Annotated in this window: 50 protein-coding genes (1 of these 50 running past the window's edge); 25 read left to right on the top strand and 25 right to left on the bottom strand. The window is 58.2% G+C overall.

The genetic code is table 11. From position 1 onward, the window contains the following. The 7 genes from ADM64_RS03225 to dnaA all read right to left on the bottom strand — a co-directional run. On the bottom strand, positions 1-256 hold the 5' portion of the coding sequence (locus ADM64_RS03225; RefSeq protein ID WP_049189409.1) for an alkaline phosphatase family protein. Its footprint begins 1,697 nt before the window's first position; only the first 256 of its 1,953 coding nucleotides appear in the window; its start codon is at positions 254-256; the stop codon falls past the left edge of the window. A 47-nt stretch (positions 257-303) separates the two neighbouring features. Next, positions 304-1,191: an alpha/beta fold hydrolase gene (locus tag ADM64_RS03220; protein ID WP_049189410.1), complete on the bottom strand. Its 888-nt coding sequence runs from the start codon at positions 1,189-1,191 to the stop codon at positions 304-306. Positions 1,192-1,287: 96 nt separating this feature from the next. After that, positions 1,288-3,327 carry a DNA topoisomerase (ATP-hydrolyzing) subunit B gene (gene gyrB / locus ADM64_RS03215; protein ID WP_016421743.1) on the bottom strand — a complete coding sequence of 680 codons (2,040 nt, stop codon included), beginning with the start codon at positions 3,325-3,327 and terminating at the stop codon, positions 1,288-1,290. 289 nt (positions 3,328-3,616) lie between these two features. Beyond that, a complete protein-coding gene (locus tag ADM64_RS03210) occupies positions 3,617-4,279 on the bottom strand; it encodes a DUF721 domain-containing protein (protein WP_049170117.1) in 663 nt (220 codons plus the stop codon). Between the two features lie 5 nt (positions 4,280-4,284). Next, positions 4,285-5,484 (bottom strand): DNA replication/repair protein RecF, encoded by a 1,200-nt coding sequence (gene recF / locus ADM64_RS03205; RefSeq protein WP_048731375.1) that lies wholly within the window; start codon positions 5,482-5,484, stop codon positions 4,285-4,287. 9 nt (positions 5,485-5,493) lie between these two features. Next, positions 5,494-6,684: a DNA polymerase III subunit beta gene (dnaN, locus tag ADM64_RS03200; protein ID WP_048731377.1), complete on the bottom strand. Its 1,191-nt coding sequence runs from the start codon at positions 6,682-6,684 to the stop codon at positions 5,494-5,496. Between the two features lie 502 nt (positions 6,685-7,186). Further along, positions 7,187-8,935 (bottom strand): chromosomal replication initiator protein DnaA, encoded by a 1,749-nt coding sequence (gene dnaA, locus ADM64_RS03195; RefSeq protein WP_048731378.1) that lies wholly within the window; start codon positions 8,933-8,935, stop codon positions 7,187-7,189. 694 nt (positions 8,936-9,629) lie between these two features. Here dnaA and rpmH point away from each other — a divergent pair. The 8 genes from rpmH (at position 9,630) to ADM64_RS03160 (ending at position 16,150) form a co-directional block, all read left to right on the top strand. Next, positions 9,630-9,767: a 50S ribosomal protein L34 gene (rpmH, locus tag ADM64_RS03190; RefSeq protein ID WP_005511646.1), complete on the top strand. Its 138-nt coding sequence runs from the start codon at positions 9,630-9,632 to the stop codon at positions 9,765-9,767. Positions 9,768-9,787: 20 nt separating this feature from the next. After that, complete coding sequence (rnpA, locus tag ADM64_RS03185; protein WP_005511651.1) at positions 9,788-10,168, top strand: ribonuclease P protein component; 381 nt, start codon at positions 9,788-9,790, stop codon at positions 10,166-10,168. Next, positions 10,128-10,460 (top strand): membrane protein insertion efficiency factor YidD, encoded by a 333-nt coding sequence (gene yidD / locus ADM64_RS10755; RefSeq protein ID WP_080972909.1) that lies wholly within the window; start codon positions 10,128-10,130, stop codon positions 10,458-10,460. The genes rnpA and yidD overlap by 41 nt, the downstream gene beginning before the upstream one ends. An 86-nt stretch (positions 10,461-10,546) precedes the next feature. Further along, complete coding sequence (yidC, locus tag ADM64_RS03180) at positions 10,547-11,695, top strand: membrane protein insertase YidC (protein ID WP_049193107.1); 1,149 nt, start codon at positions 10,547-10,549, stop codon at positions 11,693-11,695. A gap of 320 nt (positions 11,696-12,015) precedes the next feature. After that, on the top strand, positions 12,016-12,651 hold the full coding sequence (rsmG, locus tag ADM64_RS03175; protein ID WP_049193120.1) for a 16S rRNA (guanine(527)-N(7))-methyltransferase RsmG: 636 nt from the start codon (positions 12,016-12,018) through the stop codon (positions 12,649-12,651). A gap of 278 nt (positions 12,652-12,929) precedes the next feature. Then, the gene (locus ADM64_RS03170) at positions 12,930-13,886 is read left to right on the top strand and encodes a ParA family protein (protein ID WP_016421734.1); all 957 of its coding nucleotides are present in this window, start codon (positions 12,930-12,932) and stop codon (positions 13,884-13,886) included. Between the two features lie 21 nt (positions 13,887-13,907). Next, positions 13,908-15,185 (top strand): ParB/RepB/Spo0J family partition protein, encoded by a 1,278-nt coding sequence (locus ADM64_RS03165; protein ID WP_049170106.1) that lies wholly within the window; start codon positions 13,908-13,910, stop codon positions 15,183-15,185. 11 nt (positions 15,186-15,196) lie between these two features. Next, positions 15,197-16,150: a hypothetical protein gene (locus tag ADM64_RS03160; RefSeq protein WP_049193106.1), complete on the top strand. Its 954-nt coding sequence runs from the start codon at positions 15,197-15,199 to the stop codon at positions 16,148-16,150. Positions 16,151-16,176: 26 nt separating this feature from the next. Here the strand turns inward: ADM64_RS03160 and ADM64_RS03155 are convergent, their stop codons facing one another. From ADM64_RS03155 to ADM64_RS03125, 7 genes are all read right to left on the bottom strand, one after another. Then, entirely contained in the window at positions 16,177-17,361 is a 1,185-nt protein-coding gene (locus ADM64_RS03155; protein ID WP_048733139.1) for an N-acetylmuramoyl-L-alanine amidase, read from the bottom strand. A 410-nt stretch (positions 17,362-17,771) separates the two neighbouring features. Beyond that, the gene (trxA, locus tag ADM64_RS03150) at positions 17,772-18,092 is read right to left on the bottom strand and encodes a thioredoxin (protein ID WP_049193104.1); all 321 of its coding nucleotides are present in this window, start codon (positions 18,090-18,092) and stop codon (positions 17,772-17,774) included. A gap of 393 nt (positions 18,093-18,485) precedes the next feature. Then, positions 18,486-19,424 (bottom strand): thioredoxin-disulfide reductase, encoded by a 939-nt coding sequence (trxB, locus tag ADM64_RS03145; RefSeq protein WP_005511625.1) that lies wholly within the window; start codon positions 19,422-19,424, stop codon positions 18,486-18,488. A 164-nt stretch (positions 19,425-19,588) separates the two neighbouring features. Then, complete coding sequence (locus ADM64_RS03140; RefSeq protein ID WP_224783764.1) at positions 19,589-20,152, bottom strand: sigma-70 family RNA polymerase sigma factor; 564 nt, start codon at positions 20,150-20,152, stop codon at positions 19,589-19,591. Between the two features lie 235 nt (positions 20,153-20,387). Then, on the bottom strand, positions 20,388-23,996 hold the full coding sequence (locus ADM64_RS03135) for a murein biosynthesis integral membrane protein MurJ (protein WP_049193103.1): 3,609 nt from the start codon (positions 23,994-23,996) through the stop codon (positions 20,388-20,390). A 27-nt stretch (positions 23,997-24,023) separates the two neighbouring features. Continuing rightward, positions 24,024-26,561 carry a hypothetical protein gene (locus tag ADM64_RS03130; protein WP_049193118.1) on the bottom strand — a complete coding sequence of 846 codons (2,538 nt, stop codon included), beginning with the start codon at positions 26,559-26,561 and terminating at the stop codon, positions 24,024-24,026. A 6-nt stretch (positions 26,562-26,567) separates the two neighbouring features. Beyond that, positions 26,568-27,425, bottom strand: coding sequence for an NUDIX domain-containing protein (locus ADM64_RS03125; protein ID WP_187403908.1), 858 nt, complete (start codon positions 27,423-27,425; stop codon positions 26,568-26,570). 160 nt (positions 27,426-27,585) lie between these two features. Here ADM64_RS03125 and ADM64_RS03120 point away from each other — a divergent pair, with 160 nt between their 5' ends. The 4 genes from ADM64_RS03120 to ADM64_RS03105 all read left to right on the top strand — a co-directional run bounded on the left by ADM64_RS03120 (position 27,586) and on the right by ADM64_RS03105 (position 30,811). Then, the gene (locus ADM64_RS03120) at positions 27,586-29,028 is read left to right on the top strand and encodes a CCA tRNA nucleotidyltransferase (protein WP_016421726.1); all 1,443 of its coding nucleotides are present in this window, start codon (positions 27,586-27,588) and stop codon (positions 29,026-29,028) included. Continuing rightward, positions 29,028-29,669, top strand: a complete 642-nt coding sequence (locus tag ADM64_RS03115; RefSeq protein WP_016421725.1) for a YqgE/AlgH family protein — start codon at positions 29,028-29,030, stop codon at positions 29,667-29,669. The genes ADM64_RS03120 and ADM64_RS03115 overlap by 1 nt, the downstream gene beginning before the upstream one ends. A gap of 111 nt (positions 29,670-29,780) precedes the next feature. After that, positions 29,781-30,464, top strand: coding sequence for an AzlC family ABC transporter permease (locus ADM64_RS03110; protein ID WP_049193116.1), 684 nt, complete (start codon positions 29,781-29,783; stop codon positions 30,462-30,464). Further along, a complete protein-coding gene (locus tag ADM64_RS03105) occupies positions 30,461-30,811 on the top strand; it encodes a branched-chain amino acid transporter permease (protein ID WP_049193102.1) in 351 nt (116 codons plus the stop codon). Before ADM64_RS03110 ends, ADM64_RS03105 begins: the two co-directional genes overlap by 4 nt. Before the next feature lie 51 nt (positions 30,812-30,862). Here the strand turns inward: ADM64_RS03105 and ADM64_RS11120 are convergent, their stop codons facing one another. From ADM64_RS11120 to ADM64_RS03085, 4 genes are all read right to left on the bottom strand, one after another. Continuing rightward, the gene (locus ADM64_RS11120; protein WP_370449635.1) at positions 30,863-31,777 is read right to left on the bottom strand and encodes a hypothetical protein; all 915 of its coding nucleotides are present in this window, start codon (positions 31,775-31,777) and stop codon (positions 30,863-30,865) included. Between the two features lie 14 nt (positions 31,778-31,791). After that, on the bottom strand, positions 31,792-32,922 hold the full coding sequence (locus tag ADM64_RS03095) for a DUF695 domain-containing protein (protein WP_049193101.1): 1,131 nt from the start codon (positions 32,920-32,922) through the stop codon (positions 31,792-31,794). A 108-nt stretch (positions 32,923-33,030) separates the two neighbouring features. After that, positions 33,031-34,014, bottom strand: coding sequence for a bile acid:sodium symporter family protein (locus tag ADM64_RS03090; protein WP_049193100.1), 984 nt, complete (start codon positions 34,012-34,014; stop codon positions 33,031-33,033). 72 nt (positions 34,015-34,086) lie between these two features. Further along, a complete protein-coding gene (locus tag ADM64_RS03085; RefSeq protein WP_049193099.1) occupies positions 34,087-34,698 on the bottom strand; it encodes an SdpI family protein in 612 nt (203 codons plus the stop codon). A gap of 60 nt (positions 34,699-34,758) precedes the next feature. Between ADM64_RS03085 and leuS the strand changes: the two genes are divergently transcribed. Further along, entirely contained in the window at positions 34,759-37,677 is a 2,919-nt protein-coding gene (gene leuS / locus ADM64_RS03080) for a leucine--tRNA ligase (RefSeq protein WP_049193098.1), read from the top strand. Between the two features lie 155 nt (positions 37,678-37,832). Here the strand turns inward: leuS and ADM64_RS03075 are convergent, their stop codons facing one another. The 4 genes from ADM64_RS03075 to ADM64_RS03060 all read right to left on the bottom strand — a co-directional run bounded on the left by ADM64_RS03075 (position 37,833) and on the right by ADM64_RS03060 (position 41,482). Next, positions 37,833-38,246, bottom strand: coding sequence for a hypothetical protein (locus ADM64_RS03075; RefSeq protein WP_049170083.1), 414 nt, complete (start codon positions 38,244-38,246; stop codon positions 37,833-37,835). A 46-nt stretch (positions 38,247-38,292) separates the two neighbouring features. Continuing rightward, entirely contained in the window at positions 38,293-39,225 is a 933-nt protein-coding gene (locus ADM64_RS03070; protein ID WP_005511918.1) for a universal stress protein, read from the bottom strand. Between the two features lie 158 nt (positions 39,226-39,383). Next, positions 39,384-39,875: a MarR family winged helix-turn-helix transcriptional regulator gene (locus ADM64_RS03065; RefSeq protein WP_049193097.1), complete on the bottom strand. Its 492-nt coding sequence runs from the start codon at positions 39,873-39,875 to the stop codon at positions 39,384-39,386. Positions 39,876-40,396: 521 nt separating this feature from the next. Next, positions 40,397-41,482, bottom strand: coding sequence for an inositol-3-phosphate synthase (locus tag ADM64_RS03060; RefSeq protein ID WP_016421706.1), 1,086 nt, complete (start codon positions 41,480-41,482; stop codon positions 40,397-40,399). 271 nt (positions 41,483-41,753) lie between these two features. Between ADM64_RS03060 and ADM64_RS11215 the strand changes: the two genes are divergently transcribed. The 10 genes from ADM64_RS11215 (at position 41,754) to trxA (ADM64_RS03015) (ending at position 51,774) form a co-directional block, all read left to right on the top strand. Continuing rightward, positions 41,754-42,125, top strand: a complete 372-nt coding sequence (locus tag ADM64_RS11215) for a DUF5318 family protein (protein WP_255465780.1) — start codon at positions 41,754-41,756, stop codon at positions 42,123-42,125. 11 nt (positions 42,126-42,136) lie between these two features. Continuing rightward, on the top strand, positions 42,137-44,614 hold the full coding sequence (locus ADM64_RS03055; RefSeq protein ID WP_049170079.1) for a transglycosylase domain-containing protein: 2,478 nt from the start codon (positions 42,137-42,139) through the stop codon (positions 44,612-44,614). Further along, positions 44,615-44,806: a hypothetical protein gene (locus ADM64_RS03050; protein WP_016421704.1), complete on the top strand. Its 192-nt coding sequence runs from the start codon at positions 44,615-44,617 to the stop codon at positions 44,804-44,806. 311 nt (positions 44,807-45,117) lie between these two features. Further along, on the top strand, positions 45,118-45,405 hold the full coding sequence (gene rpsF / locus ADM64_RS03045) for a 30S ribosomal protein S6 (RefSeq protein WP_005511978.1): 288 nt from the start codon (positions 45,118-45,120) through the stop codon (positions 45,403-45,405). 121 nt (positions 45,406-45,526) lie between these two features. Beyond that, a complete protein-coding gene (locus ADM64_RS03040) occupies positions 45,527-46,093 on the top strand; it encodes a single-stranded DNA-binding protein (RefSeq protein ID WP_049193096.1) in 567 nt (188 codons plus the stop codon). A 100-nt stretch (positions 46,094-46,193) separates the two neighbouring features. After that, positions 46,194-46,646 carry a 50S ribosomal protein L9 gene (gene rplI, locus ADM64_RS03035; protein ID WP_005511982.1) on the top strand — a complete coding sequence of 151 codons (453 nt, stop codon included), beginning with the start codon at positions 46,194-46,196 and terminating at the stop codon, positions 46,644-46,646. Positions 46,647-47,381: 735 nt separating this feature from the next. Then, entirely contained in the window at positions 47,382-48,974 is a 1,593-nt protein-coding gene (gene dnaB, locus ADM64_RS03030) for a replicative DNA helicase (RefSeq protein ID WP_049170075.1), read from the top strand. Between the two features lie 142 nt (positions 48,975-49,116). Next, complete coding sequence (locus ADM64_RS03025) at positions 49,117-50,313, top strand: acyltransferase family protein (protein WP_049193095.1); 1,197 nt, start codon at positions 49,117-49,119, stop codon at positions 50,311-50,313. A gap of 89 nt (positions 50,314-50,402) precedes the next feature. Beyond that, positions 50,403-51,251 (top strand): fumarylacetoacetate hydrolase family protein, encoded by an 849-nt coding sequence (locus ADM64_RS03020; RefSeq protein ID WP_016421701.1) that lies wholly within the window; start codon positions 50,403-50,405, stop codon positions 51,249-51,251. Positions 51,252-51,393: 142 nt separating this feature from the next. Continuing rightward, the gene (trxA, locus tag ADM64_RS03015) at positions 51,394-51,774 is read left to right on the top strand and encodes a thioredoxin (RefSeq protein ID WP_016421700.1); all 381 of its coding nucleotides are present in this window, start codon (positions 51,394-51,396) and stop codon (positions 51,772-51,774) included. Positions 51,775-51,878: 104 nt separating this feature from the next. Here trxA (ADM64_RS03015) and ADM64_RS03010 read toward each other — a convergent pair whose 3' ends face one another. Further along, positions 51,879-53,180: a serine hydrolase gene (locus ADM64_RS03010; protein ID WP_049193094.1), complete on the bottom strand. Its 1,302-nt coding sequence runs from the start codon at positions 53,178-53,180 to the stop codon at positions 51,879-51,881. A 161-nt stretch (positions 53,181-53,341) separates the two neighbouring features. Between ADM64_RS03010 and ADM64_RS03005 the strand changes: the two genes are divergently transcribed. Continuing rightward, positions 53,342-54,178: a PspA/IM30 family protein gene (locus tag ADM64_RS03005; protein ID WP_049193093.1), complete on the top strand. Its 837-nt coding sequence runs from the start codon at positions 53,342-53,344 to the stop codon at positions 54,176-54,178. Positions 54,179-54,222: 44 nt separating this feature from the next. Here ADM64_RS03005 and ADM64_RS11175 read toward each other — a convergent pair whose 3' ends face one another. Beyond that, positions 54,223-54,348, bottom strand: coding sequence for a hypothetical protein (locus ADM64_RS11175; protein WP_255465767.1), 126 nt, complete (start codon positions 54,346-54,348; stop codon positions 54,223-54,225). A 29-nt stretch (positions 54,349-54,377) separates the two neighbouring features. Next, positions 54,378-55,946, bottom strand: a complete 1,569-nt coding sequence (locus ADM64_RS03000) for an NYN domain-containing protein (protein ID WP_049193092.1) — start codon at positions 55,944-55,946, stop codon at positions 54,378-54,380. Between the two features lie 261 nt (positions 55,947-56,207). Between ADM64_RS03000 and ADM64_RS02995 the strand changes: the two genes are divergently transcribed. Beyond that, positions 56,208-57,485 carry an MFS transporter gene (locus tag ADM64_RS02995; RefSeq protein WP_049193091.1) on the top strand — a complete coding sequence of 426 codons (1,278 nt, stop codon included), beginning with the start codon at positions 56,208-56,210 and terminating at the stop codon, positions 57,483-57,485. Positions 57,486-57,671 lie beyond the last annotated feature (186 nt).

Genomic DNA, 57,671 nt, shown 5'->3' with positions numbered 1-57,671 from the left:
GCAAAGCGGAATTGTCGTTGTACCCCCGCACACCTCGGAGAGTGCCGAAGTAGTGATCAAAAGAGCGGTTTTCCTGCATCAACACGACAACGTGCTCAACCTGGTCGAGGGAGCCAGCCGGTCGGGGCTGCGCGAGTGCATGGCGCAATGATGGCGGCAGCAGCGTGCTCGCAGCGGTGACAGCACCGACTCCTGCGGCGGTCTGCAGGAAGTGCCGACGGGAAAATTCAGATATATTTTTAGGTGAAGTTGCCATAGGCATCTACGTTAAGAAGCGCAGATTACCAGCTGGAAAATTGCGGTTTAAATTTCCTCAATAAACTGCTCTAGACGGTCAACCACAGCCTGTGGCTCACGCGCCCAGCGATTGTGGCCCAGCCGCTGCTCAATGAACTCGTACTTTGCCGAATTCGGCAGCATCCGTGCCAGCGCCTGTGCGGAAGCCTCCGGGCAGTCACGGTCACCACCACAGTTCAGCAGCAGCGCCGGGGTGGTCACCTTCGGCATCTCAGCGGCGTAGTCGATATCCGCACCGCGCGGTCGCAGAAGACCCGTGCGCGAGAACCGCGCCCACTCCACCACATGGTTACGAGCCTGGCGGCCATAGCCGGCCAAATCAAGCCTGCCCGCTGGCCAATAGCCCAGGATCTGGGACACCACCTGCATAAACGGTGCACCGTAGCGAAGCCGCTTGTACTCGTTGCCAGTAAAACAGTTGTAGTGCGGAGTACCGGAGCCGACCATCACTACGCCGGCCACGTCCGCTTCCGGTCGGGCCAGATACAGCGAGGCAATCTGACCGCCCATGGAATGACACAGCAAGTAGACGGGTAGCTTCTCCCCTGTGCTCTCCCCTGCCGCGAGGTGATCAAACTCCTTGCGAGCCCGCGCCACGGCCAGCGGGTAATCCACCGATGCGAGATCCTGGTAGCCCCAATTGTGACGGCGGGTGGCCACCGCAGTCTGGTTACCCTGGCCGCGCAACTCCGAGGTCAGGACGCAAAAACCTCGACGCTGTAACTCTTGGGCAATCGGCCGGTAGTAGCGAGCACCCATGCCAAAGCCCGGCCAAATAACGACAATGCCCCGAGGCGAACCTTCGGGAAACCGAAGCGCCATCGGGGTCACGGAGCCATCTGGCAAAGTCTCCTGCACAATACGTGGCTCGACTGGCGGTTCCCCGTTGACCATGCTTCCCCGAGTATCTTCCATTTCATAAACATTAATGGCTGAACTGAGGTTTTGTCAGGGGAACCGACAAGGCGAAAACTAAAACCAGGTACCGGCTTAAACGTCGAGGAAGCGAACGTCCTTCGCATTACGGGTGATGAACGAACGTCGTGAAGCGACGTCATCGCCCATCAGAATGGTGAACAGTTCATCGGCCTTCTGCGCGTCCTCGAGGGCGACCTTACGCAGCACGCGGTGATCCGGATCCATGGTGGTATCCCACAGCTCAGCGGCGTTCATCTCACCGAGACCCTTGTAACGCTGAACACCATCGTCCTTGTTGATCTTGCGGTTGGCAGCCAGCCCCTCTTCCAGCAGCTGATCGCGCTCAGCATCGGAGTAGGCGTAGCCCGGCTCACCCTTGGCCCACTTGAGCTTGTACAGCGGTGGCTGGGCGAGGTAGACGTGCCCTTCATCAATCAGCGGACGCATCAGACGGAACAGCAGCGTCAGTAGCAGCGTGGCAATGTGCTGACCATCGACGTCGGCGTCGGCCATCAGCACAATCTTGTGGTAGCGCAGCTTCTCGATGTCGAATTCGTCGTGAATACCGGTGCCCAGCGCCGTAATAATGGCCTGGACCTCGTTATTCTTCAGAGTCTTATCCAGGCGCGCCTTCTCGACGTTCAAGATCTTACCGCGCAGCGGCAAAATGGCCTGGAACAGCGAGTTTCGGCCTGCCTTTGCAGAACCACCTGCGGAGTCACCCTCCACGATGAACAGCTCGGACTGCTTCGGATCCTTCGAACGGCAGTCCGCCAACTTACCCGGAAGACCGCCAAGATCGGTCGCGGACTTACGACGTACCAGGTCACGGGCCTTACGAGCCGCCTGACGGGCATGCGCCGAAGCAATGGCCTTGTTAACAATGGCCTTGGCCTCAGCCGGATTGGCCTCCAGCCAGTGACCGATGTGTTCATTAGTCATGCGCTGGACGAAGGAACGCACCTCGGTGTTACCGAGCTTCGTCTTCGTCTGGCCCTCGAACTGCGGATCGGCGACCTTCACCGAAATCACGGCAGCGAGACCTTCACGGCAGTCCTCGCCGGAGAGGTTGTTTTCCTTCTCTTTCAACAGGCGGTGCTCACGCGCATAGCGGTTCATCAGCGATGTCAACGCAGAACGGAAGCCCTCTTCGTGCGTGCCACCCTCAATGGTGTTAATGGTGTTGGCGAAGGTGTGCACCGACTCGGAGTAACCCGAGTTCCACTGCATTGCAATCTCGACCTCGTGGCCGTCACCTGCAGCATCGAAGGAAATGATGGTCGGGTGGATGATGTTCTTCGACTTGTTCAGAGTCTCGACATAGTCCCGCAGACCATTCGGGTAGTGGAAGACCTTGCGGCGCTCCTTCGGCTTGGTGGTCTTCTCTGCCTTCTCCTTCTGCTCCTCAACCGCATCCTTGGCGATTTCAGCGGATTCGGTCTCCGCCTGCTCCGCCAGAGCCTCGGCCTCGAGCTCCTCCTCGGAGACACGCTTGTCCACCAACGTGATGGTCAGGCCCTTGTTCAAAAACGCCATCTCGCGCAGGCGGCGAGAAATGGTGTCGAACTTGAAATCGGTGGTCTCAAAAATCTCCGGGTCCGGCCAGAAACGCTGCGTGGTACCCGAACCGCGAGTCTTCTTACCTCGGATAATTTCTTCCGGAACAGCCTGGTCGAAGTTCTGGTACCAGGTGTAGCCATCGCGGATGACCTCGGTTTCCATGCGCGTCGACAGCGCGTTAACCACCGAAATACCCACACCGTGCAGACCACCGGAAACAGCGTAGGACTCGGAGTCAAACTTGCCGCCGGCGTGCAGCTGAGTCATAACCACCTGCACCGTCGGCATACCCGACGGGTGCATTTCGACAGGAATACCACGGCCGTTATCGCGGACCTGAACGCCGCCGTCTTCCAGCAGAGTGACCTCAACATCGGTGGCGTAACCCGCCATCGCCTCGTCGACGGAGTTGTCTACAACCTCCCACACCAGGTGGTGCAAACCACGCTCACCAGTCGAGCCAATGTACATACCCGGCCGCTTACGCACGGCCTCGAGGCCCTCGAGGATGGTAATCGATGAGGCGTCATATTGATGTTCGGTAGCAGCCACGGTTCGGCGCGTCTCCTATTCTTGGTTCTCTCCCCGCGCAACATTCGTCAGCGCGCGAAAAATAGGCCGGCGGTCAAGTGCTATCAGCGCCAGCCAGAACCACCTAGGACTACTAGATAGGTCTGGCTAGTTTGGAAGTCGATAACGTCTCAAGAACCGCCTGCCGGTTTTCTCCTGCCCATCTTACCCCAACGTAGTCCCCTACTGTGGATATAGCCGATGCGCTCAAAGGACCAAATTTCGCAGTTTTACGCATACCGACGGCTAATCGTAGACCGTTTACCGACCTTTACCCGTAAGTATCACGCGGTCCTCGGCCCTCGATGTGCAATTTGCCCTTGCGCCAATTCGGCGCTTTTGGCCCAAGCACCTTAATTTCCTCAACCACTCCATCCCCGACGCGTTCCGCAATCGACTTCAAAACCTGTCGCTGTGCTAGCCGCAGCTGTGTTGCCCATGCTGTCGATTGGCACTCGACCACCAAAGTGCCGTCCTTGAACTCCTTGACCTGGGAGTGTTCCGCGACAACCTTGCCGACCATCGAATCCCACTCCGTCATGATCACACCGTGGGCAATATGGATCTGCCAGCCGCGATCAACTACTGCCTTATTCAGCACCGCACCAATCGGCGCAGGTCGACGGTCATATTTCCGGTACAGCCGAATCCCCGCCTCCTTCAATAGGCTCGGCGAAATCACCGTACCGGCACGATCTCGTACCACTGCTTGCGCTGCCCGCTGCTTATCGACGTCCGCAACAATCCCCTCCGCGGCCTTCACAGGCACACGGCTATCGAGGCCAGACCACGAGCCCTTCTTCTTCGGTGGCCGCTGGAGATTCGGTAACTTGTGACCGCCCTCCTTAGCGGCATCGCGCATGCGGAAGAAAGCGTCGCTAATCAGGTCCTTTTCTTCTTCCGGTGAGTTATCCGGCTCCATGTTCTCGACCATACCCGTCACTCTTCCGCGACTGGGTTTTCATCCAGCAGTGAGATTCGCCCCTGCTCAGTCTGCGCCACCGTCACCGTGTGATGAGTGACAGAAGAATCCTCGACCAGTGCCTGAGGCAACTCCTCCCCCACCGCCGAGGTGATCAACACCTGCTCAGCCTGCTGCGCGATTTCCATGAGAGCTTCCCGACGATGCCGGTCGAGCTCCGCAAACACGTCGTCAAGCACCAAGATCGGGTCGGGCCCATCGGCACGGAGCAAAAAGTACGCGCCGAGACGCAGCGCGAGTGCAAAAGACCAGGTCTCGCCGTGGCTAGCGAAGCCCTTGGCGGGGTCATTGCCGAGAATGAGGTTGAGATCATCGCGATGCGGACCAACGAGACAGGAACCGCGCTCAATCTCCGCGGTGCGGCGCTCCGCCATCTTCGTCAGCAGCAGTGCCTCGAGCAGCTCCGGTTCGCTGGGCAATGGCCCGCCATCCAGACTGTCGACCTTCGGCGCATAGGCAATCGTGGCTGGGCGCGAGTGCGGGGCAAGCGTGGCATAGGCCTCGCTGACGTGTTCCGACAGTTCGGCAATCAAATCCATGCGCGCAGCCATTAGTGCCGCTCCCACCTGCGCCAATTGCGCATCCCAGGTGTCCAGCGTGCTCAGTGCGGCCTGCCCCTCCGAGGAAGAATAGCCACGGCGCAGCGTCGAGCCCGCCGACTTCAGCAGCGCATTTTTCTGACGCAAGATCTTGTCATATTGAATGCGGATACCTGCGGACAGTGGCCGTCGTAAAGCGAGCAAATCATCGATGTAGCGGCGACGGGACGCGGGCTCGCCCTTGACCAACGTGAGATCCTCGGGCGAGAAAAAGACCGACTTGACGATCCCCAGCAGCTCCCGCGGAGACTTCAGCCGCGTGCGATTAATCTGCGCCTGATTCGCGCGATGCGGATTGATGAGCAGATGCGCCGTCAGCTCTCGGCCATCATTGACCGCCGTCGCCGAAATGCGTGCCGACGGGGTCCCCGAACGAACCAGCGGAGCATCCGTAGACACTCGATGCGAACCGAGCGTGGAGAGATACCCAACGGCCTCGACGATATTGGTCTTGCCGTAGCCATTTTGCCCGGTAAATACGGTAATTCCAGGCGTGAACTCGACTTCCAACTCCGGCCAGGAGCGGAAGTCCCGCAAGGACAAATACCGAATGTGCATAGCCGCAGACTAGCCCGGCAGGCGCACAGGCATCAGCAGGTAAGTGAAGTCGGTCTCCGGCGTTGGGTAGAAGCCGTCCTCACCGAGCTCCGGGATAGCTTCCGGCTCTGGAATGAGAATCGCGGGACGCGACGGCTGCGTAAAGCCCAGCAGAACGCGGTGGGAGCGAACAGCGCTGAGCCCCTCGAGCAGGTACTGCGGGTTGAAGGCGATCAGAAGTGGTTCCCCATAGAAGTTGCAGGCCACAGTCTCTTCTGCGTGACCGACCTCGTCGCCATGAGCGGAAAGGACAACCTGGCCATCGGAGAAGTCCATGCGAATCTGCGCACCGTGATCCGCCATCAGAGACACACGACGGATGGCATCCTGCAGCTGGTCAACACGAGCAACAGCCATGGAGGAATGCTGCTTCGGCAGCAGCGGACGGAACTTCGGGAACTCGGCGTCCAGCAATCGCGTGGTAGTGCGACGAGGATCGGCGAGGATAGCCAGCAGACCTTCGGAGCCGACCTCACGATCATCGGATCCGTCGCCGAATGCCAAGGTCACTGGCTCGCTGGAAGTGGTATCGAGAGTGCGGGCAGTCTCCGCGAAGGTCTTTGCCGGGATGAGCAGCTTGGTCTCCCCCTCCGGGATCTGCTCCCACTCGAAACTGCGAACCGCCAGGCGGAAACGGTCGGTGGCAGCGAGAGTGACCTCGTTACCTTCGGTTTCCATCCGGATGCCGGTCAGCATCGGCAGCGACTCATCCTTGCCGGCAGCGATAGCGACCTGACCAATAGCCTCAGCCAACAGAGCGGCATCGACAGTGCCGGTAGCAGCCGGAGCTTCTGGTAGCTGCGGGTAATCCTCCAAGGTCAGACTTGGCAGTTCGAAGCGGGAAGAACCACAGCGAACGATGACCTTCGTGCCATCAAAGTGCATCTCTACCTGCTTATTCGGCAGCTTAGAGACAATGTCAGAAACCAACTTGCCATTGACGGCGAAGCGACCGGGCTCATCGACCTCTGCGCTAATACGAATCTGAGTCGAGACCTCGTAGTCATAGCCAGCGAGCTGCAGACCATTGTCATCCGCGAGAAAAATCATGCCACGCAGAATCGGCTGAGTCGGGCGTGCAGGCAGGTTACGAGCAACCCAGCTCACCGCACCCGCGAGATCGTCCTTAGCCGCGCGAATACGGACTTCGGTCTGCTCCATCGTTCCTCCACCGGTATTGGATGTCTGTTATTAGCCGTCTTTTGTGTTGTCAGCACGCTATGTCAGCGCACATGACTGGAGTTACAAAGATTCCATCGTACAACTCTACTGCAGACTGCCAAAGACCTCACTGGGATTCTTGTAGTCCGTCTAGTGCTTGATCGTAGTTCTTACTCGTTTTTGGCATTTTCGAAGTTGTGCGCCAGAGGTTGTTTGCCAGAGGTTGTGCGCAGGCTCCCTTTTATCTAGAAGTTTCTAGAGATTTTTAAAGTCGGGAGTAGTAATAGGGGGTGTGCACATTGTGAAATTACATGATTCCCGCTGGTCTTCACCGGTTTCGAGCTGTGGATAACCAGTGCGTCTAACTGTGGATAACTTGGGGTGTCTGTGGATAGTGTTCGGGCTTCATCTTTCATCCACAAAATTTACGAGTTGTCCACAGCTCTGTGCACGGAAAAACCGCAGTTAATAACAAGAATTCCGCACGCCGAGCCCAAGGTTTTTAAGCCGTGCCGCGAGCTCGGTCTCGAATGCGCGTAGTCAGGTCGTTGACCTGGTCCTTTGAGGGCTTCTTCTCCTGAATTTCCTTAACAATCTTGCGTTCAGCGTGCAAAACCGTCGAATGGTCACGATTTCCGAACTCCCGGCCAATCGACGGCAACGAAAGCTCAGTGAAGGACCTCGTCAAGTACATCGCGATCTGGCGAGCATGAGCGACCGGGCGAGTCTTACCCGGGCCCACCAAATCCGCAACCGTTAGGTCGAAGTACTCAGCCGTGGTGGAGATGATGATCTCCGGGGTAATCTGCACCTCGATTTCGTCGGCACCGAGGATCTCCTGCGCAAACTTCAAGGTCACAGGCTCATGAATCATGGATGCGTGAGCACTAATCTGCAGGAGACGCCCCTCGAGCTCACGAATAGAAGACGAGGTGTTCTCCGCGATGTACTGGAGTACATCATGCGGAACGACCAAATCAGACAGCTGTGCCTTCTTCGACAGAATTGCGATTCGCGTCTCCAAGTCCGGGTATTGCAGATCCGGATTGAGCCCCCACTGGAAGCGGGTACGAAGGCGATCCTCCAGCGTCTTAAGCTCGCGTGGTGGGCGGTCCGACGACAGCACAATCTGGTGATTGGACTGGTGCAGGGCATTGAACGTATGGAAGAACTCTTCCTGTGTACCTTCCTTGCCCTCCAAGAACTGGATGTCATCGATGATGAGCATGTCCAAATCGCGGTAGCGACGCTTGAAGGATTCCTGGGCGTCGTCACGCACGGAATTAATGAAGTCGTTGGTGAACTCTTCCGAGGAAACGTAGCGAACCCGCAGGTTAGGGTACAAATGCTTGGCGTAGTGGCCAATGCCGTGGAGCAGGTGCGTCTTGCCAAGACCCGAACCGCCGGAGATAAACAGCGGGTTGTAGGTGCGCCCCGGAGACTCCGCAACAGCGACGGCGGCCGCGGCGGCGAACTTATTCTGCGGACCAATAACGAAGGTCTCGAAGGTGTAGTTCGGGTTGAGGGTGGGCTCCTCGAAAGGCATGCTCATCTCGGTTGGAGTGCCGTGGCTCTCGGAACGGAAAGGACTTGTGACCTGGCGCTGATCAGCAATAGTCATCGGATTCTCGGCAGATGAGTGCGAAAGCCCCTGGGCCATCGAATCTACGGCGTCCATCGATCGGCGTTGTGACTGGGCACTCTGCTGATTATGGACATTCGGCTGGTGCGTCTGCGACACCTGTGGCGTCTGCGTCGATCCCTGGTGCTGCTCGTGGAGATTGAAGTCGTTCGTATCTGCACTGGGGAACGGGTAGTTGCGGCCAGATTGCTGCTGGTGCTGCTGGTTTGGCTGTTGACGCTGAGCCTGCTGCGGACGCGAAGCTGCAGATGGCATCTGCCCCGAGTGCTGTGCAGATGGTTGAGTGGTCTCTGCTGCCTGGCTATCTTCAGCGTCGTCAGCAGGATCGGCAACGGTGATGACTGTTTCCAACTCCTCGCCGGTCAGCGAAGCTAAGACGGCCTCGATAATGCCTTTGAGCTCTTCTTTTACCAGCGCCTGCACCACTGGCGATTGAGTGCTGAGCAGGAAAAAACCTGGAAAGTCACCAGTGTGCGTCACTGACCGCAGCAGTGCCTTGTGTGGCGGGCGTAGTGGTGCAATGCCCAACTCCGGCGCACCTTCTGGTGAAGTCAGGATAGAAACGACCTGCTCCCAGAGTCCACCTGGCAATTCTGGTTGTTCGCTCACTGTGTGAATGTCCTTTTACATGTTTACGTTCATCAAATTTATCGAGGCGACCTGTTTTTGTGGAGTGTTTTTGGCATGGCGAGAGCGCCATATCTGCCCATTTGGGGGCTATTTATTGTAATTCGCCCTGTGGGGTGTTTCTACACAAGGTGCTATACGCCCCGAGCAGGACTTCCACATGTTTGTCCACACCTGTGGATAAACCTTGTCGCTAATTGACTAACAGTTTATCCACAGTTTGCCCACAATGAAAAATAGCCCCCTAGTCTGCGTTTACCTAGGTAAACACGTTATTTCCCCTGCTCGCTGTGATTCATGGTGTGGAAGTTATCCACAGCTAATGGGATAAACACCCTGTGGATTGCAGTGCATAGGTCAGTATTTCCACAGGTCAACATCGGTACCGTCGGAAAACTTGGAAAATGATTCTCCAGGTAAATCCGGCGTGTTGATTTGAATTTCTCGCTCGATTCGACGTAACCTATCTGGGTGTTTCATATCCATTGAGATATGAGTCCGAGCTTGTGCTTGGACCCGACAGAACGCATGTAGCTTTCAATCTGTCGGTAAGTAATTTTTCCGTGCATCACGGGAATGCGTCAGACGCATCGCTGCCTCGCACTCGAAGCGAGGAGTTTACTGCGGTGTGTTCAGCGTGGACTCGTGGTCGTTTGAGTTTCAAGGAGTGTCAACCGTGTCGAAGCGGACGTTCCAGCCGAATAACCGCCGTCGTGCACGCGTGCACGGCTTCCGTACCCGTATGCGTACCCGTTCCGGTCGCGCCGTTGTGGCAGCACGCCGCAGCAAGGGCCGTGCCCGCCTGTCCGCTTAAGTAAGAGGACACCGATTTCGGTGCTCCCTCAGAGCAATAAGCTGCGTTCTTCGCGTGACTTCACGGTCACCGTACGACGTGGACGCCGAATCGGACGCAAGACGTTGGTCTTGCATATTCGTGACACCGCCGCTTCTGGCGGTGAAGATAAGACCGATACGCAGATTGCCAGGTTTGGTGGTCCACGTGTCGGTCTTGTCGTATCTAAAGCTGTGGGCAACGCCGTGACTCGTCACGCTGTATCCCGCAAGCTCCGCCATGTTATGGCTGCGGCCGCGCAGGATCTTCCGTCCACTATGGACATTGTCGTTCGCGCGCTGCCCGCTTCTGCCACAGCCACCAGCCAGGAGCTGTCCCACGATGTGCAATCGGCACTCGCTACATACGAACGTCGGCGCTAATTCGCTTGACGACGGCCCCCTCGCCCAGGCCCCCGGTGCACGTGTGGCTGAGAGGGCGATTCTCTTCTACCGCCGCCGTATCTCTAATCTGAAGCCAACGAGCACATGTCGTTTTGAACCGACGTGCTCCGCATATGGTCTTGAGGCCGTGCGCCGCTTCGGAGCTATTCGTGGCCTGTGGCTGACTCTCCTGCGTATCTTCCGTTGCGCACCCTGGCATCCGGGCGGCTGGGATCCAGTTCCAGCTACATTCCCCGGCCTGGGTTCGTGGTTAAAGCGAATGCACAGGTAACCTCTAGTAATGCTTAGCCTTTGACCGGGCTTTGTAGACGAAGGCGCGAGTGCGCTGCCCCCTAAAGAACGGAGTGATCTTAGACCGTGCTCAATTTCGTGTATGGGCCGATTTCGGCCATCCTGTGGTTCTGGCATAAGGCCTCAGGTTTCCTATTCGATCCCTCCTCGGGTATCTCGTGGGTGCTGGCCATTATTTTGCTTGTGGTCACCATCCGTATCCTCCTGTTTAAGCCGATGCTGAACCAGCAGCGTTCTGCCATCAAGATGCAGCAACTCGCTCCTGAGATGCAGGCGATCAAGGAGAAGTACAAGAATGATCAGCAGGCTCAGGCTCTTGCTATGCGCCAGCTACAGAAGGAAATGGGTGTCAACCCGCTCGGCGGCTGTCTGCCGATTCTGGTTCAGATGCCTGTGTTCATCGGTCTTTTCCACGTGCTGCGTTCGTTTAACCGAACGGGTACGTCGGGCAATGCGCTCGGCATGTCGGTGGAGCAGAATTGGAATACGCCTAACTACATCTTCGGTGTAGATGAGGTGCGGTCCTTCCTCCTGGCTCGTGTGCTCAATGCTCCACTGTCCAGTTCGGTTGGAATGGGTGAGGATCAATACGCAGCCTTTACCGTGCCTGGTACGCCTGCAGACTTCACCCGCATGGACATCATGATCGTTGCTATCCCGCTGATTGTTGTCGCGGCACTGGCAACGCACTTCAACGCTCGTATGTCTGTTGAGCGCACGCGTGCCCGCCAGGAAGCCGGTCTGGTGAAGCGCCAGGAAGGCCCTATGGGGCAGCAGATGGACATGATGAACAAGATGATGCTTTGGTTCTTCCCAATCATGATTCTTGTTACCGGTGCTTTCTGGCACATCGGTCTTCTTGTCTACATGGTGACTAACAACGTGTGGACCTACTTCCAGCAGCGCTACATCTTTGGCAAGCTGGATGAGGAAGAGAAGGAAGCTGTCGCAGCCAAGAAGGCTGCCAAGCGCGAGGCACAGGAGAAGCTCGCTCCGAAGGTTGGCCAGAAGCCAATCAACCCCAAGAAGGGAGGCAAGCGCCAGGCAGCGCAGAAAGCGCAGCAGTCGCAGTCTGGTGAGGCTTCTACTGCGAACAAGGCTTCTAGCCACCTTCCGGATGGCAATTCGGCGAAGGGACAGCAGGGTCCGGCTTCCAAGCCGGCGCCGGGACAGAATCCCGCGAATCGGAAGAAACGGAAGCGCAAGAAGAAATAGCTGAAGTAGCACTGCGCTTCGTCTACATAAGTTAATTAATCAGAACGCCCCGTATTTGCTGCGGGGCGTTTTTGTTTGCCTTAGTCCCCTCCCACGCAAACAACGTCGCTGTTATTACAGATCTGTAATTTTCTCTGGAGTCTCGAGTTTGGCATCCATCCCCAGTCAATGTTTCACGTGAAACATCGTTGTTGCACTGTCGTACACTAGGGGTGTTGAAAAGCTCGACGAGTGACGGCACAGCTGCCCCATTGGAAAGGTTAGAGGAACTGTTGAGTAACTCCGCGAAAGACGTCGATAAGCAAGAAGCCTCCGCAGGTTTGGTCGATGCAGATCTGCGTTCGGTGATAGATACCGTGTTTGGAGACAATGCCGATCGGGCATACCGCTACCACTCATGGTTGGCCGAGGAGGCGACAGTCCGAGGTTTGATTGGACCACGTGAAACTCCAAAGCTGTGGGATCGGCACATTATCAATTCTGCGGTAGTTGGAGAAGCGATAGGCAAAGGGCTTGTAGTTGCGGATATTGGTTCGGGGGCTGGCTTGCCCGGCATTCCGCTTGCTCTTGCGCGACCGGATTTGAAGGTGGTTCTTGTGGAACCATTGCTGCGCCGTACAACCTTTTTGAACGAAGTTGTGGAAGATCTTGAGCTGGACAATGTAACGGTAGTTCGCGGGCGTGCTGAGGAGAAAGTGGTTCGCGCTGAGATTGGCCAAGTGGATGTCGTCACCTCCCGCGCTGTTGCCCCTCTTGGGAAGTTGGCGGGATGGTCGCTTCCTTTAGTTAAATCCGGAGGCGCGATGGTTGCACTGAAGGGTGGAACTGCCCAAGAGGAAATCGATCGGGATGCAAAGCTTATTGCTAAGGCGAAGGGAATTAATCCCCGCGTCGTAGAGGTCGGCGGTTCCGTGTTGGGAACTTCGACGTACGCCGTGATTATTCAGAAGAAGTAGGCTGTAAGCCCCGCTCCCCCAACTCCACTGCGGATTCGTTTGTGTTCTGGTTTCGGCATTGAGGCGCGTAGTGCCGTCGGGCTAGAGTGGGATAAGTATCGCGGTATGGCAAAGTCCTAGCGACCAAGGTGGATGTTTCACGTGAAACATTCCACAATCGTCGGCGTCTAACGGTTGTTGGGGCTTGATGATTACGCTTTTGCAGATAGTTACTAAGTTTTTATTCGCACTCCAGTGGCCATGATTGGTGATTGCTGTGCTTGTAAGGGGAATAGTTAATGAGCCGGAAGTCCTGGCAAGACACACCCATCGCTGCGGCAGCTCAACGGGCAGCGCAAGTTAAGGCCCCGAACCGTTTATCGCTTCCACGCCCCGAACGCCCGCGCCGTATTACTATCGCCAACCAGAAGGGTGGCGTGGGCAAGACCACTTCGGCAGTCAACATCGCGTCGGCGCTCGCGCGGCATGGTCTCAAGGTGCTAGTCATCGATAATGACCCGCAGGGAAATGCTTCTACGGCCCTGGGGATTGAGCATGTTTCCGGGACCCCGTCGACGTATGAGCTTCTAATTGGCGAACTACAGATTGACGATGTCATCCAGCGTTCCCCTGAATCTGAGAATCTCTTTTGTGTGCCAGCGACGTTGGACTTGGCGGGCTCCGAGATTGAGCTGGTCTCGCTCCTGAACCGTGAGCGCCGACTTCTCGATGCAGTGTCAGATCAGTACCTGATTGACAACGGCTTTGACTTTCTCATTATTGACTGCCCTCCTTCGCTCGGTCTGTTGACTCTGAATTCGATGACTGCCGCCAACGAGGTTTTGATCCCGATTCAGTGTGAGTTTTACGCCTTGGAGGGTGTGACTCAGCTGATGAATAACGTGCAGATGATTCGTCAGCATCTCAATCCGGAGCTACATATTTCTGCTGTGCTGCTCACTATGTTCGATGGCCGCACCAAGCTTTCGGAAGAAGTTGCCAATGAGGTTCGTAACTACTTCGGTGAGGTTGTGCTACGTAATCTCATCCCTCGATCCGTGAAGGTATCGGAGGCTCCGGGATATTCGCAGACCGTAATTTCCTACGATCCAGGGTCTCGGGGCGCAGTTGCTTATCTTGACGCCGCGAAGGAATTGGCAACGCGTGGCGACTATTCAGCAGTTCCGGGTGGAAGTGCGATTGGGCAAAAACCAGCTTCCTCCCCTACCCCGTCCAATTCCACTGAGACAAATTAAAGCCACTAGGAGTAGTAACCGATGTCGAATCAAAAAAAGGAGAACCGCAAGGGAGGGCTCGGTCGCGGTATCGCCGCGCTGATCCCAACTGCTCCGGCGGCTAACCCCTCGGTAGGTGAGAGTGCCGCGGATATTATCTTCGGTCCCCGCCGTACCCAGGGGACGAAGCAGCCTGGAAGTAGCGGAGTTGCCGACGTACTGGGGGCAGCCGCGACGGGATCCGGCACCTCGTTGACTGAAGGGAAAAACGCCGGAAAATCTGCAAAATCCGGCCAGAGCAAACCTCATACCAATGAGGCGCAGAAACGTCACAGTGACAATAAGACTATTGGTAAGTGTAGCGATGTTTCACGTGAAACATCGCCCTCGACGACATCGGGAGTAGCGGACCATAGCGGCGCCAAGCCGACCGATGTTGACACTTCGGCCGCAAACGAGTTTGGCGCGACCTATCGCGAAATCAACTTGAAGCTGATCACGCCGAACCCGAAGCAGCCACGAGAGGTCTTCGATGAGGAGCCCCTAAATGAGCTCGCTCACTCTATTCGTGAGTTCGGTCTATTGCAGCCGATTATCGTACGACCAATCTCTGAGGATAGTCGTGCGGCCGCACTCGAGGCAGCGCGCAAGGAAGATCCGAACGCGCCGCAACCCGAGTTTGAAATCATCATGGGTGAACGTCGCTGGCGTGCTTCTCAGCGAGCTGGGGTCGACACGATTCCCGCCATCGTTCGCGATACTCCAAACCAGGACATGCTTCGCGATGCCCTACTAGAGAACATCCATCGCGTTCAGCTGAACCCACTCGAAGAGGCCGCTGCGTACCAGCAGCTACTCGAAGAGTTTGGTGTAACTCAGGCAGAGCTGGCGGATCGAATCGGTCGCTCGCGGCCCGTTATTACCAACATGATTCGACTCTTGCAGTTGCCGGTGGAGGTACAGCGACGAGTAGCGGTCGGTGTTCTGTCGGCTGGTCACGCACGTGCCTTGCTTGGAGTTAAGGCAGGTAAGGAAGAACAGCAGCGCCTCGCCGAGCGAATTGTTGCTGAAGGACTATCCGTCCGTGCGACCGAAGAAGCAGTGACATTACTCAATGCCGGCGAGCGACCGAAAAAGCAGCACCGCGAGCCCACTCCGCAGCCGGAGGTCCTTCACAATTGGGCTGACCGCCTGTCCAATTCTTTTGATACGAAGGTGACTGCCCAGATGGGCAAGCGTAAGGGCAAAATCGTTATCGAATTCGGCAACCTCGAGGACTTTGATCGCATCATGTCACTGATGCATCTCGACGAAGAGTAAACCCGGTTACTGTGACTGAAGTATTCATCGAGAAAATTTCGCTGGCCGACATCGAAGGAATCTATCCAGAGACGATGTTAAGCCTGTTTTGGGAACAGGGCATGGAGCATATCCGTACAGCAACTGCCCTACCCCAGTTCTCGACTGAGCCGCGCGAACCTAATTTGGACCCCAGCACGCCAGAAGAGGATGAAGCGCTCAACGGTGATTTAAAGCATTCGGACGGCCAACCCCCTACTCGGCCAGGCGGAGCTAGTGAAAGCCTCTTAAATGGCGATTTAAGCCCTGATTTAGCCGCCCAGGTGCGCTTGGAGAAGGAAGCATGGCTCAATACCGTCTACCTTTCCTGGGGACCGTGCGGATATTCACTACGACGAAAGCCACCGGCATCACTTATCGATGGGAAACCTGAGACCGTCGGCACGCTGCTCTTTGCTCCGCCACGCTTCTGCCCGACGACATTTTCCATGCCTTCCGGACCAATATCGCCGGATGCGATTGCGCTGACGAGTCTGCATTACAACGCTTTAGAGGTTGACGATGACATGCTCCGCGTGCTCATTGTGACCGCTCTGCACAAGCTCGCGCTGCGCGGGATTTCAGCGGTAGAAGCGTTTGGTTGTAGTGGCACGGCGGATTCTATGTCGGCATCCACGCCGTCGTCGCCAACGCCTGACGACGGTACGGAGAATCTAATTGCTGATTTCGAGGCGCAACTCGAAGAAAAGCTGAATCCAAAGCCGTGTATTTCAGATTCGTTGGCGGCGATTAACCATAACGCCGGTGATTTGATTCGTACGCGAATCCTTCTTGACTCCGGGTTTCGGGTGGTGACTCCACATCCGATTCATCCGAAACTCCGTATCGAGTTGGATGCGGAATTGGACTGGGACGAAGAAATCGGCCATGCGTTGGATCTAAGTGCGAAAGAACCCTTTATGCGCTCAAAGCTGTTCAGTCTTTAGCGCTGGGTTTCATTGGTCAGCCGTGTTTAGGCTTTTTCCTCTTCAATCAGCTGCGCAAAGCTGTAAGCGCCGGTCATTGGCTGCTGCTCTTCATCGCCCAGGTACAGACGCTTTACAGCGACAACGATAGATTCGGCAATTACGTCCCGCTGATCTGGGGAAGAAAGAATTGCGACGTCATCCTCGTTGGTCAGGTAACCAACGGCGACTTCCACCGTGGGCATCCTGGTCAGACGGAGGAGATCCCAGGTACGGGCGTGCGAGCGGCAGTCCACCAGGCTCGTACGGGCAACAATCTCCCGCTGAATAAGGCCAGAGAGCTGTTCGCCAAGAATGGAGTTGGAGCCCTTCATCGAGCCAAAGTAAAAGGTCGCAATACCGCTGGCGCGGTTGTTGTGATAGTGGTCAGCCTGCAGGGAGATGAAGACGTCAGCGCCAAATGCGTTGGCCATCTCAGCGCGATCCTCGATGGACGGATTGTCGGTACGAGGACGAGACAGAATAGTCTCTGCACCTGCCGCGACAAGGCGACCTTCAATCCGAGAGGCCAAATCCCAAAGAATCTCTTCTTCAGAAATCTGACCGTAAGGGCCGTCGACCACAATGCCGGGCTCCCCTGCCCCAAGACCTGGATCAATGACAATGCGCTTTCCAGAGAGCTTCGGCCCCATCGTGCGCAGTATTTCCTTCTCGTGGAAGGCGTTTACAGAGCCACCAGTAACCCTCCTGCCCAAGTAGCTGAGCGCCCGGAGAGTAACGGGACCACAGATACCGTCGGGCTCCAGCCCGTAATTGAGCTGGTATTCACGTACAGAGGCATCGGTCTTCGGGCCAAAGTGGCCGTCTACTCGGGCATCGTGGAAGCCGAGTTCCTGCAAGGTAGCTTGGAGAACGCCTACGTCCTCACCGGTCATTTGAGACAGTGGATCATAGGACAGTACGCGGGTGCCCAGAGTGTACGAGGCTTCTCGCAGTAGGCGCAGGGTGCTGTCGCGGATGATCCCGTCGGCATAGACACCGCGGGACTGTTGGAACGCCAGGAGAGCGTTGCGCATATCCTCATCAAAGAGGTCATCGTCACCAGACCACTGAGGCGAGTTCTCCTCCGCGGCTGAGCCCTCCCAATTGGGCAGAAGCCCAAGACGAGCCAGGGTAGAACGTACCTCGGCTACACGAGGTGACCTATCGCCCACCTTCAGAAACTCTGGCACGAAAACTCCCTTCCGAACTCCACAATTATGTTTAGGCCGTTGTGGGTCCTCACAACACTTAATCAGTATTACTGGCCAGTGAGCTAAACGAAACTTCAGTTAGGAAATCCCGCGTACTCTCAGAGGATATGGTCAGCAATACCTCTCAAGTTGGCGGCAACCTGGTTCCTTCACGGTATTAAGGAAGACGTAAACCGCCATTTCCAGCAAGATTACCAGGTCGCAGGCGCGAATTGATTGTTACGAGGGCGCGTCGGCTAGCCCGACGGCAGAACCCCAGGAATAACTCTAAATCACAACCACAACTTCAGTCACATCATAATGGGGTGTGTCCAACGAAGGTGGCAGTAGCGAAGTGACGGGTGGGCAGTCGTAACCTCGTATCGGATAAGGAGCAACCCCAAGTTCTTTTAAAGGTGCTTTTCGATGAGGGACGTGATTTCGCCCTTCGGGCGGACTCCGCGAATCTCTTCGACCTTCTTGCCGTCCTTGAATAGGAGCAGGCTTGGGATGGACATGATCTGGAACATGCCAGCCAGTGCACGCTCCTCATCGACGTTGACCTTGGCGATGACGGCCTTGCCATCGAGCTCGGTCGCAACCTCGTCCAAAACGGGAGCAATCTTTTTACACGGGCCACACCACTCTGCCCAGAAATCAACAAGCACCGGCTTATCGGATTCGAGGACATCGGACTTAAAGGTGTTGGCGGTGACGGTTACCGGAGTCATGAAATTCTTCTCCTTAGAATGAGCTCGTTTGAGTTCTTAGTGGTTTTGTTTTGTGGTCTTGATTCTAATTTTTCAACCTAGCTTCTTCAGCCTCGCGTACGGATTTGGCGCTCAAGGCGTCAAAAATTAGGGCTTCCGGTGGTGCGAGTGAAGTACTAAATTGTTAATTAATGGTGTTCTTGAGAACGCTGCAAGTGCTCGATGAGTACGGGGCGTACCGGGCTATAACACGTCCCGCTGCGCCCTGATTGAGCTACAGCAAACAACAATTGGTCTTACCGACTATCGGATATTCCCCATAGTTGGATATCTGCAATCGTAGGGCTTATCCAACAATTGCGATACCCCAACTATTAGGTGTTTATCCAGCTAGTGCGACTGCCCTGCTGTCAGCTACCGAGCAACAGTTTCCAAGTAGTGCTCAGCATCCAGCGCAGCCTTGCAACCAGAACCAGCGGCGGTAATTGCCTGCTGGTAATGCGAGTCAACAACATCGCCCGCCGCAAAGACGCCCTTGAGAGAGGTCTGGGTGCTCGGAGCGGCTACCTGAATGTAGCCATTCTCATCGCAATCCAGCTGATTGCGAACCATCTGCGAACGTGGCTCGTGGCCAATTGCTACGAACATGGCAGTCACATCCAGGACGGACTTCTCACCAGTGACGGTGTCTTCCAGCTCGAGACCGGTAACTGAACCCTTGTCCTCACCAAGAACCTGGGACACAACCTTGTTCGTCGCAAAGCGAATCTTGTCATTGTTCTGCGCGCGCTCGACCATGATCTTCGACGCACGGAACTCATCGCGGCGATGGACAATCGTCACCGAGCGGGCGAACTTGGTAAGGAAGGTTGCCTCTTCCATAGCGGAGTCACCGCCGCCGATGACGGCGATATCGTGGTCGCGGAAGAAGAAACCATCACAGGTGGCACAGGCGCTGACACCATGACCAAGCAGCGCCTGCTCACCCGGAGCACCGACATAACGCGGAGCGGCACCGGTTGCCAGGATGACAGCGTGAGCCTTGTGCTCTTCTTCGCCAACCCAGACAGACTTGATATCGCCGGTGAGATCCATGCGATCGACAATCTCCATGCGCAGGTCAGCGCCGAAGCGCTCTGCCTGTGCGCGCATCTGATCCATCAGCTCTGGGCCCATGATGCCCTCGGAGAAACCTGGGTAGTTCTCCACATCGGTAGTCGTCATAAGCAGGCCGCCAAACTCGATGCCCTCGAACACCACAGGCTTCAGGTCGGCACGGGCTGCGTAGGTGGCAGCCGTGTAACCGGCGGGACCGGAACCGACGATGATCAGGTCGTGAACGATATCGCTCATGAAGACTCCTATAATTTTTATCTCTCACATCACATGGCGCACAGTGATGCTCAGTAGTAAGCAAATTTTTCAGCTCCGGGAAAGAAATTACCGGAACCAGCCACCTCAACCAACGTGAGGTTAGCCATCTCTATTCCCCCAGCCTCTCCCCTGCTCCGCAGTTGTTAGGCCACCTGCACTTCTTCCAATTGTCGCCGAAGCGTACGACGCGCCCGCGCCCGCCGAGACTTCAACGTCCCGCTCGGCTGCCCAATACTGCGAGAGGTCTCCTGCAGCGAATATCCAAAGATGTCCAAGTACAGCAGGGCATCCCGTTGATCCGTTGGCAGCTGCTCCAATGCGGCGGCCATAGTCACACGTAGCGGAACATCCGGGCAGGGAATCGGCTGTGAACTCATAAACGTCTCAAAATCCTCCTCCTTATCGCAGAGAGGGATCTCCCCGAAACGACCGCGGTTGTGGTCAATACACGCATTCTTCACGATGCACGTCAGCCACGTCGCCACCGTCGAACGCCCGCGAAAATTCGCCGCCCCCGCAATTGCCCGCGCCAGCCCCTCCTGTACCCCATCCAAGGGATCGAAATCATCCCGACGATAGCGCCGCGCCATCGCTACCAACTGCGGATAATAACGCCGTGCCAACACCGCGAACGCGCGACGATCCCCCGCCAGGTGCGCCTTCAATAATTCACGATCGACCTCGTCCGCAGATGCATGCTTTTGCATACCGACGACGCCACAATCCCCCAGTCGCCGACCCATGCGGGCCTTACGGTGACTGTCCCCAATTCGATTTCTTCCCCCAAAGTTCATGGCTCCTATGCAAACACGAAACCCGCGCTCTCCGCTTGGCAAAACTGCCGTGGAGACCGCGGGCTGTGGATGAATTTCAAAACGTCCCAGTAGCTGTGGATAACTTGGGACAACTTGAACTGTTGCCACCTAAGGCAAGCTCAGAGCGTTATTCCGTACCACGCACCTGAATGTCGCCAATAGCAACTGGCAGCAACGAATCCGGAGATTGCTCAGCCAGATTGCGGTCGCCGACAAGTGGGTTGTCCGCATCGGAATTCTGCGACTCAGCATCTGTATCAGCATCTGTATCAGCGTCAGTGTCTGAGTCGCTGTCGGCTACCGCTTCCGCAGCCGTCGGCAAGCCGGAGATCCAGACAACAAGGTTCTTCCACTCAGTGTCGCGGCTATCGATTTCGATGGTCGTCGTACCTGAGGTGGCAGTAGCGCTTCCGAGAACCGTTGTGTCATCCAAGTTCGTCGAGTCAGCATCTCGTAGGCCGCGAACTTCAATGTGTGCGCCCGGGGTCGCCGCGACCTTAAGCTCTCGAATGGTTGCCGGTTCATCGAGAGTGACCCGAATACCAACGCCAGGTTTGAAGTCCTCTGGACGATTGCCGAACTGGCTGAGGTAAGTCGAAGTTACCCAGAAGCTTTCCTCGTCACTATCGATGGTCAGCTCAGCCATGTCTGGATTGTCTGGACCGGCTGCCGGGTTGTCGCTGTCGGCCTGCCACTCGTTAGCGTCGGCAAGCGAAAGCGTCGTGATCGGAGCCGGGCCGCGTCGTACGGACTCGGAGTTAATCGGTGCGTCTGAGGAACGGTTAACCAGACCAAAGATGCCCGCGGCGACAAGTGCACCGACAATGACTACACCGACAACGACTGCGCCGGTGCTGAATGCGCGGGTGCGATTCTTGGTGTGGTGAGCGTTTGATTGGGCTGCACCGTCGGCATCGACGGATTCGCGCGCACCGGTGTCGGGGTCGATTGCGAGAAACTCCGAAGAGTCGGGGCCGAGCGCTGCAGTGCGCAAATCCTCCGCGAGTGTGCGAGCTGGCGACTCCTTTTGGTTGAAGTTCTCCGGGCGAACCTGCTTCGCGCGGTCGATGGCAGCAGAAATATCGGAGGGGATATTTGGCACGTTGTAGAACAGCTCGTCGATGACAGAAAGCAACGCGTTGTAGTCCGAACGTTGCGAGCTATCGGGCAAAACGACGGGGAAAGCGTCGTAGATGTGGCCGTCGCTGCTGATGCGCAATTGCCCAGGCTTGTTTGTCAGGCCAAGGCAACGTCCAGATTCGTGGGCGTCGGCGATTGTCTCGGCAAGTGATGCTACTGCGAGTGCCAGGGCATCCGGGTGGGCGGCCTGATCGAACCGCTCAATACCGATACTGCTGGTCCAGTCGGCGACGATGAGCACCTCGGTGCGTGTCTTCGCCACGCTATGAATGCGGGACATCCCGGTGCCGGCCAGGTCACGCAGCTCGTTGGTCGTCGTGGCAATCTTCTGGGCAGCAACCGATGGCGAAGTGTCGTAGTACGGCAGTGCAATCGTGTCGACGAAGACAAGTGCGACATCTGAGTTGTCGGGATCTCCCATATCCATGGCGCGCCACAGGCGCAGACCTGGGTAGGTCGCGACTTCAGAACGCAGACGGAAACGACCACCTGAGACCATCTCGCCGGGTACATAGCGGGTCGGGCGAGAACCCTGCGTCGGCATCGGCGGCAACAGCGGCGAAGCGGTGAAGCCCTCGTTTGCCAGACCCGTGGCCTCGCCAATCAGGTTCGACGGGGCAATCGAGAAAGCATCAGCGGCGAAGCCACGTTCGCGCTCCATATCCTCACGGTCGGCGACGGCATTGTCGGCTGCATGAGGCTGCGGAGCAAAGCGACGTAGACCCGGAATGCGGCCGAGGAAGCCACCCAGAACGCGGACCTCTTCCAATGGAGCCTGAGCGAGCACCAGGCCGGTACCGATGAGGAAGACCACGCCGGTGACGATGGTCTGCAGTAGCACACCGAAGGAACCGAAGAAATCGAACAGCACAAGGTCGGTCAATGCGAATGCGCCCCAAGCAACGGCGACACCGACAAGCGACGCCCCCAGTGCCCACAGCACGGTGTGGACGGTCGCCTTACTGTCCAAGTGTCCGAGAGTGCGGCGCAAGAGCAAGAAGCCAATTATTGCGCCGGCGACGAAACCGAAACCGTTGGCGGCACCGAGCAACACGACGACGGTCTCATCGTCAGAAGCCAGACGAGGAGCGAAGAACGACAGAATCACCTTGACGGTGGTAATGCCGAGGATGATGAAAGTCGGGGTCCAGGCCTCTTCACGGGCGTAGAAAACACGCAAGTGCAAAAGCACAATGGCGTATGGAATAAGCGAGAACGCCGAGAAGGACAGCGTCCAGCCGAGAATCTCTGCGGTTTCGCGGGGGAACTCCAGATACGCGAAAAGACCGACGGCGATGGGGCGGCCGAATGCGGTGAAGAAGGCAACGATCGGCACCAGCGCAATCATGGTCAGGCGGGTACCGATGGACAGATCTCGGACCACTGCCCCATCGTTGCCGTCGGCTGCATTGCGGGACAGTCGCGGCATGATGGCGGTCAGCAAGGTAACGCCGATGATGCCGTAGGGCACCTGCAACAGCAGCCAAGCCTGCTGGTAAATCGTCGGCGCTGCCTTGGAGGCAGTCGAGGCAATATTGGTGGTGATGAAGTAACCAGCCTGGGAAATTGCCACGTAGGTGATAATCGCGACACCCATGCCGGTGAACTGTTTGATGCGGTCGTCGATACCCCACAGCGGACGCAAATCAATGCCCGCGCGCTTGAGGTAGGGAATCATGATGGCTGCCTGAATGACGACACCCAGGGTGGTACCAAGACCCAAAAGCAGGATGTGCGGATCGGAGAGTGAACCGTCCGAATCTGGACTCAACTGGCCGGGCAGGAACAGATATAGCAAGAGCGTGGCAATGGCCACGACGTTGTTAGCGACAGGTGCCCACGCACCGGGTTTAAAGATTCCCTTGGTGTTTAGCACCGCCATGAGCAGCGCAAATATGCCGTAGAAGATAATCTGCGGCAATAGTAAGAACGCAAATGACGTTGCCAGCGGAACGTTGACCTTACCGGCCTCGTTAAGGCTCAATCTGGTCAACAGTGGCGCACCTATCACCGCCAGCACCGTCACCACTGCCAACAGCGTCATAGAGACAGTCAAGAGACGTCTAATGAAGGCGGCACCGTGATCTGGATCCTCCTTCTCCGCGCGCACCAACACTGGCACCACCAGAGAAGTCAGCACTGCGCCGAGGACGATTTCCGTAATCAGGTTCGGCAGTGTGTTGGCGACGTTGAAGGCTGAAGCCACAGCCGGACCCAGCGTCGCGCCGATGAGCAGGTTTCGCAAAAAACCCGTAATGCGCGAAATCAGGGTAGCGATTGCCATCGAGCCCGTGGAGGCGACGATGTCCGAGTTCGACTGTCCCTGATTTGCGTCCGCCGTCGAGCCTGCGGAGGAATCGCTGGAAGCGGTTGCTGTCGCAGTTGCCGCCTTTGCTGGCGATGGTGATGCCGATTCCGTCATCGCGTCAGCGGCGGTATCGGCATTTGCCTTATGGCCGGATACGCGAGTTAGGTCCGGGGCCGCTTCGGCCGGCTGAGATTCAGCCGTTGGCCGCGCCGCCGGAACTGGGGCCGGTGGCGCGGGGCGACGAATGCGGCCTCGAAGTCCAGATTTATGCGCGTCTGAGTCAGTCACATGTCCTATTGTTGCTTAAAAGGGGGTCTATTTCCGAAAGTACTGAGACCGTTTTGCGGCAAAAAACCCACCAACAGTGACGATGACGAGGGTCACGATAGCCAAAACCCCAACCGAAGCGCCCGATTGCACGGAAATACTCACTGATCGAGAAATCGGCGTGCCGCCAGGTGATTCGAGCCACAGCAACAGGTTGTGGGAGTTGTCTCCACTATCCCGTGGCCGGTCTCCCTCTGGAGCATTGGTCGCCGGAGTGGATTCTGCATCATCACCCGACTTCGGAGTGAACTGAACAGTCACCGACCCCTTGGCGGGGATGGCGGCCTCATACTTCTCCTCCATCACCGAATCTCCAGCGCCGACGCGCACGAACGCGGGAACCGGCAGCGGCAGGCCATTACGAGCCAGCACCGCAATCGGCGACAGCTGCGTTGCGCGGGTGTAGACACCGCCGGGAGCTACCAACGTCACCGAATTGCGCAGGCGTCGATTCATAATCAGTGCCTGGTCGCTGAGTTCTTCGCTCCGCCGCTGCACGTCAGTTGACTGCAGCTGATTTCGCCGGCCGAGAGTTGTAAACGAGCGCAGCAAGTCGTGCCGCAGGGGACGGGTGAATTCATACCGCGTCAGCGCGACATTGGGATCGTTGGACATGATTGTGGTCAGGTCGGTGATCTCGCGGGAGGCCGTCTGAGCCTTCTCCACGAGCGTCTCACTCACTGGCGCGGGATCGGCAAGCTTGTCAATTGGAGTAACCGAGCCCGCATCCAGGTCGTGAGCTGAAGCGGTGATGGAGTCCATCAGCGGAGTCAGCTCAGCCAGGTTATCGTCCACGGCTTTCCTGACCGCAGCCATGAAATCTTCAGCGTCGCTAGCGCGTGGATCCCAACCGGACGGCGGTGCTGCCACCACAGCCGCGCGAGGGTCATCCGAATCAGTCAATGATTGGAACAGAGTGCCAATCGCTGTCTGCATCCGTGCAGCTTCGGAGTCGATTCGGAAATCGTAGCGTCCGAGCAGATTCGAATACGCCACAGTCTGGGGAGACCGTCCTGTTGCAGCCAGAGAGGTTGTCAGTGCCCCAGGGAGGGCGAAGGCGCGGCTACCGTCGGCAAGCACGCCACTATGGCCGGGGCGCAGTGTCTGACCATCGGCGGTGACGGCGGTGTTGTCTGCGACTAACACGGTGGTGTCGTGCGCGGCTTCGGGTGGAGTGGGCGACGGTGGCATCGCCTCGCCGGTATCTACGCGGTCTTCGAATGCGCGCTCCGGGGCGGTCCCGCTCAGGGCCGTCGCCGCCGAGTACAGCGGGGCGCTTTCCGACGTCACGTATCCCTCGGCCGGCAAATAGAGGCCCGGCAGTGCCTGAACGTCCAAATGCTTGGCGATAGTCTGCCGACCAGCGGCGAGTGCCTCCATCGAAAGCTCGTGATCCCCCACGCGAGCCACGGCGCTGGCATCGGTGCCGCCCCACGGCAGTGACAGTGTGCAGGTGTCCTGTGTGAGATCGTGCAGCCGATTGAGCCAGGCGGCAGCATTGTCACTGGCGGGCATATGCGTGAGATTGGTGTCATCCGCGTTTCCCCAGGAATCCCGCAGTCGCGGAGAGGACTCCACAGGACTTGGGCGGCTGGTGCCAATCCAGTAGTCGCGGGTCATCCTGGAGATTGCGTCGAGGGTCTCCGGGTCGATGGCGATGCAGGTTGATTCCCGCAACCTCTGCCCATCCGGGCCGGCAAAGCCCTTTTCCAACGAGGTGAGCAAACCGTCGAGGCGGCCACCGCGTTCGAGAGACTCGGCCAAAGAATTGTCGGTGAGGATGAGATTCGGCGACGAGGGTGCGTCACCGGTCTCACCGCCGACCAGTGGCACTGGCTGGCTGATGGGCCAAATCAGCGAAAACGGCACTGGGGCGCGGCGGGTGGGCGCATCGGAATTGTCGGTCTCATCGTTGTCGTTCTGATCACCGGCAGGCGGTTCCGGCTCATCACCTTCCGCTTGCGGATCCGTCACCGGAAGCAGTGCGCGTGTTTCCGCCAGCAGGCGGTCGATGTCATCTGCCGGTTGCCCGTTAGCATTGATGAGCAGCGGAAACGTGCCGGCTTCCGTGATGTCGAGTCCTTCTGGAGCCGGTGCGGAGATAGGAACACTTAGCGTAACCTCACGCTTCTCCCCCGCTTTCAGCTCGATGGGGGCACTGAAGGTCCCAGCCACATCAAACACCGATTCAGGCTCAGCGAGAATCGTCCGCGCATCTGCAGAGGAAGCCAGTGCGCCGGCCCGCTGTGGGCGCAGCGCAACATTGCTGATATCCGCATCGGAGGTGTTGTGCACCTGCACCTTGATGGTCAGCGTCGAATGTAGAGCCGCGACATGCGGAGTGAAGCTGGTTATCGAAAGCCGAAGGGGGCCCTGTTCACCGACACGATTGGTGCCACTGCCCCACAACTGCTCATCTTGCGCAAAAGCTGGGGGCGCAACGGTCGTCGGCAAGCACAGTATGAGCGCTGCGGTGGCGGCCGTGACTTTACGAACAACATTTCTTGGCAACTGCAACCTGAACATGCGCAATCACCTCGGCGTCTGCCGGCCTGCTCGCTTTTCCGCGCGGGCGAGATCGGGCAGCAGATTGTGCGCGCGCCGGGCCAGTTTGCGTTCGTCAGCGTAGGCCAACCGCTCCACCAGGGTGTCTACCGGGACCCACATGACCTGAGTGACCTCGGGATCTTCGTCGTTCAAATCGCCATCGACGTAGCGCAGAAGGTGATGGTGCACGGTCTTGTGAATCCGCGTGCCATCGGAGACAAACCAGTAGTCAATCACACCGAGCTCCTCGATGACCTCGCCGCGAATGCCCGTTTCTTCCCACACCTCACGTTCGGCGGTGGAATCGAAAGCTTCGCCGGGCTCGACATGGCCCTTGGGCATTGACCACAGCAGGCGCCCGCGGCGGTCGTGCCGACCAATCAGCGCGACATAAATCCGTGACAGGTTGACTTTGCCGCCCTCGCCGACCGCCTCGGCCAGACCCGAGACGACCAGTCCGCCCGCCGAAGTCTCAATCGAGGTCTGCATCGGCGCTGCATTTTGCGCGCGCGACGAGTGCGCACGGCGATTGTTCGTGCGCTTCGTCTGTGCGTGACGACGGCGATTGTTCCTATCCTGGCCGTTCTTACGGCCACCGCGGTTGTTCGACTGCTTCGAGGGTCGTGCCGACTTCGGTGATTTGGAAGATTTCTTGGCGCCACCGGAGTTTGGCTTGGCCGATTTGGGGCCATTGGCACTGGAGCCACTGCGTTTTGCGGAATTTCCGCTGGTAGTAGCGTTGCTAGTGTTGGTGGACGAGGAAACGCCACCCCTTCTGCGCGGTCGCCGACGACGTCGACGGCTCTTCGCCGCCGAGTTGTCATTGCGTACCACGTTGTTCATTCCACTTAGACTACCGGGTTTATAGGTATAAGCGGGTATTGTGTCGGTCGTGACACAATCGACTCCTTCAACGACAAATGGTGACCAGCCCGGGGGGACTACACCTCACGGTGCTACTCCGGCGACTGCTGACGCGGACCCACAGGTGCGCAGGACGGCAATGCTGGCAGTGGCGGATCAGGCAATCGCCAAGGAGTCGGAGATCCTGGATTCGCTGGCAGCTGCGTTTAGTGCAGCTGGCCATCGCCTGTACCTCGTGGGCGGTTCTGTGCGCGATGCTCTCTTAGGGCGACTGGGCGTGGATCTCGATTTCACCACCGACGCGCGCCCGGAGGTGACACGCGCAATCCTCGATGACTGGGCGGACATTGTCTGGGATACCGGCATTGAATTCGGCACACTCTCCGCGGAACGGCATGGCCGTCAGGTGGAGATCACCACCTTCCGCGCGGATACGTATGACCAGGTCAGCCGGAATCCGGAGGTCACTTTCGGTGACACGTTGGAGGGCGATCTAATCCGCCGTGACTTCCGCTGTAACGCCATCGCCGTGGAGCTCCACGGTGACGGCACCCGCACCTTCCTTGACCCGCTCGGAGGTTTCGAGGATCTTGTCGCGGGTGTGTTGGATACCCCGGGTGCGCCGGAGGTCAGTTTTGGCGACGACCCCCTGCGGATGCTGCGTGCCTGCCGCTTCGCATCCCAGTTGGGGTTCGATGTGGCACCGCGTGTGCTCAAGGCGTTGAAGGAAATGTCCAGCGAAATTGACCGCATCACGGTCGAGCGCATCTCCACCGAGCTGAACAAGCTCATCCTGGGTGCGGACCCAAGCCGAGGTATCGACCTGATGGTGGAATCGGGGTTGGCCGACCGCGTGCTGCCGGAGATTTCCGACATGCGCATGACGCAGGATGAACACCGCCAGCACAAGGATGTCTACCAACACTCTCTGCAGGTCATGCGGCAAGCTATTGACCAGGAAGAACCCGGTGAACCGGACCTCGTACTGCGCTGGGCGGCACTGCTGCACGACTGCGGCAAACCCGCTACCCGTGCCTACAACGAGCAGGGAAACGTCACCTTTTACCAGCACGAAGTGGTTGGTGCGAAGCTGGTGCGGCGCCGCCTTCGGAAACTGAAGTTCCCGAAGAAGACCAACCACGAAATCTCGCAGTTGGTCTACCTGCACATGCGCTTCCACGGCTACGGCGAAGGCAAGTGGACGGACTCGGCGGTGCGACGTTATGTCAACGACGCCGGAGATCTGTTGGAACGACTCAACAAAATCGTGCGGGCCGACTGTACGACGAGAAACCGTCGTAAAGCAGCACGCCTCGCACGAGCCTGCGACAGCCTGGAAGCGCGAATCAAGGAGCTCGCCGAGCAGGAGGACCTCGCACGCGTCCGCCCCGACCTGGATGGCAACGAAATCATGGAAATTCTGGACCTGAAGCCCGGCAAAGAAGTCGGACAGGCCTGGAATTACCTGAAAGAGCTGCGATTGGAGTCCGGTCCGCTGGAGCGTGAAGATGCTATCTTGGCGCTGAAGAAATGGTGGTACGAGCAGTCCGGTGAGCAGGCTGAAAGCGAAAGTGAGAGCTAATGGCATCGATTAATCCGGAAAATCTCTACGGCGACCGGCTTTTTACCAGCCTTGAGCGCAACGACCCGGCTGCCGGGATGCTGCTGCTCGCAGCACCCGGCATGCTCTCGCCGGAGTTTTCCCGCTCGGTGATTTTCCTTATTGAGCACGATGAACACGGCACCCTTGGTGTCGATCTCACGCAGCGTTCGCAGACGCCGGTGCACAATGTGCTCGAGCCTTGGGCGCCGCTGATGGCCAAGCCGCCGGTGCTCTACGTCGGGGGTCCGGTCAACCAGACACAGCCAATCTGCATTGGTGTGGTGCGAAATGGTGCCACCCTCCCAGAGGAGACCGACAGTATTACCGGTGCCCCGCTGATGGAACGCATCGCTCACAGGTTTGCGCTGGTCAACCTCGGTGCGGAGCCGGAGGGCGTACGCGACCGCATAGATGGCGCACGCATCTTCGCCGGTTACGCAGGCTGGGATCCGGGGCAGCTGGAAGACGAGCTCGAGCGCGGTGACTGGTACGTCGCCCCTGCCCTGCCCTCAGATGTACTCGCGCCTGCTGCCGCGGACATCTGGGGTGATTGCATGCGCCGTCAGCCCTGGCCGCTGCCACTGTATGGCACCTATCCCGTAGATGTACGTGACAACTAGATGAGTGAGCACATCAATACCGAAGGAAACAGGGCTGAAGGAAGTAGCGCCACAGGAAACAGCGACCGCAGCGACATAGCTGCCGGCATCCGGCAGACACTGCCTGTGGGCATGGGCCTCATTCCGCTGGGGCTCGCATTCGGCCTGCTTATTGCACAAACTGGCTTTAGCTGGTGGTGGGCACCCATCTTCTCCTTCGTGGTCTACGCGGGGTCGATGGAATTCCTCGCTGTTGGCCTGGTTATGGCGCATACGGGTCTGCTCGGCTGTGCTGTGACGTCCTTTATGGTCAACTTCCGCCACGTCTTCTATGGGCTGACGTTCCCACGCGACCGGATACAGTCTCGTCTCGGTCGCGCATACTCCACATACGCGCTTACCGACGAGTCGTATGCCATCGTCTCTGCGGCAAATGCGGACGAAAAGATGTCGGGCCACCGACTGCTGACGATTCAGATTCTCTGCCAGTTATTGTGGGTGGGCTCCGGTATTGTCGGGGCTCTAACCGGCGCAGCACTGCCCGAGGGTATCCGCGGTGCCGAGTTCGCACTGGTGGCGCTCTTTACGGTGCTGGCCATGGACGCGTTTGAGACTTCCAAGGATTGGTCACTGCCCCTGTCCGCTATCGTCTGCACGCTGGTGGGCTGGCTGATTAACCCGAACCAGATGCTGGTTATCGGACTGCTGATGTACTTCGGCCTGCTGCTGTTGCGCGTGTGGTCACCGCGGGTGGATCGGGTGATGCGCATGACGTCGGCAAGCAAGCCGCGTACGACGGAGGGAGAGCGAGCATGACTGCGTTGCCCGATTCCGGCTATGTGCTTGCCGCGCTCTTTGCGATGGGAGCGGTGACAGTTGCGCTGCGTGCGCTGCCGTTTGCGTTCGTGCGCACTCTGAAGGGGTCTCCCCTGTTCGAGTTCCTCGGCACGACCATGCCGGTTGGAGTCATGGTGGCGTTGGTTGCCTACACCGTCTTCGGGCGGTTAGGACTCAGCGGCGAGAGCGGTGACCCCGGCGCTACCTGGGCCGTGCCCGTAGCGCTGGCCGTCACCGTTGGCCTGCACTGGTGGCGGCGCAACACCGTGATTTCGATTTTTGTAGGCACGGCGCTGTATATGGTCCTCGTGAACCTTGTCGCGTGAGGTGCGCTGTGTGTGGGACGGTGCCAGCGGACCAGTGGCTAGCGGCAGTGGCTAGAACTGTGCCGGTACCTGACCAGTGAAGTCCGGTAGTCCCGGAATCTGGGGCAGCTGCGGGGATTCCGGCAGATTCAGTAGTTCGCCGAGATTTGGGCTCTCGGGCAGGTTCGGGACGCCTGGGATGTCCGGCAGGCTCGGGCTGTCGGGCAGGCCAGGCAGCGATGGAGTGCCCAGCGTGCCGTCGAAGGCATTCTGGACATCGCTGGTGTGAGTTTCCTTCGTGCCGTAGGTGTTAGCAGCGACGCTGAAGTCAGGTCCAATGGATGCCGAGGCGTGAACGCTCTGGCGGTCATCGGACCAACCCCACTTTGTGCCAATAACACCCGGCAGCGTGGCGGTGCCGTAATCCTGACGGTAGCCATCCGCTGCCACAGGTGACGCGGTGCTCATAGCAACCAGCACCGGGTCAGAAGTGTTCTCACGCTTCTTGGCCTCCAGGAACTTCACAGTGTCCGCGCTGGACGTAGTTGAATTTCCCCAGTGACCTGCATCGTGGGTGTTGCTGAGGCCGTATTCACGCGCAGTGGCGTTGATGGAATCCGGGTAACGGCCATAGAGCTCACTGGCGATATTGTCATCGGAGTAGCGAATCATCTCTGTGGCCTTCGCCTTGTCCGCTTCTGTGCCATGTTTGAAGACGTAGTCCGCAATGTAGAGCTTGACAATCGAAAGCCCCGGACGAGCCTCATTTTCGTTCGCCGTACCGTAGTGCGTGCCACTTGGGGTGTGGGTAAAGCTGATCTGGGTTCGCCCCGGAGCATCAATAGTGCCCTGCGGAGTCAGTTTTGGCTGCGGAGCCGCAGCGACGTTTCCAGCTGCCAGCGGAAGGCTGGTGACAGCGATGACACCGGTAAGACCCATGCGAATCGCGCGGGAAGGCCGTGGAGTAAGACGATGACGAGCGTTCATAACAAAAAACCAATCTACACGCGCAGGTGACCGACGCGCTGCCAAGCTGGATCGTAAGCGGTATCGACGACGTGCTCTCCCTCGGTCCACGTCTCCGCAACAGCTCGCAGACCCGCCTCCGCATCAGATGCCGGGTCAATAAAGAAGTGCATCAGAGCCATGCCATCGGATTGCTCAGTTGCAACAAAAATACCCTTGTCCTCAGCGATGGCTTCAGCGGCAGCGGTATTGAACTCGGAGAGGGATTCCTTCGATTCGTCCGTCGGCAAGCCCTTGTCGTCAATATTGCCGAGCATGAGCTGAATCAGCACATGCTGCGTCATAGTCGGGCTCACCAGCTGCGTAATCGGCGCGCGAGTAGCGACGACGAGTGGCTGGCCGTTGGCTTCGGCATCAATGGTGAGCCACTCGGGGCACTCTTCCGCGAGCTTCTCGACGACATCGCCCAGCTCCGGTAGCGGGATAGCACCTTCCGGTTCCTCGCCAGCGAAGGCAAAGCCGCGTAGCCATAGGCCGAAGTCCTCCTCCCCCAGCGCCAGCTGCAGCAGCGTGAAACCGAGCTGAGCTACCAAGCGCTCACCGTCCTCCAACTGAGCAATTGCCGGGAACAGCGGGTGGAATAGGCGAACGTCCACTGCCCCATGACCACTGCTAACAGCCACGCGTGCGTCTGCCGGATCGACCTCGGCCGGAGCATCGGCCTCGAGAGCACCCTGTGCAACCAACGTGGCCGCGACATCCCCCAGCGACAGCTTCATCGCCGGATCCGCCTGACGGAGGTCGGTGAAAGACCACACCGCGCCGTCGTCAGGCGCGGCCTCCAGCCAACGGCGAGCGACCGGACGCAGCTCAGGGTCACCCGCAGCGCTAACAGTCAGAAGGTGGCGAGAATACGGAGCGCCAGCCTCAAACCCCCAGATGAGCCGGTCATTAATAGCGGCGATGCGGCCGCCGACCTCCTTCTGGACATCAATAATGTCCACATCGGCGGCGTTCGGAGCACCATCGATACCGAGCTGGACACTAAACATCGAGTCGAGCGCATCGGCGCCAAAAGAGTTCCACCACGACCAGAACTCGTTGATTGCGGTCTCTTCTGCGGCGCGCTGTTCCGGGGAGAACGGAGCCGGATTCTCGTTAGCCATGCTGAATCTCACACTTTCGTTTGCTCGTTTAAAACCGAACCATATGTTGTGCGCCCCAGTATATGTGCCAAGCCGGATTCGCCCCTCGGGTCCATGCGCTAGACCGCGTTAAGCGGGTTGTGGCTCCGGCTCAGCTTCTGCTTCCTTGCCCCAGCGAGCGGCGTAGACCGCACAGATCATCAGCTGAATCTGGTGGAAAATCATCAGCGGCAAAATGTAGAGGCTGGCATCGGCACCGAAGATAACGGCAGCCATGGGCAGACCGGTGGCCAGGGACTTCTTCGAACCGCAGAACTGAATCGCAATGCGGTCCTTGCGGTCGAAGCCCAACTTGTTTGCGATGAATCCGGACAACCGCAAAACGAATTCCACCAGCACGACCGAAAGCACACACAGGATGACAATGTCCCCTGCCGGCACCTTCGACCAGATGCCCTGCACCATGCCCTGGGAGAAGGCTGCGTAAACGACCATTGCGATAGATAGGCGGTCAACGTTCTTAGTCGTCTTCGCGGCGGCAAACTTCAGGGTCCAACGGCGAGTGAGCTGGCCGATTGCGAATGGCAGCAGCAACTGCAGCGAAATATCCAAGAACACCGACGAATCCACATGAACGCCGCCACCGGTGGCCATCAACAGCATCACCAGCACCGGTGTGACCACAATGCCCAGCAGGTTAGATGCCGAGGCACTGACGATTGCGCCGGCGACATTGCCCTTGGCGATGGAGGTGAAGTTCACACTCGACTGCACCGTCGACGGTGCCAGCGTCATGTACAAAATGCCCAGGTAGAGGCCAGGAGAAAGAATCCAATCCAGGGGTTTCATCAGCAGGCCGAGGATTGGGAACAGCACGAATGTGAAAGCCAGAATGGTTATGTGCAGCCGCCAATGCTTAACACCGGCCAACGCATCCTGCGGGCTCAGGCGCGCGCCATAGAGGAAGAACAAGAAGCCAATGGCGATCTTTGTGGCCCAGCTGAAAACCTCAGCGGTAGTGCCGCTTGCAGGAAAAATAATCGCCAGTATCGCTGCAGCAACGATACCGACGATGAGGGGATCTGGACGCCAATTCACAATTCGTTGCCACATGGACAAATAGCTTAGTGGGCAACCAGAGGGTGTCTTACTATTTTGCAGAAGCTTTTCTCTGCAATAATTTTCTTACTTCTTCTGCTCAGCTGCCTTGCGCAGCGCATCCTTGTCCACAGGCTTGAAAGTGGCATTCGCGGATGAGCCCTTGTCCGTGCACAGTCCTTCCAGACCACAGGAGCTGCAGCCACCGGAGACACCGCAGTCTGCTGCCGGGTTGTCGGAGTAGCAGGCATCATCAGCCGCAGTGTCGGTGGCATCAGTGGCGGCGGAGCCACAGCCACAGCCGCTGTCACCGTCGCCGCACCCACAACCGGAGCCGGACTCGGCGGAGACCTTGGCGTCGTAAAGCGCGATGGTGTGCGAGCCGATAGCCGCACCAATGCCGAGCATGGCGATACCGGCGAGCAGAGCGACGGCGTACCACAGCCACATCCAACCAGAGGCCTCCGGGCGGATGGCGAGGAAGCCGAGCATGGTGGCACCGAGGAAAGCGACAGCGGACACAGCCCACGGCGGGCCGGCAACGCGGTGCGTAATATCCCAGTTTTCCTGGGACTTTCGAGCCTCAGGCGCACGAATTCCGATCCAGTTATTACCCGGTAGCTTCGCCGACCATGCCAAACCAGCGACAACGGCTATGCAAACAGCCAGAACCAGGGTAATTACAGGGATGACAATCATGCTTCCAATTTATATAGGTGGTTGAGCACGTGCCAAACGCACCTATTAGACTGTGAGACCATGACCAACAGCGAAAAGTCCTCGTCCTCGGCAGAAGCCACCGACTACCGCTACTCCCCCGAGCTGGCGACTCAGCTAGAGGGAAAGTGGCAGGCGTATTGGAAAGATAACGGCACCTTCTACGCCCCCAACCCGGTGGGCGATTTGGCAGCTGCCGACGGCTCGACTCCGCCGAAGGACAAGCTTTTCGTCCAGGACATGTTCCCGTACCCGTCCGGTGTCGGTCTGCACGTAGGCCACCCGCTGGGATACATCGCCACCGATGTCTTCGCGCGCTTCCACCGCATGCAGGGCGCAAACGTGTTGCACACCCTGGGCTACGACGCCTTCGGTCTGCCGGCGGAGCAGTTCGCAATCCAGACCGGTACGCACCCGCGCGTGACGACGGAAGCGAATATCGCCAACATGGAGCGCCAGCTGGGCCGCCTGGGACTTGGCCATGACCGCCGCCGTGTTTTCGCGACCACTGACCAGGACTACTACAAGTGGACGCAGTGGATTTTCCTGCAGATTTACAACGCCTGGTTCGATGAGGATCAGAAGAAGGCCCGTCGCATCGATGAGCTGATTCCACTCTTGGAGTCGGGCGAGATGGCTACCAAGGACGGTCGCGTCTACGCTGAGCTCAGCGAGACCGAGCAGCGCGAAGCAGTCGACGAATTCCGTCTGGTTTACCAGTCGAATTCGATGGTCAACTGGTGTCCGGGCCTCGGCACTGTGCTGTCCAACGAAGAAGTGACCGCCGAGGGCCGTTCGGAGCGCGGTAACTTCCCGGTGTTCCGCAAGCGGCTGGGCCAGTGGATGATGCGCATCACCGCTTACGCTGATCGCCTAGTCGACGACCTGGAGCTGCTGGACTGGCCGGACAAGGTCAAGTCCATGCAGCGCAACTGGATTGGCCGCTCCCGCGGTGCCGAGGTCGACTTCACAGCCGAGGTCGGCCCGAAGGTCTCCACCAAGATCAGGGTCTTCACCACTCGCCCGGACACTCTCTTCGGAGCCTCCTACATGGTGCTCGCTCCTGAGCACGAGCTGGTGGATCAGCTGGTCGAAGCCGGCAGCGGTACCTACGAGGGCATGGATGAGCGCTGGACCTTCGGCAAGGAAACCCCAGCCGAGGCCGTCGCCGCTTACCGCGCCGCAATTGCCTCCAAGTCCGACCTGGAACGCCAGGAGAACAAGGAAAAGACCGGTGTCTTCCTGGGCGCTTACGCCACCAACCCGGTGAGCGGTGAGCAGGTGCCGGTGTTCATTTCCGACTATGTCTTGATTGGCTACGGCACCGGTGCCATCATGGCTGTCCCGGCCCACGATGAGCGCGACTACGAGTTCGCCACTGCCTTCGGTCTGCCAATCCGCGAGGTCGTCGCAGGTGGTGACATTGCAAAGGAGGCGTACGTCGGTAACGGTACGTGCGTGAACTCCGCCAATGATTCCGGCCTGGACATCAATGGCCTGGACAAGGACACCGCCATCGCCACCGTCATTGAGTGGTTGGAGAAGGAAGGTGCTGGTCACGAGAAGGTCCAGTACAAGCTGCGCGACTGGCTGTTCGCCCGCCAGCGCTACTGGGGCGAGCCCTTCCCCATCGTCTACGACGAGGACGGTCACGCCCACGCGCTGCCCGAGTCCATGCTTCCGGTCGAGCTGCCAGAGGTCGAGGACTACAAGCCGGTCACCTTCGACCCGGACGACGCCGACACCGAGCCAAAGGCTCCACTGGACAAGGCCACTGACTGGGTCAATGTCGAGCTCGATCTCGGCGATGGCAAGAAGAAGTACCGCCGTGACACCAATGTCATGCCGAACTGGGCAGGTTCCTCCTGGTACCAGCTGCGCTACATCGACCCGAACAACGCTGAGGAGTTCGTTGACCTGGAAAACGAGCGCTACTGGACCGGCCCTCGCCCGGAGACTCACGGTAAGGACGACCCAGGCGGCGTCGACCTCTACGTCGGTGGCGTCGAGCACGCAGTGCTGCACCTGCTCTACTCCCGCTTCTGGCACAAGGTCCTCTTCGACCTCGGCTACGTGACCTCCAAGGAGCCGTACCGCCGTCTGTTCAACCAGGGCTACATCCAGGCCTACGCCTACACCGATGCCCGTGGTGTCTACCAGCCGGCGGATCAGGTTGTTGAGCGCGATGGTAAGTTCCTCATCCCAGGCGGCGCCGAAGACGGCTCTGACCTGGAAGTTTTCCAGGAGTACGGCAAGATGGGCAAGTCCCTGAAGAACGCCGTCTCCCCCGACGAGGTCTGCGACAACTACGGCGCTGACACCCTGCGCGTCTACGAGATGGCCATGGGTCCGCTGGACACCTCCCGCCCGTGGGCGACGAAGGATCTGGTCGGCTCGCAGCGCTTCCTCCAGCGCGCTTGGCGCCTGGTGGTCAATGAGGACTCCGGTGAGCTCGCCGTCACGGACGCAGCGCTTTCCGACGACGACCTCAAGGCGCTCAACCGCACCGTGGAAGGGGTTACCTCCGATTACGCAGAGCTGCGTGACAACACGGCCGTCGCAAAGCTCATTGAGTACGTCAACTACCTGACTAAGACCTACGGTTCGGCCGGTGCACCGCGCGCCGCCGTGGAGCCGCTGGCCCTCATGCTTGGTCCGGTCGCGCCGCATATCGCGGAGGAACTGTGGAGCCGCCTCGGCCACACCGAGTCCCTGGCACACGGCCCGTGGCCGGCAGTTGACGAGAAGTGGCTGGTCGACGACACCGTTGAGCTGCCAGTTCAGATTAACGGCAAGGTTCGCGCTCGCATTGACGTGGCTACCGATGCTTCCCGCGAGGACATCGAGGCCGCCGCGCGTGCCGACGAAAAGGTTGTCGCAGCTGTGGAGAACGCCGGTGGCAATATCGTGAAGGTCATTGTCGTTCCGGGCAAGATGGTCAACCTGGTTGTGAAGAAGTAGCCAGGGAGGCCAGTGCATACAAGAAAGTGTCTGGGTTTATGTCAGTTTGAAGCCTAAAATCGGCTCGAATTTGACATAAACCCAGACACTTTCTCGCATGAGGCTTTCTCGCAAAAGCCTCAAGGGGTGGCTCCGAAGCTGGCCGCCTCTTACCCCTACTTAACGCCCAGAATCAGGACACCGAATGTGGAGAGCATCCACATCAAAGTGAAGGGCATGAGCACCCAGCACATAGCGAGCCACGCGCGCCAGTTGCGGAAGTTTTTCCACTCCACGTAGGTCTGCCAAAAGCCCAAAAGGCAGCCGACCAGGGAGATTACGCCCGGGACAACGGGGAAAAGGATCTCCCAAGTGCGGGAGCAGAGGAAGCTGGACTTACCCGCATCACAGGTGGGGCCACCGACAATGGCGCCGGCGATGCCAATAATGAGGCCCGCGAGCAGCGTCGTAAGAATCACACCCGCGGTGTAGATGTAGGCGCGCTTGCCGGAATACATCTTGCGCTCAAGCTCGTCGAAGATTTCATCCTCATTGCGCTCTGGTGTACTGCGTTCCGATGAATTATCCACCTTCTGCTCCCCTCGCCTCTAAATGCCGTCTGATGTGCCTGCCATACTAGGCCGGAGTAATCAGCATTGGCACTGGGCTGTGGCGAACGATGTGGTTAGTCGACGAGCCGATGAAAATTCGCCCGAATGGGCCAAGAGTAGACGAACCCAAAACGAGCAAGTCTCCCTTTTTCCACTTGATGGACTGAATGGCCTCTTCCCAACCGTTGCCGGAGGCTACTTCCGCATCAATGGAAAGGTCTGGGTAACGGGTATGCGCGCGGTCGATACCGCGGTCGAGCAGGCCCATAGCCTGCTCGCGCCACTCAATCATCAGGTCAGAGGAGGGGCCGTAGCCGTTCTCCGTCGGGTACATGGTCGCACCACGCGGCGTAAATGAGACCAAACGCAGGGGAACTTCCCAGCGATATGCCAGGTCAGCAGCCTTATTCAATGCGTGGTGCGACTGTGGGGTGTCAATGTAGCAAATGCTGACACGGGTCACACCGTGTTTAGAAAGCTTCGCGCCGGGAATCGCCAATCCCAGCGGGATTGGTGAGTAATGCAGCAGCGCATCCGAGGTTGATCCCGCAGTAAAGCGACTGCGGTTCTTGGCGGCCCAGTCCTTGGTATTGCTTCGGCGGGTGCCAAGCAGAACCACATCGGCTTCGAATTCTTCGGCTTCGTTGCAGATAGTTGTGGATTCGCTGGAGGATTCGATGATCCGTACGGCATCGTCGTCAAGCATGCCCTTGCGCAGGCCAGCGAGCTTTAGCTCATCCTTGATGATTTTTTCAAGAGACTCGGTTTCGTGGGAAACCCAGGAGTCATTGGTGCTCAACCGAGCCAGTGAGGTCAGCGGCCAGCCACGCGACAGTGCGCTGACAACGCGAATCTGCACCTTCGTGGTGCGAGCTAACCAAGCGGCGTAAGCAAGCGTTTCGGTGCCGTACTCGCCTGGACGCCACGCAATCATGATACGAAGCGGGCGGGAAGCCATCGCTAATCCTCCTGTGATTACTCAGAAATATCCAAGTGGTGCTTCTGGGTAATAGCCTACGTGGATAGGCGGGCATATTTAAAACGGCACCGAGGAAGTGTAAAAGCTATGTATCCTGCCTGTGGGCTTAAAGGTGGCAGGGCTAGCTGGGAAAGAGACTAGACGCTTGGGTTTGTCTTTGGGTGCTCCGGGTAGTTTTCGAGAATCTTGGACAGAATCGTCTCAAGACCAGCGCCAAACTCCAGCTCTTCCTGGCTCAGCGTGCTGAACATCTCAGCCATCTGCTGATCGCGCTCTTCAGAAACACGGTGCAGCTCTTCACGGCCACGGTCGGTCAGTTCAACGCGGACGCCACGGCGGTCTTTGCTGTCGCGGACGCGCTCCACCATGCCGGCGACCTCCAAGTGGTGCACGGCGTTGGAGGCGGTGGGCATGCGGATGGCCTCGGCCTCAGCCAACTGGCTGATACGGCAGGCGCCCAGTGCCTCCAGGGTCATCATGATGGACAGCTGCGCGCGGCTGAGCTGGGACTCCGAGGAGCGGCGGCTGTAGAGCAGCTCAGCGCGAGTCAGGAGAGGGCGAATGCGCTTAGCGAGCGACAGAGGAGTAACGGCATCAGGATTGCCAATCGAGCCCGAAGATAATGTCATAGCGACGATGTTATATGCGAACAGTGCTAGTTGCCAATACGAAATTTATTTGGGGTGCTATTTATTTTTCTACAACTGGTGATTTCGGCGATGAAATCACCAGGAATTTTCCACCAAACATCTAAAACCCCAGTACAAAACATTAAACCTATCTGCGTATAAGGTTTTTCGGTGCTGGCAGAAACCCCCTAAAGTGTCACTTCTTCTGTACTTAGAACGTTGGGTTGGAGGTAGCCATACGGCTACTTTCGCGAATGCTTTTGGCTTGTGATATGTCTCGCAGATTCATCCTCGCGGGTGTATTGCTGTCTGCTTTACGACGACTGCAGCGCACGCATCCATGGCGGGGACGAGATGGGCGCAGCAGCGAGTAGGGCGAGAAGGCGTGGAAGAGACGCGGGGAGGATAGGGGAGAGAGAAGCACAAAAGCGCCAGCGGCTACCGCATGGGTAACCGGCTGGCACTTTTCAAGGCACATGCTCTCGGAGCTGCTCGCTTGTACTTTTGAGTGCTTGTACCTTTTAGTCTTCGCCCTTGATGAATGCTTCGAGCTGTGCTCGCGCAACATCGTCGGCAAGCTGCTTCGGCGGGGACTTCATCAGGTAGGAAGAAGCGGCGTAGACCGGGCCGCCGATGCCGCGATCCTTGGCGATCTTGGCAGCGCGAACAGCATCGATGATGATGCCAGCGGAGTTCGGGGAGTCCCAGACCTCGAGCTTGTACTCAAGGTTCAGCGGCACCTCGCCGAAGGCCTTGCCCTCGAGTCGGACGTAGGCCCACTTGCGGTCATCCAGCCAGTCCACCCAGTCCGACGGGCCGATGTGGACGTTGCGGTCGTCGATCTTGCCGGCCAGCGGACCGGTGAGATTGGAGGTGACGGCCTGGGTCTTGGAGATCTTCTTGGACTCGAGGCGGTCGCGCTCGAGCATGTTCTTGAAGTCCATGTTGCCGCCGACGTTGAGCTGCAGGGTGCGCTCGAGGCGAACACCGCGGTCCTCAAATAGCTTGGCCATGACGCGGTGGGTGATGGTTGCGCCGACCTGGCTCTTGATGTCGTCGCCGACAATCGGAACCCCTGCGTCTTCGAACTTCTTGGCCCACTCCGGGTCGGAAGCGATGAAGACCGGCAGGGCATTGACGAAAGCTACACCAGCGTCAATGGCGCACTGTGCGTAGAACTTGTCAGCCTGTTCTGAACCGACCGGCAGGTAGGAGACCAGGACATCGACCTTGGCATCCTTCAGCGCCTGAACAACGTCGACCGGTTCAGCCGGGGATTCGTCGATGGTGTCCGCGTAGTACTTGCCAACGCCATCCAGGGTCGGGCCGCGCTGAACCTCAACGCCGAGAGTCGGGACATCGGCAATCTTGATGGTGCAGTTCTCGGAGGAAACAATGGCCTCGGAGAGGTCCTTGCCGACCTTCTTGTCGTCAACATCGAAAGCTGCGACGAACTCGACATCGGAGACGTGGTAGTCGCCGAAGACGACGTGCATGAGGCCAGGAATGGTCTCATCGGGCTTTGCATCGCGGTAGAACTCGACACCCTGCACCAGGGAGGAGGCGCAGTTGCCGACGCCGACGATAGCGACGCGAATTGAACTCATTTGGTAATTCTCCTTGAAACTATGTGCTCGGAGGCTTTGACCTCGCGCCGGGAACTCACACCGGGAACTCGCATCAGAACCTAGCATCAGAACCCGCACCAGGGCCTTACGCCAGCGGTGCGGCCGTGAGTGGGTGCACGCATTGAGGTAACGAGCGTGACGTTATACCTTTATGCGTTTTTTGCCGATGCCCGAACCGTGAGGGGGCATGTGTGTACCGATAAAGCGGGGGTGAAATCAGCCCGCACGCGCCTGCTAATCTGTCTTCGTGATGACATGGCAGGGCGAGATCGATCACTCCTTGCTCAAGAAGCAGTTATTGGAGCAGTGGCGTGCAGGGGAGATTCCACGAAGATCACTCTGTGATGCCGATGCTCGGCTGGTCGCTGCCGCGCGTTTTCACGGCAGAAAGTCCCAGGAAGAGTGCCCAGTATGTCGCAAATTCGACCTCCGACTCGTATTCTGGGTGTTCGGAGAAAACTTGGGCCGTCGTTCCGGCTCTGCTTGTACTGAAAACGAATTATCCGCAATAGTTAATGAATATGGTTCGTGCACCGTCAAAGAAGTTGAGGTGTGCCCCGACTGCAAGTGGAGTTTCCTGACCCGGACACTTCAGGCAGCTCGAGAAGAGTCAGAAAACTAGGGAGAGCACCCGTGAGCAATGATCGACCCGATAGCCCAGGCGGTCCTAACAGCCCTCACGAGGGCCAGGGTTCTAATTCATCAGGCGAGTGGTGGGATCAGCCGGATGCTGATTCCTTCAATACGCACGCACGCTCCGATGACGCATCGCTTGACGACGATTCCAGCGACAGCATTGATGCTGTTTCGGTCGGTGGCAGTGACGAGGGTCTGGCTACCGGTTCAGAGATGACGTCGGCAAGCGAGCCGGACCCGGAGAAGGGGCAGTACGCCCCAGATGACCATGAACCAGATGACCATGAAGAGGAAAGCTCGATGGCGCAAGAAGAACAGCCGACTGATAATAAGCGGCGAATTTTAGCGTGGCTCGGTCTAGCCGTGGCGCTGGTCGTGCTGTTGCCGGTAGTTGTGTTCGGTGTTGCTTATGCGACAACGGACGTGCCGGAGCCAGAGGAGTTGGCCAATAGCCAGATTGCGGTGATTTATGACCGCAGTGGTGAAAAGGAAATCACGCGCATCGTCCCCGAGGGCGGTAACCGAAGCAACATCACTATCGACAAGGTGCCGGATGCTGTACGCAATGCAGTGCTGGCAGCTGAGGATCGTGATTTCTATACCAACCCGGGTTTTTCCTTGACTGGTTATGCCCGTGCGGCTCTGGGAGTCGTGACTGGTAATTCCAGTGCCGGTGGCGGCTCGACCATTACGCAGCAGTACGTCAAGAATGCTGTGGTGGGCAATGAGCGCACGCTGACCCGTAAGGCCAAGGAACTGGTCATGTCGGCGAAGATGGCGCGGGAGTGGACTAAGGACGAAATCCTTGAGGCCTACCTCAACACGATTTACTTTGGTCGTAACGCATACGGTATCGCGGCAGCGTCGAAGGCCTACTTCGGTAAGGAAGTCGGTGAGCTGAATGCCGAAGAGGGTGCTGTGCTGGCAGCCTCGATTCAGCGTCCATCTGCACTGGATCCGTGGACTAACCGCCCGGAGGCTGAGCAGCGTTGGAACTACGTCCTCGATGGCCTGGTGGAGATGAACATCGTCTCGCCGCAGGACCGCGCGGGAATGCAGTACCCGGAGACCATCGATCCGGCGTTGGCGCCGAAGCAGGCTCCGGAGCCCGGCCCGGCTGCCATGATTAAGAATCAGGTTCTGGCTGAGTTGGAGCGCGAAGGTATCTCCGAGCAGGAGGTCAACACTGGCGGTCTACGCATTACGACGACCATTGACCCGACGGTGCAGCAGGCTGCCCTGGATGCGATGGAAAACTACGTCGATCAGTCAACGGGTTTGCGTGCCGCCATCGTTTCGGTGGAGCCGAAGACCGGTGCTGTCCGCGCCTACTACGGTGGCGACGATCCGACTGGTTGGGACTACGCAAACAGCGGTCTGCAGACCGGCTCTACTTTCAAGATTTTTGCGCTGGCAGCAGCTCTCGATCAAGGTATTCCACTGACCGCGCAGTACTCTTCGGCACCTGTGCAGTCCGGTAACGTCACTCTGCACAACGACGGCGGTGCCGGCGGTGGCGTGCTTCCGCTTTATGAGTCCCTGAAGCAGTCGCTGAACACCCCGTTTATTCGCCTGCAGCGCGACCTGAAGAATGGTCCGGATGACACCGCCAAAATGGCTCATCGTCTGGGCGTGGCTGAGTCCATCCCGGGTATTGAAAAGACTCTGATGGACGACAACGGTCACTCGCAGGACGGTATCGCCCTGGGTCAGTACCTCTCACGTCCGCTGGATATGGCCGTTGGTCTGGCTACCCTGACTAACGATGGCGTCTATCAGCAGACTCACTTCGTAGAGAAGGTCGAAAACTCCAAGGGCGAGATTGTTTACGAGTCCAACGCTGACAAGGGCGACCGTCGAGTTTCCAAGGCAGTGGCCACCAATATGATATCGGCCATGGAGCCTATTGCCGGTTACAGCAACAAGCCCTTGAGTGGTGGTCGCCCGTCGGCCGCCAAGACCGGTACTACGCAGTTGGGTGACACCGGCCAGAACAAGGATGCGTGGATGATCGGTTCGACACCGCAGCTGTCGACTGCAGTGTGGGTTGGCAACGTCGATGGTTCGGCGCTCTACAACTCCTATGGTGGCATCATGTACGGCTCGCAAACCCCGGGCGATCTGTGGAAGTACACCATGGATAACGCACTGTCTAACGAGGACTTTGAGTACTTCACCAAGCCGGAGCCAATCGGTGGTGTCGCAGGTGCGCCGCAGTACCAGGCGCCGTCGACCTCTGACTCTGGCTATGACCAGGGCTATGCCCCGGAGACCACAGAAGAGGAGTCGGCCGAGGAGTCGACCTCTGAGTCCTCCGAGGAGCAGCCTGCACCGCTTCCGGTTCCGGGTGGCGATGGCGGAGGCGGTGGCGGCGGAATCGCTGACCTACTGCCCATCCCGATTCCGGGAGGCGGTGGTTTCGGCGGTGGCAATGAAGGCGGCGGAGACCCCGGTAACCCTGGAGGTGGACAGTAAGTGGACACGTGGGTGATTTTCACCATCGTCTGCGTCGCGATTGGCTTCCTGATGTTCGGCACGGCCTTTTGGGGCTTCATGCAGAAGTGGAAACCGGCAATCATTTGGGCTCTGTGCCTGGCAGCTTTCCTATTCGCGACAGTCATTCCGGTGATTATTGCGTTGGCACATGCTTCCTCGACATCAATGTAGGACGCAGGCCAGGTAGTCAGTTGCTAGAGCGTTAACTGCCCACCAAGCACGCGACAACTTCACAATTCAAAGAGGCGCACGCAGTAGCTCTGTGTGCGTCTCTTTCTATTCGGCGCCCTGACACCGCTTGCCAGTACTGCTTGCCGATGGCGCCTGCGATTAGGACATATACCTCTGCCTGCGGTACCCTGGCAGGGTTGCTTGACGCAACGATCCTCCTGCTGCATAGCGGTTGGCATGAAAGACAGTGCCAGCGCACCACGCTGTGTAGCCGAAATACAAGAACTAGACCATAGGAGGTGATGAGGTCCGTGCGTCACTACGAAGTAATGATTATTATCGATCCGTCTCAGGATGAGCGCACCGTAGGCCCGTCCCTGGAGAAGTACCTCGACGTTGTCCGCAAGGAGAACGGCAAGGTGGAGAAGGTGGACATCTGGGGTAAGCGCCACCTCGCCTACCCGATCGAGAAGAAGGAAGACGGCATCTACGTTGTCGTCGACCTCACCTGCGAGTCCGCAACCGTGCTGGAACTCGACCGTCGTCTGAATCTGAACGACAGCATCCTGCGCACCAAGGTGCTGCGGGTTGATCGTTAATCTGCGTCATATTTGCGTAACCAGAGTGCTCGAATGGGACACACCGGTAATGCGAAAGTCGTAGGATAGCGGGCGAAAGCCCCATCATCAGCTCGACAGAATACAACCGAGGAGAAGAAGCATGGCTCAGGGAGACGTACAAATCACGGTGGTTGGCAACTTGGTTGCTGACCCGGAGCTTAAGTACACCCAGAATGGCACCGCCGTGGCGAATTTCCGCGTTGCGTCGACTCCGCGGGTGTACCGAGATGGCCAGTGGGTTGACGGCGAGGGCATGTTCCTCACCTGCAGCCTGTGGCGTGAGGCAGCGGAGAACGCTGTCGAAAGTCTCTCCAAGGGCATGCGCGTCATCGTCCAGGGTCGTCTGCGCCAGCGCAGTTACGAGACCCGCGAGGGCGAGCGTCGTACCGTCTTTGAGGTTGAGGTCGATGAGGTGGGCCCGTCCCTGAAGTTCGCTCGAGCTCAGGTCACGCGCACTCCACGCAACGGCGGTGGAAGCTTTGGCGGCGGCAACCGCGGCCAGGGTGGAAATGCCGGTGGTGGTTTCGGCGGTGGCTTTGGTGGAAACCAGGGCAACCAGGGTGGACAGAGCGATCGCGGTTTTGGTGGCGGAGCTCCTGCGGAAGATCCGTGGAACTCAGCTCCTCCGGCCGGTGGCGGCTTCGGCGGCGATGAGCCTCCGTTCTAAACTCCTTCCAGCCACGGCACTACGTGACTAGTTTGCAGCAGATTTAGCATCCACAATTCTCAAAATCTTTTAAAGACATATCCAGCGAAAGGCAGGGATCATGAAGCTGATCCTCACCGCCGACGTTGACAAGCTCGGTGTCGCAGGCGACATCGTTGAGGTCAAGGCCGGCTACGGACGTAACTACCTGCTTCCTCGCGGACTGGCAATTGTTGCCACCCGCGGCGCAGAAAAGCAGATCGAGGGCATTCGTCGTGCCCAGGAGGCTCGCGCTATCCGCGACCTCGACCATGCACGTGAAGTCAAGCAGAAGATTGATTCGCTCGACAACGTCTCCGTTGCTGTGAAGGCTTCGGAAAATGGCAAGCTGTTCGGTTCTGTCACCAAGGGTGACATCGCCGATGCAGTTCGTAAGGCTTCCGGTCAGGCTATCGACAAGCGCGCAGTCGTGCTTGCTCCGAGCCAGATCAAGTCCCTTGGTAAGCACACCGTTGACATCGCGCTGCACCCGCAGATTACCGCGCATGTTTCCGTACAGGTCGTCGCCGCGTAAGTTCGCGGTTTAGAGTTTTTACTTTGACGGCGGCTGACGAGCACCGCGTTTAAAGACTGCGCGGGCTCTGAGGCCCAATGACAACAGCACACGTGAAGCTCTGATCTTTCGTAGTGAAAGGTCAGGGCTTTTCGTGGTTTAAGGCTGGTTTAAAGCCTTTTATGCAGGTGCTGGAAAGAGCGTCTACGACTTGTCCACAGGCTAACAATGATTTCTGTGGATAAACCTGTGGGTAACTTGCCTGGCTGCCGTGGATAACTCTTCTGGAGTGCACGAGATTTTTATTAATTCATCGTTAATAATCTCCGCATGAGCAGCATCGATGCTAAAGGGGTAACAGAGGATTACATTTGTGCAGGATTAAGGCAAATACGCACTGACCTGCGTAGATAGAATATTTTCGGGTTGAAACTCCGCTACCCCCGTTAACATTCAAGCGGCGGTTTAGGGTTACGGACCGTTCACCTGGACTTTTCTTGATTGTGCACATGTTCTCCCCAGGCTTATCCACAGGTGCTGTGGATAACTTCGGGGATAACCCCTGTCGAGGATTGTTTTCTGGGGCCTTAAAGGGTACTTTTACAGGTCCGTCAATCCGCTCGAGCAGGTATAACTGCGGTAGGTAGTCAGGTGTCCAATGCTGGCGGGCGGAACAGGCATATTGAGTGTGACGGTCAGTCAGCAACAGGGTTGAAAAGGCACCTAAGTGGTCCAGAAGGGGAGGAGCTGCTCACGATGAGTCAGCCTGTAGGTGATGGTGGTCATTCAGGAGCAGGGGACGAGGCGTCGTCCTACTCGGTGAATTCCCACGATGATTCCTTCGATGACGTTCCGCTGCCCCCGGAACCGCCGGTAGAGGATGCGCCACCGGAGGAGTATTCCTTCTCTCAGAGCTCGGGCAACGGATCGTCGGCAAGCGGATCTGGGGCGCGGGACTGGGAGCGAGACCGTGGTCGTGGCGCTCGTGCGAGTGCCGTCGCGGGCGCGACTTTTGAGCGCACCCCGCCGCACAATATCGAGGCGGAGCAGAGTGTGCTCGGCGCGATGCTGCTGAACTCAGAGGTTGTCGCGGATGTGTACGAACAGCTGACGCCGGAGGATTTCTACCGGCCAGCGCACCAGACGATTTACTCGGCGATTTTGCACCTCTACGGTGAGTCCTCGGAAATTGACCCTATTTTGCTGGCAGGTCGTCTGGATCGAACTGGAGACCTGGAGCGCATCGGTGGTCCGCTGTACCTGCACACCTTGGCCTCCCTGGTGCCAACGGCGGCGAATGCGCAGTTCTATGCCCGCATTGTTGCGGAGAAGGCGACAATCCGTCGCCTGGTCGAGGCCGGCACGAAAATCGCCCAGATTGGCTATGCGGGCGCGGAGGACACGGAGCCGGAGCAGCTGGTGGATGAGGCGCAGCAGCTCATCTTCAGCGTTGGACGTGAGAACACGAAGAATGACTACGTTCCCATCGCCGATGTCCTGGATGACACGCTAGAGGAACTGGATCTTATTACCCAAAACGGCGGTCTGGCGCAGGGTGTGCCGACGGGGATTACCAACCTGGACAAGCTGACAAATGGCCTTCACCCAGGTCAGATGGTGATTATTGCGGCCCGTCCGGGTGTGGGTAAGTCCACGCTGGCGATGGACTTCATGCGTTCGGCATCGATTCGCAACGGCATGACCAGCGCAATTTTCTCGTTGGAAATGTCGCGCAACGAAATCATGATGCGCATCATGTCCGCAGAGGCGAAAATCAACATGGCATCTTTGCGCTCCGGTGACCTGGATGAGCGGGACTGGACAAAGCTGGTCGAGGTCGGCGACAAGATTCGTGATGCTCCGCTGTTTATTGATGACTCGCCGAACCTGACCATGATGGAAATTCGCGCGAAGGCACGTCAGCTGAAGCAGAAGCACGATCTGAAGATGATTGTGGTCGACTACCTGCAGCTGATGAGCTCGGGTAAAAAAGTCGAGTCCAGACAGCAAGAGGTCTCGGAGTTCTCCCGTCAGCTCAAGTTGTTGGCGAAGGAACTCGAGGTACCGCTGATTGCAATTTCGCAGCTGAACCGTGGTCCGGAAGCTCGCACAGATAAGAAGCCACAGGTCTCGGACCTGCGTGAGTCGGGTTCGCTGGAGCAGGATGCCGATATCGTCATGCTGATTTACCGGCCGGACTCGCAGGAGGCTGACCATGAACGTGCTGGTGAGGCGGATATTATCGTCGCAAAGCACCGTGGTGGACCGACCGGAAGCATTGCTGTGGCCCACCAGCTGCACTACTCCAGGTTCGCCAACCTGGCGGAGGAGCCCAGCGGTTCTCTCTAGGTGCCTGGCCTAGCCACCCAGAATTAGTGCAATCCGGGTGGCTAGGTAAGGTGAGTGACAGTCAATGGGGCGAGTTTTCGTGCGTTGATGGTTTTGAAGGTTTTGAGGGTTACGCGGAGTCGTCGGGAAGCGGGGAAGCACTATGTCACCAACTGCCGCTCCCGTGGCAGCGGAGGCCAAAGCGAAAAGGCAGAAGAGTGCGCCGAAACAGCGCGTCGGTTGGGTAGATGCGGCTAAGGGGCTGTGCATTCTTTTAGTTGTGCTTGGCCATGCCATCACAGAGCTGCAAGCGCACGGTTACTACACGGCGCAGTGGGCGGGGATTAACTTCTTCCTCGGACCAATCCGTATGCCGCTGTTTTTCCTGCTATCTGGTCTCTTTGCCGGCAAGGCACTCAAGGAGTCGTGGCATAAGTTAGCCAATCGCCGAATCTGGGTGATGGTCTATCTCTACGTGATTTGGGTGCCACTGCGTGACTTCGTGCTTTTCCTCATGCCATATACGCACGTGGATGCCGATGGCATAGTGTCTCCGCCGCCGATTACGGACCACAGCGCGTGGGGGCCGCGAATTTACAACACGCTTCACGCGATCATCGAGCCAACTTCCTACCTGTGGTTTCTGTGGGCGCTGGCGCTGTTTGCAATTCTCACACGAGCATTCCGCTGGGTGCATCCGGTGATTCAGCTCATCGTTACAGGCCTCATTAGTGCATGGGCGCCTTTTGCCTCGTCCAGCTGGTCGTGGGACTTTGTCAGCAAAATGCTGTTCTTCTACGTGCTGGGCATGTACGGCGCGCCCTGGATCTTCCGGATGGCACAGCGTCGCAGTGGTCTCGCACTACTAGTGACGCTGACGGCGTTCCTGTCGGTGGCGATCTGGGTGCAGGCGACCTACTCGAGCTTTAACGAAGGCAACGTCGGCTTCACCCGTGTGTACCTGTCCACCACTGGCGCACTGGCTGCAATCAATGTCATGGCGATGCTGCAGAACACTCGCCTAGTTGTGCCTTTTGAAAAGGTTGGCGGCCGAACGCTGCCTATCTTCCTTATGCACATTCCAATGTTGGTTGTGGTCATGATTATTTGCGACCTCATCCTGCCAAAGGACCCACACTTGGCCATCATGACGCCGCTGGTGACTATCATTGCGGCGATGCTGTGCCTTGGTCTGCACAGGTTGCTGCTTGCCATCGGTGCCGGGTGGCTCTTTGTCCGTCCTGCGTGGGTAGTGCGCATGACTACGCCGGGGCAGCGTGCCCTTCAGCGCAGTCAGAATCCTTCTTCCCTGCCTGAAGGCGAGGCTCCGCGGCAGCCTAAGAGCGAACCTGCTTCCTAATTCAGCTCAACAAGGCGGTAGCGTGGAACCGGGAGCCGATCAGGCGGCAGAAGTGACACAGAGAATAGCCATGAAGAAATGAGAAAGCCATGCGTCTAGCAACGTTGCGATACCAGGGTGCAACCCGCGCCGCTGTTCTCGGCGACGGCGTAGCGGTCCTTTTTGATGACCACTGTCTCGGAGATGTGTTAGCGCGGCCAACGTGGCGTCGTGAAGCGGAAGAACTCTTGGCGGAGGCGGGGAACAACCCTGACAACGTCATGGCGGAGAGCGCGTGGGCGTTCGCACCGCTGATTACGCGGCCGGGCAAAATCGTCTGCGTCGGCTTGAACTATGCCGCACACATCGACGAGATGGGGCACCAGCGCCCCGAGGTGCCAACGTTATTCGCGAAGTTTGCCGATGCCGTCGCCGGTGCGAAGGATGATATCCGAGTGCCGGAGGCCTGCGCGGAGAAGCTCGATTACGAAGGCGAGCTCGCGGTTATCGTCGGCGAGACCTGCCTGCGGGTGTCGGAGGAGCAGGCACAGGACGCTATCGCTGGGTACGCGATTATGAATGACTTCACTCAGCGCGATTTCCAGTACGCTACCGCGCAGTGGCTACAGGGGAAGACGTTGCAGCGCGCCAGTGCTTTCGGGCCGTGGATGCTCACGGCCGATGCTTTCGATGCGGACTCCGCGCGGGTGCGCACATACGTCGACGGAGAGCTGCGCCAGGATGCACCGATTGCGGACCTTGTTTTCTCCCCGGCGAAGTTGATCGCCTACATCTCACAGTTCGTGCAGCTGAACCCGGGCGATGTCATCTCCACGGGAACGCCGGCGGGTGTTGGACACGGCATGAGCCCGCAGACCTACCTTCAGGATGGTCAGGAAATGGTCATCACCATCGATGGCCTGGGTAAACAGGCCAACACTGTCCGCATCAACCACTAGCTCGCGCCGCTTTACGACGTTCCCGCGAACCCGGCGGGAATGAATCGACCCCCGCGTGCGTTGTGGGAGACTAACGGGTAAAAACCTACGTAAAGAACGTGAAGTTAGAACACGACGTTAAAGAGTAAGAGGAGTTAGACCCATGGCAACTGTTGATATTACGAACGAGACTTTCGCTGAGACTATTCAGAACAACGACATTGTGCTCGTTGATGCCTGGGCATCCTGGTGCGGTCCGTGCCGCCAGTTCGCCCCGATTTATGAGAAGGCTTCCGAGAAGCACTCAGAGGTAGTGTTCGCAAAGCTGGACACCGATGCCAACCAGGAGGTTTCGGCAGCCCTGGGCATTCAGTCGATTCCGACGCTGTTTGTTTTCCGCGAGGGAATCCTGCTGTTCCAGCACTCTGGTGTGCTGCCGGAGGCCGCCCTGAGCGATCTGGTTGGCCAGGCTTCGGAGCTGAACATGGATGATGTCCGTGCGCAAATTGCCGAGCAGGCCGCACAGGATAGCGCTACCGAGTAAACTCTGCGGTTCAGCCCGCATACTGTGCGTTTTCCGACTTGGAGCACTTCCGCGTAAGCCCCCGCGCCTGAACTAGCCCTCAAGCGCGCGGGGGCTTTTTGTATCTAGTCCGCGCGCTGGCCACGAATGAGCCAGCCAATACCAAAGCCAGCGAGTGCTGCTACTAGCGCCCACAGGGCTGGAGCGACTTTGTTTGAGTCCTCCTCAATCGACAGTGGTGCGCTGGTGCGGGCGTGCTTTGTCTCCTTCTCACCTGTTGGCGGAACCTGCCCGTCTGGGAACACGTGCTTGACAGCTTCGGTGAGTTCGTTGGCGGTCAGGTTTTTGCCCAGAACCGCGATAGCGTAACGGTCATCGTCGCCAAGGAATCCGGCAGTGGTGTGCTGCTCTTCGTACCAACCGGACTTGTTGGCAATCGTTTCCTTCGGTAGCGCTGCACGCAGACCGAAGTTCTGGTCTGCATCGCCGTAGGAGTAGCGCGGCAGTGAGTACATCAGCTGACGCATGTATTTGGTCTCCGTGTCGCTCAGCCCGCCTTCTTCGCTCAGCATCCGGTCAAAGTAGGCAACCATGTCGGCTGGCGTACTGGTGGTGGCTCCCCACATAGGTGAGCCGACAGTCTTATCCGAGAGGCCGTAGCGCTGTCGGACATTGTCAACGATGCGTACACCGCCGTAGGAATCCCACAGCTCGTCAGTTGCTTCGTTGTTGGAGTATCGAATCATGTCGTCGCGCAGCATGGCGTCGGGGTTGCCCTCAACCGGCATATCACCCTGGCCAGCGACAATCTCGCCCTTCTTCGGCTGCGTGTAGTTGGAATAGGCCACAACGTCGGCGACGAATACCTTCATCAGGCTGGCGAGGCGAAAAACATCATCACAGTGTGAGTTGCAGATGAACTCACCGGTCTGGCGATCCAGAATGCCCATGCCGAGCATGCCGCCCTTAGCGTCGAACTTCTCAGTCACTTCGTCGAGACGAGTTTGCACGCCAAGGCCCCACTGGGTCTTCGCCCCTGGCACAAGTGGGGGAAACTCCTTCGGCTCACTTTTCACAGTGCTTTCCGACGGCTCCGTCGAGGACGTTTCCGATGTCGGTGAAGAGGTTTTCTCGGTCGACTTCTCAGCCGACTGTTCCGCCGACTTCTCTGCGGTTCGCCCTGTGCTCTTCTCGGGAGCCTTTTCAGTTGGCTTTTCGGTGGTCTTCTTGGTTTTTGCGTCGGAGGGCTTAGCCGGCTCCGTTGACGATGGAGCTGCTACGACTACCTGCGAAAATGCACCGGTATCGGTGGAGTCAGCAGTTGCGGTGACTGTCGCGTTAGCCAGCGGCGCAGTTGCTGACAGAGTAATTACCGCGGCGAGACTCGCGGCCAGTCCGCGGTACGTGCGTTGAGGGCAATGAACCATGTTTAGAGAGTTTACAACTCTGGGGGAGTCTTGCTTGTCGGTAACCAGCTCTTTCCGTTTGCCGAGAGAGAGCGAGCTAGCTCACGTACAATTTTTTAAGAGATGGAATCTTCTCGGTTCCGATTAGTTATTCCGCATATGTTGAGGAAGGTTGGATTTGCATGGCTAATCCATTTGCCAAGGGCTGGAAGTACATGATGTCTTCGTTCGATAAGAAGATCGAGGACAATGCGGATCCTAAGGTTCAGATTGCACAGGCAGCTGAGGCCGAGCGTCAGCGCCATCAGGAGATTCAGCGTCAGGCTGCGGCTATCATCGGCAACCGCAATCAGCTGGAAATGCAGCTGGGGCGGTTGACCTCTGAGCGTGACAAGATTACCGAGAACACCCGCCAGGCACTCGCCAATGCGGATCAGGCTCGTGCCAAGGGCGATGAGGCCACTGCACAGAAGATGGAAAGCACTGCTGAGGTGTTTGCCACCCAGCTGGTGAATGTTGAAAAGGAGCTGGAAAATACTACGCAGCTCCACCAGCAGGCCGTATCTGCTGCTGAGGAGGCACAGCGTCAGGCGCAGCAGTCGCAGGCTCGCTACGAGCAGATTAAGCAGGATATCCGCAAGCTGGAGTCGCAGGCGGATCAGGCCAAGATGCAAGAGACCGCGTCGAAGACTCTCCAGAGCATGCAGGGTATTTCCGAGGATCCGAATGTGCCGACTTTGGATTCGGTCCGTGAGAAGATTGAAGGCCGCTACGCCAATGCGTTGGGCGCTCAGGAGCTCGCGGAATCCTCACAAGCAGGTCGCATGGCTGAGATCGAGACTTCGACTCGCGATGCCGCTGCCGACATGCGTCTGGCCGAAATTCGTGCCCAGATGAATAATGAAAACGCTGCTCTCGAATCCGGTTCTGCCGCGAAGGATAACGCCGGCGAGCTGGAGTCCGCCGAGTCCGCCGAGGCTGTCGAGGACACCACAACGGACGCAGACGAAGCGAAGTAGCGTTCACCAGTTGCCAACAATCGTCAACAAGAAAGTGTCGGGGTTTATGTCAGTTTGAGCGGGAAAAACCACCCTAAACTGACATAAACCCCGACACTTTCTCGCGCCAGCAGCGCCAGCAGCGACAGTAGCGCCAGCAGCGACAGTAGCGCCAGCAGTGCTGAAGCCACCGAAACTGCCGAATCCGTGAGGCGCGCTATTACTCCAATTCGCCGTTCTTCCGCGCGAGCAGCACTCCGCGGATACCGGCGTGGAAACCATCGCGCAGATTGACGCGCTGCGTCTCCGTCAGCGTGTATTCGTGCAGGGTTTCGCACGCAAACTGCAGCAGCGGACGATCAATGTCCGGTGGCAGCCCACCACCAGAGAGCAAGTGGGCACTATCGCGCGCCTGCTCGTTCGCAATATTCTCGTACCACCAGTTCGCGTACTGCTGTCCCACATCGAACGGCGTCTGAAAACCCGCGGATGCCCACACCTCGTTCGGCAGGGGCACGTATCGACTACGCAGCTTCCTCCTTGGCGCCATCATCGAAGGATTCGGCCGCGGGCTTGGTTTCGGCGTACTCGTGTTGGCACCGTCTTCGCTTGTCGACGACTCCGTCGCCGACCCCCCACTGCCAACTGCAGTCGACGACGCGGAATCGGGGGCAGACGCGCCTGCATTCTCGGCTCCGGTGTTGTTCGCAGTGTCGTTACCAGCCCCACTGCCAGTGTTGACTGTCGCGCCGGGCATGGCCGCTGGAGAAGGCTGTGCTGGCTGCGTTGGCTGCGTTGGTGAGGCAGCCGAAACGCCCGAAGCAGCGGAATCCACCCGTGTAGCTTCCGAACCGCCGGTGCGCTCTACCTCAGCGCGGTGCTCAGCCTGCGCCGGGATTTCCCGGGCACCCATCTTGGCCGCGTGCTCGACCTCGTTGAACTTCGGCGAGTCGGCCTTGGCCGTCGGCGTGGCTGCGGCATTGTCTTCGCTGCGACAGTCGGAGTCGCTGTCAGCCGTGGGGGATGGCACAACGCGCTGGTCCTGCGGAACCTCCGGAGTTCCGGCCTCCGGCGAAGCAGCGTCACCGTCGGCGGCGGAGGGAGTGTTCTCCGTGCCGTCGGCAAGCGAGCCCTCGCCCGGAGGAGTGATGCGCGTATCCGGCACGCAGGTAGCGCCGAGATCTTCGATTGGTTCGGCATCGCCCAGCGGCTTATTCGTGCGGACGACCGGTGGGATTGGGCCTTCGAGGACATTGAGCTGCATGGCGTCGGCGAAGTCCTCGCGGGGATCGAGGATCGTCGTCGAATCGCAGGCATGGCGAAGTGCACCGGACATGGAGTCCCAGCCGAAGCCGTAGAGATGCACGCGCACACCGGCAGCCGAAGCCTCGGCGACGCCGGGCAGCATGTCCGCATCGCCCGAGACCAGCACGATATCGGAAACTTGGTTGCGCAGGCCGGCGACAACCATGTCTGCGACGAGCCGAGTATCGACGGCCTTCTGCGTCCGTCGGTCACCCCATTCAATGAGTTGACCTGCGCGCAGCTGCACACCATCGATCGTGCGCAGTGAGCGCTGGTAACGATGCGGCCCCGACTCCGGGATGCCGTCGTACCAAAGTTGCCGCTGAACTGGCTGGTTCAGCTGCTGGTTAATCATTCGGTCAAGGACACTAACTACTTCTCTAAGGTCGATTTCTAATTGCCCGCGGGCTCCGGTTTCCCACGAGTTGTAAAAGCTCGCCAATAAATATGACGTATCGACGAACACCAATGTGCGTTCAAGCATGGCTCCTAATTCCTGATTCTTTATTAACTAAATAAGCAAACCGGTTACATCGACAAGGATGCCCGAATAATTCATTCTATGCGCTAAACATGTTTAACTTCAGGGACTATTCTTAATAAGCCGCATCACTTTGACCGCTCTTCGCGGGTTGGCAGGAGTGCGAGTCGACGAGAAGGCACCGATCAATTTAGGTATTGACGTGCAAAGAAATCGCCCCGCGAAGAGTACGACCACACAGGAGAAGGGGAGTTACAAACAGGTATGAGACGCTGGTTCGGCCTATTGGTTCTCATTACTGTGTTGGGACAAGCGGTTTTCAACGGCGGTCGCGTGCTGCTTTCTTGGCGAGTCCTCGATTTTGGCGGTTCCGCCGCCACCGTCGGCTGGTTCACTGCCGCGTTTTCACTTGTACCTCTTATTATTGCGCTTCCCGCCGGCAAGCTTGTCGACAGTCATCGCGCCACCGAAGTCATGTACTCCGGTCTCGTCGCCACTGTCATTGCTGCAGCAGTAATGGCGCTCTCGCCCAACCTACCTATTCTTCTGCTCGGCTACGTGGCCCTGGGTTTTGCCCACATGACCACGCTCATCGCCGCTCAAGGCATGGTTTCGCACCTGCGTGGCGGCGTCGCCGGGCTCGATAGCCTCTTTGCTTATTTCACGCTCGGGATCTCCGTCGGGCAGTTCCTCGGCATCGTCGGTGCAGGTCTGCTCACTCCCAACCACGACGGCAGCGCCATGACCGCCACCACTTCCGCACTCTGGACGATGACGGGAATCGGCGCGGTCGCCCTGATCATCGGCTGGCCGGTCGCAACTGCTTATCGACGGCACGAAGCGAATGCAGCCGCCGAAGTGCAAGCTGCTAGCTCAACTGAGCAATCCCCGGCGTCGACTGTTAGCGACCGCAGCCGGATGGACAAGAGGCGGCCGGCGCAGGCCGAAGCCAGCGGCGCATCGGTCCTAAGCATCCTGCGTATCGACGGCATGTCCAGCGCCATGGTTGTATCAATTGCGGTCATCGTAGCCATTGACCTGTTGACGGCATATGTGCCGGTGCTGGGACGCGAACTGGGCTTTAGTGTTGCCGAGGTGACGGCAATCCTTGGTGCGCGTAGTGGCCTCGCGATTATTTCCCGAGCCCTCATGCCGACTGTTTTGCACCGAGCTAATCGCAATCGAGTCCTTATCATTGCAGTTTGTGCCGGTGTCCTGCCGCTTTTGGCAATGCCGTGGCTACAGAGTGCGTGGCTGATGGTTGTCGCGGTTGGTATCTGTGGCTTGGCATGGGGTTTTGTCATGCCCATGTCAATGACGTGGGTGAGCTCCCTGGTGGATGCCGAGGTGCGCGCTCAGGCGCTATCCATCCGACTGATGGGTAACCGCTTGGCGCAGGTCATCCTGCCGCCGGTTGCTGGTTTGGGTGCTACCGCGATGGGTGCAGGCAGCGTGTTTCTGGGTGCGGGTGCGCTGATGGGGGTCGCGTCTGCCACTGCTTGGCGACGACTCGCAGGTGACAAGGCGGCTCTGACTAAGTAATTGGTCGATTTCTGAGTTGCTGAAAAGTAGCGCCCGAGCCGTAGGAAGGCTCAAATCTGGCGTACAGAGTTAACTAAAGTGATTCGTTTTCCAGGTTCTACCAGCGGATTCGCTTAAATGGGGGCATGTGTGTAATGTATCTGGAGGTCAGCGCGGCCAGGCAGTTTATGTGTTTGGTTGGCTGAT

It is taken from the genome of Corynebacterium sp. 401_CJEI, assembly GCF_001076435.1.
GTDB lineage: Bacteria > Actinomycetota > Actinomycetes > Mycobacteriales > Mycobacteriaceae > Corynebacterium > Corynebacterium jeikeium_D.
This window is presented reverse-complemented; position numbering and strand designations above follow the sequence as displayed.

Coding starts and splice junctions, on each gene's coding strand:
- ADM64_RS03220 (WP_049189410.1), bottom strand. CDS start 1,191: ATGGTCAACGGGGAACCGCCAGTCGAGCCACGTATTGTGCAGGAGACT.
- ADM64_RS03210 (WP_049170117.1), bottom strand. CDS start 4,279: ATGGTCGAGAACATGGAGCCGGATAACTCACCGGAAGAAGAAAAGGAC.
- recF (WP_048731375.1), bottom strand. CDS start 5,484: ATGCACATTCGGTATTTGTCCTTGCGGGACTTCCGCTCCTGGCCGGAG.
- dnaN (WP_048731377.1), bottom strand. CDS start 6,684: ATGGAGCAGACCGAAGTCCGTATTCGCGCGGCTAAGGACGATCTCGCG.
- yidD (WP_080972909.1), top strand. CDS start 10,128: ATGTGCAATCGGCACTCGCTACATACGAACGTCGGCGCTAATTCGCTT.
- ADM64_RS03170 (WP_016421734.1), top strand. CDS start 12,930: ATGAGCCGGAAGTCCTGGCAAGACACACCCATCGCTGCGGCAGCTCAA.
- ADM64_RS03165 (WP_049170106.1), top strand. CDS start 13,908: ATGTCGAATCAAAAAAAGGAGAACCGCAAGGGAGGGCTCGGTCGCGGT.
- trxA (WP_049193104.1), bottom strand. CDS start 18,092: ATGACTCCGGTAACCGTCACCGCCAACACCTTTAAGTCCGATGTCCTC.
- trxB (WP_005511625.1), bottom strand. CDS start 19,424: ATGAGCGATATCGTTCACGACCTGATCATCGTCGGTTCCGGTCCCGCC.
- ADM64_RS03140 (WP_224783764.1), bottom strand. CDS start 20,152: ATGCAAAAGCATGCATCTGCGGACGAGGTCGATCGTGAATTATTGAAG.
- ADM64_RS03130 (WP_049193118.1), bottom strand. CDS start 26,561: ATGTTCAGGTTGCAGTTGCCAAGAAATGTTGTTCGTAAAGTCACGGCC.
- ADM64_RS03125 (WP_187403908.1), bottom strand. CDS start 27,425: ATGAACAACGTGGTACGCAATGACAACTCGGCGGCGAAGAGCCGTCGA.
- ADM64_RS03120 (WP_016421726.1), top strand. CDS start 27,586: ATGCTGGCAGTGGCGGATCAGGCAATCGCCAAGGAGTCGGAGATCCTG.
- ADM64_RS03115 (WP_016421725.1), top strand. CDS start 29,028: ATGGCATCGATTAATCCGGAAAATCTCTACGGCGACCGGCTTTTTACC.
- ADM64_RS03110 (WP_049193116.1), top strand. CDS start 29,781: ATGGGCCTCATTCCGCTGGGGCTCGCATTCGGCCTGCTTATTGCACAA.
- ADM64_RS03105 (WP_049193102.1), top strand. CDS start 30,461: ATGACTGCGTTGCCCGATTCCGGCTATGTGCTTGCCGCGCTCTTTGCG.
- ADM64_RS11120 (WP_370449635.1), bottom strand. CDS start 31,777: ATGAACGCTCGTCATCGTCTTACTCCACGGCCTTCCCGCGCGATTCGC.
- ADM64_RS03095 (WP_049193101.1), bottom strand. CDS start 32,922: ATGGCTAACGAGAATCCGGCTCCGTTCTCCCCGGAACAGCGCGCCGCA.
- ADM64_RS03090 (WP_049193100.1), bottom strand. CDS start 34,014: ATGTGGCAACGAATTGTGAATTGGCGTCCAGATCCCCTCATCGTCGGT.
- ADM64_RS03085 (WP_049193099.1), bottom strand. CDS start 34,698: ATGATTGTCATCCCTGTAATTACCCTGGTTCTGGCTGTTTGCATAGCC.
- leuS (WP_049193098.1), top strand. CDS start 34,759: ATGACCAACAGCGAAAAGTCCTCGTCCTCGGCAGAAGCCACCGACTAC.
- ADM64_RS03070 (WP_005511918.1), bottom strand. CDS start 39,225: ATGGCTTCCCGCCCGCTTCGTATCATGATTGCGTGGCGTCCAGGCGAG.
- ADM64_RS03065 (WP_049193097.1), bottom strand. CDS start 39,875: ATGACATTATCTTCGGGCTCGATTGGCAATCCTGATGCCGTTACTCCT.
- ADM64_RS03060 (WP_016421706.1), bottom strand. CDS start 41,482: ATGAGTTCAATTCGCGTCGCTATCGTCGGCGTCGGCAACTGCGCCTCC.
- ADM64_RS11215 (WP_255465780.1), top strand. CDS start 41,754: ATGACATGGCAGGGCGAGATCGATCACTCCTTGCTCAAGAAGCAGTTA.
- ADM64_RS03040 (WP_049193096.1), top strand. CDS start 45,527: ATGGCTCAGGGAGACGTACAAATCACGGTGGTTGGCAACTTGGTTGCT.
- rplI (WP_005511982.1), top strand. CDS start 46,194: ATGAAGCTGATCCTCACCGCCGACGTTGACAAGCTCGGTGTCGCAGGC.
- dnaB (WP_049170075.1), top strand. CDS start 47,382: ATGAGTCAGCCTGTAGGTGATGGTGGTCATTCAGGAGCAGGGGACGAG.
- ADM64_RS03025 (WP_049193095.1), top strand. CDS start 49,117: ATGTCACCAACTGCCGCTCCCGTGGCAGCGGAGGCCAAAGCGAAAAGG.
- ADM64_RS03020 (WP_016421701.1), top strand. CDS start 50,403: ATGCGTCTAGCAACGTTGCGATACCAGGGTGCAACCCGCGCCGCTGTT.
- trxA (WP_016421700.1), top strand. CDS start 51,394: ATGGCAACTGTTGATATTACGAACGAGACTTTCGCTGAGACTATTCAG.
- ADM64_RS03010 (WP_049193094.1), bottom strand. CDS start 53,180: ATGGTTCATTGCCCTCAACGCACGTACCGCGGACTGGCCGCGAGTCTC.
- ADM64_RS03005 (WP_049193093.1), top strand. CDS start 53,342: ATGGCTAATCCATTTGCCAAGGGCTGGAAGTACATGATGTCTTCGTTC.
- ADM64_RS03000 (WP_049193092.1), bottom strand. CDS start 55,946: ATGCTTGAACGCACATTGGTGTTCGTCGATACGTCATATTTATTGGCG.
- ADM64_RS02995 (WP_049193091.1), top strand. CDS start 56,208: ATGAGACGCTGGTTCGGCCTATTGGTTCTCATTACTGTGTTGGGACAA.